The sequence below is a fragment of the Flavobacterium gillisiae genome, from assembly GCF_900107635.1.
Lineage (GTDB): Bacteria > Bacteroidota > Bacteroidia > Flavobacteriales > Flavobacteriaceae > Flavobacterium > Flavobacterium gillisiae.
In genome coordinates, this window is the sequence record NZ_FNRD01000002.1 from 173,014 (window position 1) to 230,684 (window position 57,671).

The 57,671-nt window shown below is 35.2% G+C and carries 50 protein-coding genes and 1 pseudogene (2 of these 51 only partly in view); 30 read left to right on the forward strand and 21 right to left on the reverse strand.

The window, feature by feature from the left end; all coding sequences use genetic code 11:
* A protein-coding gene (locus BLV35_RS04250) for a GNAT family N-acyltransferase (protein ID WP_091085235.1) crosses the window boundary here: on the forward strand, positions 1-868 show its 3' portion. The gene continues 935 nt to the left of window position 1, outside the view; only the last 868 of its 1,803 coding nucleotides appear in the window; the start codon falls outside the window, past its left edge; its stop codon occupies positions 866-868.
* Positions 869-931: 63 nt separating this feature from the next.
* Here BLV35_RS04250 and BLV35_RS04255 read toward each other — a convergent pair whose 3' ends face one another.
* The 13 genes and pseudogenes from BLV35_RS04255 to BLV35_RS04310 all read right to left on the reverse strand — a co-directional run bounded on the left by BLV35_RS04255 (position 932) and on the right by BLV35_RS04310 (position 11,851).
* Positions 932-1,213 carry a TM2 domain-containing protein gene (locus BLV35_RS04255; protein ID WP_091085238.1) on the reverse strand — a complete coding sequence of 94 codons (282 nt, stop codon included), beginning with the start codon at positions 1,211-1,213 and terminating at the stop codon, positions 932-934.
* A 47-nt stretch (positions 1,214-1,260) separates the two neighbouring features.
* A complete protein-coding gene (locus BLV35_RS19720; protein ID WP_394331040.1) occupies positions 1,261-1,587 on the reverse strand; it encodes a VOC family protein in 327 nt (108 codons plus the stop codon).
* A gap of 84 nt (positions 1,588-1,671) precedes the next feature.
* Positions 1,672-2,610 (reverse strand): annotated as a pseudogene (locus BLV35_RS04260) (2-hydroxyacid dehydrogenase); the annotation flags it as partial.
* A 539-nt stretch (positions 2,611-3,149) separates the two neighbouring features.
* Positions 3,150-3,926 carry a pyrroline-5-carboxylate reductase gene (gene proC, locus BLV35_RS04270; RefSeq protein ID WP_091085783.1) on the reverse strand — a complete coding sequence of 259 codons (777 nt, stop codon included), beginning with the start codon at positions 3,924-3,926 and terminating at the stop codon, positions 3,150-3,152.
* Between the two features lie 87 nt (positions 3,927-4,013).
* Complete coding sequence (gene mgtE, locus BLV35_RS04275; protein ID WP_091085244.1) at positions 4,014-5,366, reverse strand: magnesium transporter; 1,353 nt, start codon at positions 5,364-5,366, stop codon at positions 4,014-4,016.
* Positions 5,356-6,135, reverse strand: a complete 780-nt coding sequence (gene rsmA / locus BLV35_RS04280) for a 16S rRNA (adenine(1518)-N(6)/adenine(1519)-N(6))-dimethyltransferase RsmA (protein WP_091085786.1) — start codon at positions 6,133-6,135, stop codon at positions 5,356-5,358. Before rsmA ends, mgtE begins: the two co-directional genes overlap by 11 nt.
* 133 nt (positions 6,136-6,268) lie before the next feature.
* On the reverse strand, positions 6,269-6,580 hold the full coding sequence (locus tag BLV35_RS04285; protein WP_091085247.1) for a DUF4286 family protein: 312 nt from the start codon (positions 6,578-6,580) through the stop codon (positions 6,269-6,271).
* Positions 6,581-6,703: 123 nt separating this feature from the next.
* Positions 6,704-8,482 (reverse strand): tetratricopeptide repeat protein, encoded by a 1,779-nt coding sequence (locus BLV35_RS04290; protein ID WP_091085249.1) that lies wholly within the window; start codon positions 8,480-8,482, stop codon positions 6,704-6,706.
* Between the two features lie 126 nt (positions 8,483-8,608).
* Positions 8,609-9,880, reverse strand: a complete 1,272-nt coding sequence (serS, locus tag BLV35_RS04295) for a serine--tRNA ligase (protein ID WP_091085252.1) — start codon at positions 9,878-9,880, stop codon at positions 8,609-8,611.
* Between the two features lie 221 nt (positions 9,881-10,101).
* Positions 10,102-10,641: a DMP19 family protein gene (locus BLV35_RS04300; protein WP_091085255.1), complete on the reverse strand. Its 540-nt coding sequence runs from the start codon at positions 10,639-10,641 to the stop codon at positions 10,102-10,104.
* Between the two features lie 72 nt (positions 10,642-10,713).
* Positions 10,714-10,884 carry a hypothetical protein gene (locus BLV35_RS19235; RefSeq protein ID WP_176980569.1) on the reverse strand — a complete coding sequence of 57 codons (171 nt, stop codon included), beginning with the start codon at positions 10,882-10,884 and terminating at the stop codon, positions 10,714-10,716.
* Between the two features lie 476 nt (positions 10,885-11,360).
* Complete coding sequence (locus tag BLV35_RS19240; protein ID WP_176980570.1) at positions 11,361-11,525, reverse strand: hypothetical protein; 165 nt, start codon at positions 11,523-11,525, stop codon at positions 11,361-11,363.
* Positions 11,526-11,539: 14 nt separating this feature from the next.
* A complete protein-coding gene (locus BLV35_RS04310; RefSeq protein ID WP_091085259.1) occupies positions 11,540-11,851 on the reverse strand; it encodes a hypothetical protein in 312 nt (103 codons plus the stop codon).
* 505 nt (positions 11,852-12,356) lie between these two features.
* On the opposite strand from BLV35_RS04310, the gene metG reads away from it, so the two are divergent.
* From metG to BLV35_RS19245, 7 genes are all read left to right on the forward strand, one after another.
* A complete protein-coding gene (gene metG / locus BLV35_RS04315) occupies positions 12,357-14,414 on the forward strand; it encodes a methionine--tRNA ligase (protein WP_091085262.1) in 2,058 nt (685 codons plus the stop codon).
* A gap of 130 nt (positions 14,415-14,544) precedes the next feature.
* Complete coding sequence (locus tag BLV35_RS04320; protein WP_091085265.1) at positions 14,545-15,432, forward strand: DMT family transporter; 888 nt, start codon at positions 14,545-14,547, stop codon at positions 15,430-15,432.
* Between the two features lie 32 nt (positions 15,433-15,464).
* Complete coding sequence (locus tag BLV35_RS04325) at positions 15,465-16,154, forward strand: HAD family hydrolase (protein WP_091085268.1); 690 nt, start codon at positions 15,465-15,467, stop codon at positions 16,152-16,154.
* Positions 16,155-16,390: 236 nt separating this feature from the next.
* A complete protein-coding gene (locus BLV35_RS04330; RefSeq protein WP_091085271.1) occupies positions 16,391-17,647 on the forward strand; it encodes an OmpA family protein in 1,257 nt (418 codons plus the stop codon).
* A gap of 204 nt (positions 17,648-17,851) precedes the next feature.
* The gene (locus tag BLV35_RS04335) at positions 17,852-18,481 is read left to right on the forward strand and encodes a chloramphenicol acetyltransferase (RefSeq protein WP_091085274.1); all 630 of its coding nucleotides are present in this window, start codon (positions 17,852-17,854) and stop codon (positions 18,479-18,481) included.
* Between the two features lie 38 nt (positions 18,482-18,519).
* Positions 18,520-19,023, forward strand: a complete 504-nt coding sequence (locus BLV35_RS04340; protein ID WP_091085277.1) for a ferritin — start codon at positions 18,520-18,522, stop codon at positions 19,021-19,023.
* Between the two features lie 61 nt (positions 19,024-19,084).
* Positions 19,085-19,249, forward strand: coding sequence for a hypothetical protein (locus BLV35_RS19245; RefSeq protein ID WP_176980571.1), 165 nt, complete (start codon positions 19,085-19,087; stop codon positions 19,247-19,249).
* 102 nt (positions 19,250-19,351) lie between these two features.
* On the opposite strand, the gene BLV35_RS04345 is transcribed toward BLV35_RS19245, so the two are convergent.
* Positions 19,352-19,684, reverse strand: coding sequence for a single-stranded DNA-binding protein (locus tag BLV35_RS04345; protein ID WP_091085281.1), 333 nt, complete (start codon positions 19,682-19,684; stop codon positions 19,352-19,354).
* Between the two features lie 215 nt (positions 19,685-19,899).
* Here BLV35_RS04345 and BLV35_RS04350 point away from each other — a divergent pair, with 215 nt between their 5' ends.
* From BLV35_RS04350 to BLV35_RS04370, 5 genes are all read left to right on the forward strand, one after another.
* The gene (locus BLV35_RS04350) at positions 19,900-21,429 is read left to right on the forward strand and encodes a carbon-nitrogen hydrolase family protein (RefSeq protein WP_091085284.1); all 1,530 of its coding nucleotides are present in this window, start codon (positions 19,900-19,902) and stop codon (positions 21,427-21,429) included.
* On the forward strand, positions 21,426-21,773 hold the full coding sequence (locus BLV35_RS04355; protein ID WP_091085287.1) for a hypothetical protein: 348 nt from the start codon (positions 21,426-21,428) through the stop codon (positions 21,771-21,773). Before BLV35_RS04350 ends, BLV35_RS04355 begins: the two co-directional genes overlap by 4 nt.
* A gap of 96 nt (positions 21,774-21,869) precedes the next feature.
* Entirely contained in the window at positions 21,870-24,194 is a 2,325-nt protein-coding gene (locus tag BLV35_RS04360; protein ID WP_091085289.1) for a M28 family peptidase, read from the forward strand.
* A gap of 81 nt (positions 24,195-24,275) precedes the next feature.
* Complete coding sequence (locus tag BLV35_RS04365; RefSeq protein ID WP_091085292.1) at positions 24,276-25,079, forward strand: NAD(P)-binding domain-containing protein; 804 nt, start codon at positions 24,276-24,278, stop codon at positions 25,077-25,079.
* A gap of 1 nt (position 25,080) precedes the next feature.
* On the forward strand, positions 25,081-26,025 hold the full coding sequence (locus BLV35_RS04370) for a DMT family transporter (protein WP_245712009.1): 945 nt from the start codon (positions 25,081-25,083) through the stop codon (positions 26,023-26,025).
* A gap of 87 nt (positions 26,026-26,112) precedes the next feature.
* Here the strand turns inward: BLV35_RS04370 and BLV35_RS04375 are convergent, their stop codons facing one another.
* Together BLV35_RS04375 and BLV35_RS04380 are read right to left on the reverse strand one after the other, a co-directional pair.
* On the reverse strand, positions 26,113-28,176 hold the full coding sequence (locus tag BLV35_RS04375; protein ID WP_091085295.1) for a M13 family metallopeptidase: 2,064 nt from the start codon (positions 28,174-28,176) through the stop codon (positions 26,113-26,115).
* A gap of 178 nt (positions 28,177-28,354) precedes the next feature.
* Positions 28,355-30,418 carry a M13 family metallopeptidase gene (locus BLV35_RS04380; protein ID WP_091085299.1) on the reverse strand — a complete coding sequence of 688 codons (2,064 nt, stop codon included), beginning with the start codon at positions 30,416-30,418 and terminating at the stop codon, positions 28,355-28,357.
* 137 nt (positions 30,419-30,555) lie between these two features.
* On the opposite strand from BLV35_RS04380, the gene BLV35_RS04385 reads away from it, so the two are divergent.
* From BLV35_RS04385 to BLV35_RS04415, 6 genes are all read left to right on the forward strand, one after another.
* Positions 30,556-31,221: an SCO family protein gene (locus BLV35_RS04385; RefSeq protein ID WP_091085304.1), complete on the forward strand. Its 666-nt coding sequence runs from the start codon at positions 30,556-30,558 to the stop codon at positions 31,219-31,221.
* Between the two features lie 159 nt (positions 31,222-31,380).
* The gene (locus BLV35_RS04390; protein ID WP_091085308.1) at positions 31,381-31,620 is read left to right on the forward strand and encodes a FeoA family protein; all 240 of its coding nucleotides are present in this window, start codon (positions 31,381-31,383) and stop codon (positions 31,618-31,620) included.
* Positions 31,620-33,719 (forward strand): ferrous iron transport protein B, encoded by a 2,100-nt coding sequence (feoB, locus tag BLV35_RS04395; protein ID WP_091085311.1) that lies wholly within the window; start codon positions 31,620-31,622, stop codon positions 33,717-33,719. Before BLV35_RS04390 ends, feoB begins: the two co-directional genes overlap by 1 nt.
* 777 nt (positions 33,720-34,496) lie before the next feature.
* On the forward strand, positions 34,497-37,178 hold the full coding sequence (locus tag BLV35_RS04405; protein ID WP_091085797.1) for a TonB-dependent receptor: 2,682 nt from the start codon (positions 34,497-34,499) through the stop codon (positions 37,176-37,178).
* Positions 37,179-37,470: 292 nt separating this feature from the next.
* A complete protein-coding gene (locus tag BLV35_RS04410; protein ID WP_176980573.1) occupies positions 37,471-37,974 on the forward strand; it encodes a YfiR family protein in 504 nt (167 codons plus the stop codon).
* A gap of 116 nt (positions 37,975-38,090) precedes the next feature.
* Complete coding sequence (locus BLV35_RS04415; protein ID WP_176980574.1) at positions 38,091-40,505, forward strand: PAS domain S-box protein; 2,415 nt, start codon at positions 38,091-38,093, stop codon at positions 40,503-40,505.
* A 104-nt stretch (positions 40,506-40,609) separates the two neighbouring features.
* Here BLV35_RS04415 and BLV35_RS04420 read toward each other — a convergent pair whose 3' ends face one another.
* From BLV35_RS04420 to BLV35_RS04430, 3 genes are all read right to left on the reverse strand, one after another.
* Positions 40,610-41,020 carry a hypothetical protein gene (locus BLV35_RS04420; protein ID WP_091085321.1) on the reverse strand — a complete coding sequence of 137 codons (411 nt, stop codon included), beginning with the start codon at positions 41,018-41,020 and terminating at the stop codon, positions 40,610-40,612.
* A 40-nt stretch (positions 41,021-41,060) separates the two neighbouring features.
* Positions 41,061-41,714 carry a metal-dependent transcriptional regulator gene (locus BLV35_RS04425; protein WP_091085323.1) on the reverse strand — a complete coding sequence of 218 codons (654 nt, stop codon included), beginning with the start codon at positions 41,712-41,714 and terminating at the stop codon, positions 41,061-41,063.
* A 63-nt stretch (positions 41,715-41,777) separates the two neighbouring features.
* The gene (locus BLV35_RS04430; RefSeq protein ID WP_091085324.1) at positions 41,778-43,649 is read right to left on the reverse strand and encodes an Nramp family divalent metal transporter; all 1,872 of its coding nucleotides are present in this window, start codon (positions 43,647-43,649) and stop codon (positions 41,778-41,780) included.
* 103 nt (positions 43,650-43,752) lie between these two features.
* Between BLV35_RS04430 and BLV35_RS04435 the strand changes: the two genes are divergently transcribed.
* The 5 genes from BLV35_RS04435 to BLV35_RS04455 all read left to right on the forward strand — a co-directional run bounded on the left by BLV35_RS04435 (position 43,753) and on the right by BLV35_RS04455 (position 48,903).
* Positions 43,753-46,005 (forward strand): TonB-dependent receptor, encoded by a 2,253-nt coding sequence (locus BLV35_RS04435; RefSeq protein WP_091085327.1) that lies wholly within the window; start codon positions 43,753-43,755, stop codon positions 46,003-46,005.
* 292 nt (positions 46,006-46,297) lie between these two features.
* Positions 46,298-46,795, forward strand: a complete 498-nt coding sequence (locus BLV35_RS04440) for a thioredoxin family protein (RefSeq protein ID WP_091085330.1) — start codon at positions 46,298-46,300, stop codon at positions 46,793-46,795.
* Position 46,796: 1 nt separating this feature from the next.
* On the forward strand, positions 46,797-47,972 hold the full coding sequence (locus BLV35_RS04445; RefSeq protein ID WP_091085332.1) for a lycopene cyclase family protein: 1,176 nt from the start codon (positions 46,797-46,799) through the stop codon (positions 47,970-47,972).
* Positions 47,973-48,095: 123 nt separating this feature from the next.
* Positions 48,096-48,506: a BrxA/BrxB family bacilliredoxin gene (locus tag BLV35_RS04450; protein ID WP_074720125.1), complete on the forward strand. Its 411-nt coding sequence runs from the start codon at positions 48,096-48,098 to the stop codon at positions 48,504-48,506.
* Between the two features lie 64 nt (positions 48,507-48,570).
* Positions 48,571-48,903, forward strand: a complete 333-nt coding sequence (locus tag BLV35_RS04455; protein WP_143031833.1) for a 2Fe-2S iron-sulfur cluster-binding family protein — start codon at positions 48,571-48,573, stop codon at positions 48,901-48,903.
* A 221-nt stretch (positions 48,904-49,124) separates the two neighbouring features.
* Here BLV35_RS04455 and BLV35_RS04460 read toward each other — a convergent pair whose 3' ends face one another.
* Complete coding sequence (locus BLV35_RS04460) at positions 49,125-51,014, reverse strand: peptidase U32 family protein (protein WP_091085801.1); 1,890 nt, start codon at positions 51,012-51,014, stop codon at positions 49,125-49,127.
* An 853-nt stretch (positions 51,015-51,867) separates the two neighbouring features.
* Between BLV35_RS04460 and BLV35_RS04465 the strand changes: the two genes are divergently transcribed.
* Positions 51,868-52,509 (forward strand): hypothetical protein, encoded by a 642-nt coding sequence (locus BLV35_RS04465; RefSeq protein WP_091085337.1) that lies wholly within the window; start codon positions 51,868-51,870, stop codon positions 52,507-52,509.
* A gap of 235 nt (positions 52,510-52,744) precedes the next feature.
* Here BLV35_RS04465 and BLV35_RS04470 read toward each other — a convergent pair whose 3' ends face one another.
* The gene (locus BLV35_RS04470) at positions 52,745-53,299 is read right to left on the reverse strand and encodes an REP-associated tyrosine transposase (protein ID WP_091085340.1); all 555 of its coding nucleotides are present in this window, start codon (positions 53,297-53,299) and stop codon (positions 52,745-52,747) included.
* 367 nt (positions 53,300-53,666) lie between these two features.
* On the opposite strand from BLV35_RS04470, the gene BLV35_RS04475 reads away from it, so the two are divergent.
* The 5 genes from BLV35_RS04475 to BLV35_RS04495 form a co-directional block, all read left to right on the forward strand.
* Complete coding sequence (locus BLV35_RS04475) at positions 53,667-54,647, forward strand: phosphatidylserine decarboxylase (protein WP_091085342.1); 981 nt, start codon at positions 53,667-53,669, stop codon at positions 54,645-54,647.
* A gap of 180 nt (positions 54,648-54,827) precedes the next feature.
* The gene (locus tag BLV35_RS04480) at positions 54,828-55,340 is read left to right on the forward strand and encodes a hypothetical protein (RefSeq protein ID WP_091085345.1); all 513 of its coding nucleotides are present in this window, start codon (positions 54,828-54,830) and stop codon (positions 55,338-55,340) included.
* Positions 55,341-55,487: 147 nt separating this feature from the next.
* The gene (locus BLV35_RS04485; protein WP_091085348.1) at positions 55,488-56,279 is read left to right on the forward strand and encodes a DUF6503 family protein; all 792 of its coding nucleotides are present in this window, start codon (positions 55,488-55,490) and stop codon (positions 56,277-56,279) included.
* A gap of 158 nt (positions 56,280-56,437) precedes the next feature.
* Entirely contained in the window at positions 56,438-57,406 is a 969-nt protein-coding gene (locus tag BLV35_RS04490; RefSeq protein WP_091085350.1) for a YHYH protein, read from the forward strand.
* Positions 57,396-57,671, forward strand: the start of a protein-coding gene (locus tag BLV35_RS04495; protein ID WP_091085352.1) for a hypothetical protein. The gene runs 363 nt beyond the window's last position; only the first 276 of its 639 coding nucleotides appear in the window; the start codon lies at positions 57,396-57,398; the stop codon falls past the right edge of the window. Before BLV35_RS04490 ends, BLV35_RS04495 begins: the two co-directional genes overlap by 11 nt.

A 57,671-nucleotide genomic window follows, 5' to 3' on the forward strand; every position in this document is an offset into this window, starting at 1 on the left:
GGATTGTAGACTCTTACAAAGCAAAAACTACGAAGTCTTTTTTGCGGAAGCAAACTCAATTCCGAATATTCTTCATGAAATTGGACGATTACGCGAAATCACATTTAGAGAAGTGGGAGAAGGAACAAATGAACCTATTGATTTAGACAAGTTTGACCAATACTACCACCATCTATTCTTATGGGACGATGAGGCAAAGAAAATCGCAGGAGCATATAGAATGGGTCTAGGCTCAGAAATCTACCCCAAATACGGAATCGAAGGTTTCTACTTGAATGAACTTTTTCGATTTGAGCCGGAACTTCATGACATGATGAACAAGTCTATAGAAATGGGACGTGCATTCATCATCAAAGAATACCAACAAAAACCAATGCCTCTTTTCTTGCTTTGGAAAGGAATCATTCATACTACTTTACGTTTTCCAGAACATAAATTCCTTCTTGGAGGTGTAAGTATCAGCAATCAATTCTCTGATTTTTCTAAGTCTTTGATGATTGAATTCATGAAATCAAACTACTACGATCCTTACATCGCGCAGTATATTCATCCTAAGAAAGCCTATAAAGTAAAACTGAAAGATGCTGATAAAGATTTTATTTTTAATGAAACAGAAGCTGATTTAAATAAATTCGACAAAATTATCGATGAGTTGGAACCAGGTGTTTTACGTTTACCGGTTTTAATCAAAAAATACATCAAACAAAATGCAAAAGTGGTTGCTTTTAATGTTGATCCATTGTTCAATAATGCTGTCGATGGCTTAATGTACATAAGAATCGCCGATATTCCAGAAAGCACTATGAAACCTGTTATGGAAGAGTTTCAGGCAGAACTGGAAAGAAAACTAGCTGACAAAGAAGATTAGTTAGTTCTAATCACTTTCAAATAAACATAAAAAAGTCTCGACGATGTCGAGACTTTTTTATGTTTAAAACCAGCCCTTTTTATTTACCTGATAGGTTTGATAGAACTCCTCATCTGATTTAGTCAAGTAAACGATTCCTTCTATAAGTCCAAGCAAAGCAGTAACTGTCCCACAAGTACAAAGGCTAATGGCTAGCCATATTATTCCTTCTGTCGTATATCCTAAAAGGAATTTATGAATTCCAAATGGTGCTAGAAGAATCGCCAATAAACCGGCAGCTATTTTTTTATTGTCTTCATGAACTGGTCGTGGGCTATTCCACGCCTCATGTTTTGAGTTTTCCATAGTAATTGATTAGTTGATCAATATTTGAAGAATAAATATATTAAAATTTATTTAAAAATGTAATCAATTGGCTCCCAAAGTTCAATTTTGTTTCCTTCAGGGTCCAAGATCCAACCAAATTTACCGTAATCATAGCTCTCCATTTCTCCAACAATAGTGACACCTTCTGCTTGTAACTCCAGGAGTAGATTTTCTAAATTATGTACTCTAAAATTCTGCATAAATTGCTTTTCACTTGGCTCAAAATAAGTCGTATCCTCTGCAAATGGAGACCATTGCGTAGAACAATCATTACCCTTACTATCTTTCCACCAAAAGGTAGAACCATGGTCGTCTGTTTTCAACCCTAAGTGTTTGCCGTACCAAGCAACCAATTCTTTAGCGTTTTTTGACTTAAAAAACAGTCCCCCTATTCCGGTAACTCGTTTTTCATCTACCGCAATTTTATCTTCGCCAAAATACTTTGCTTTAATCTTATCTACAATAACTTGCGCCAGACGTTCGTGGCTCTCGAAAGTCCATCCGGCGACATGAGGTGATAATATCACATTTTCTGCTTTTAATAAATATTGGAACGCTTCAGGGGTGTTCTTATCTTGAAAAAGAGTTTCAAATGATAATTTCTCATACTCCAACACATCAAGTCCTGCCCCCAGAACCTTTCCTGCCGACATAGCAGCAACTAAATCTGCTGTTACAATATTGTTTCCTCTAGACGTATTAAATGCCCAGAAAGGCTTCGCAAAAGCGTTGATAAAAGTAGCATCGACCATTTTATTGGTTTCAGGTGTCCATGGAATATGCAAACTCAACACATCTGACTTCTGCTGTAATTCTTCTAGAGAAACCTGTTTTGCATTGGCATCGCCAACGTTCTCCAGAATATCATAGCACAATACGTCCACTTCAAAACCGCGAAGTTTTTTGGCAAAGGATTTACCCATATTACCATAACCTATAATACCAACAGTTTTGCCGTCTAACTCATGACCTCTATTGCTTCCTCTGTTCCAATGTCCTGATCGAATTTCCCTATCTGCTTTATTCAAATTATTGAAAAGTGACAGAATCATTCCTAAAGTATGTTCAGCAACCGCATTTCTATTCCCTTCGGGAGCGGCAATCAGCGTTATGTTTTTTGATATCGCATAGTCGCAATCAATACTTTCAAGGCCGGCGCCTACACGGGCAATAAACTGCAAATTAGTGGCTTTATCCAAAAAGGTTTTATCAATTTTAAAACGACTCCGAATTACTATTCCTTGGTATGATTGTATTTTGGCTTCGATTTCTTCTTTCGAGGAAGTAAAATCTTCGTGATTTTCAAAACCCAGTTCTTGCAATTGCCTCATTAAAATGGCATTGTTGCTATCAATATGAAGAATTTTAATATCCATGAAAATGATTTCTAAGTTAAAAATCAAAATTAATAAAAAAAATACGGTTTATAGTTTTAAGAGCCAAATACATTCGAATCGCGACAAAGTAAAAAAAAAAAAAACCATTTCCAAATTATATAAATTTAGAAATGGTTTTCAATTTAATACTATTCATAGTGAATACTATTATCAGTAAGCTCGCTAAAACACCTGGTTCAATTCTTTAAAATGGCGAAACTTTTTCTCCTCCAAATAAAAAATTAGAAATTCTTTCGTAAAAACTGTAAAGTAAATTTTTCATCATAATGTATATTAATTGTTAGTTTTCAATTATACCATTAGATAGAAAAGTAAGAGTAGATAATAGGGCTATTACAAATTTACATTAAAATACAATTTAAATAAAACACTTAGACTGTTTTTCGATGTATGGCAATATAATCCGACGAACTACATGTTATTACACTTTTGTCTTACACAGCACAGCACCATAACAACCTAACAATAAGCACTTTCAAAACTTATCTATTTGAAGTTTACACTACAACCGTTTAAAATTAACCTTTTATTTGATTTAAAGAAGTCTTGATTCCTCTTATCAATGAGGAGCTAAATCCATGCATTTCCATTTCGTTAAGTCCTGCAATGGTACAGCCTTTAGGAGTTGTTACTCTATCTATTAATTGTTCCGGATGCACCTGTTCTTCCATAAGCATTTCAGCCGCTCCTTTAACCGTTTGTGCCGAAATGGCCAACGCCGTCTTCCAATCAAATCCTATTTCGATACCCGCCTGCATTGATGCTCTAATGTAACGCAAGGCAAAAGCAGTTCCACTCGCAGCCAAAACAGTAGCGGCATCCATTAATTTTTCATCTATAACCGGAGCAGTACCTAGATCCTGAAACAAATCAATAACAGCCTGAGCCTGTGCTTTATTATTTTCATCGAATGAAATACAGGTTGCAGACTCTCCAAATTGTGCTGCAATATTAGGCATGATTCGCATCGCCTGGTTTTTGTCACCTATCTTGCCTTGAAGCGCTTCGATGGACAAGCCACTAACTGCAGAAGCAATTGTTTTATTATTGATTTTTGGAAGTATATCAGCCAAAACGACATCCACTTGATATGGCTTTATAGTAAGAATAATTACGTCTGCATCTTCAATATCGTGTGTGTTATCTGATGAAACAGTTATTCCTGCCTTTTCTAGATAAGCAATACTTGCCGTATTTCTTCGGGTTACAGTAACTTGATTATTTTTCGAAAATTTAGATATCCCTATTGCGATTGAAGTCCCAAGGTTCCCCCCTCCTATTATATGTACTTTCATTTCTATTTTATGGTTTTTCGGTTTAGTAGTCAATAATTTAGCTATCAATAACAGCTTGTTTTCTTTTTTAAAATCACTGCGATGGTATTAAAATCCTAAAATAATTCTTGCAATTGAGAAGTAAATAAGAATCCCACAGATATCATTACTTGTTGTGATAAATGGTCCTGTAGCTAAAGCGGGGTCAATGCCAAATTTATCCAACAATAGAGGTACAAATGTTCCTATTAATGAAGCGATTATAATTACAGACATTAATGCCGTAGTTACAATTACCCCAATAACAATTTCGACATCTAAAAGAAAATGACTTCCTACAAATAATATAATCCCTAGAATAAACCCATTAAGCAAGCTTAAAGACACTTCTTTTGTTAATCGACTAAATAAAGACCCTGTCAAGGTATTGTTTGCCAAACCTTGTACAATAATTGCGGACGATTGCACTCCTACATTTCCTGCCATTGCGGCAACAAGCGGGGTAAAGAAGAATAGCTCTCCATGCTTTAACATAGCTCCTTCAAATAAGCCTAGCACTTTTACGGAAATAAAACCTCCTAGTAATGCTAAAACTAACCAAGGCAAACGCGCTTTTGTATGCTCTAAAATACTATCATCAGCCTCAACATCCTTAGAGATACCAGCCGCTAACTGGTAATCCTGATCTGCTTCGTCCCTGATGACATCAATAATATCATCAATCGTAATACGCCCTACGAGTCGCCCCATAGCATCTACTACTGGAATGGCTTCTAGATCGTATTTTTGCATGATACGTGCTACCTCAACATCCTCCGCATCTACATTTACAAACGTTACTTTCTTGATGTAAATATCAGAAATTTGTGTTTTAGTCGAAGTCGTCAATAAGTCTTTTAGAGACAACCTTCCTTTTAATCTATTCTCATCATCAACCACGTAAATAGAATGCACTCGAGATACATTCTCAGCTTGAGCACGCATTTCTTTTACGCAAGTAAGTACGCTCCAGTTTTCATTCACTTTCACCAACTCTTTCCCCATTAATCCCCCTGCGGTATCCTCATCATAACGCAGTAAGTCAATAATATCTTTGGCGTGTTCTAAATCATCTAACTCAGAGATTACCTCCTCTTTTTTGGACTGCGAAAGCTCGGCGATGATATCGGCCGCATCATCGGTATTCAGTTCATCCAGCTCTTCTGCAATCTCTTTTGGAGAAAGTCGTTTTAAGATATTTTCCCTTAAATCGTCTTCTAGCTCTAGAAGTATTTCAGATGTTTTCTCTGAATCTAATACTTTAAATATATAAGTGGCCTCGTCAAAATCTAGTTCGTCCAGAATCTCGGCAATATCGGCGTGGTGCATCTCACCAAGAAGACGCTCTAATCCAGCGTCATCCTTGTTAACAATGTGTTGCTCTAATTCGAGTATTAAGTCTTTACTGATTTTAAATTCCATCGGCTTCTATTTTTTGGGTAAGTTCAATAAATTGCGCTACATCTAACTGTTCTGGACGAAGGTCAAAAATAGGATCTTCTCTTAAACTATCGGATAAATTCATTGTTTTCAAACTGTTTCGCATTGTCTTGCGACGTTGTTGAAAAGCCGTTTTAACTACGGTGAAAAATAATTTCTCCCCGCAAGGCAAACTATAATCTTTTTTTCTTCGCAAACGTAAAACACCTGATTTTACTTTTGGTGGCGGAATAAAAACATTTTCATCTACCGTAAACAAATATTCTGCATCATAAAAAGCTTGCACTAAAACAGATAGTATTCCGTATGCTTTTGTCCCTTTCTTTTCGCAGATGCGTTGTGCCACTTCTTTTTGGAACATACCCGCAAATTCAGGAATCTGATCGCGGTATTCTAATGTTCGAAAGACAATTTGCGTCGAAATATTATACGGGAAATTCCCGATGATAGCGAACTGCTTCCCTTCAAAAATTTCGTTTATGTTGTACCTCAAAAAATCTTTTGAGATAATCTTATCCTTCAATTTTGGATAGTTTTCATCCAAATAGGTTACTGATTCCGTATCGATTTCGATGACATAAGTAGTAACTGGTTTGTCTAACAAATACTTAGTTAAAACACCCATTCCAGGACCTATCTCTAATATATCATCATATCCTTCCAAGTTCAAGGTGTCGGCAATATCCTTAGCGATGCTTTCATCCTTCAAGAAATGTTGTCCGAGGTGTTTTTTGGCTTTTACTTTTTCCATTTTATTTTGTTTTACCACGAAGTCGCTAACGCACTACGTGTAATTTTGATTGCAACTTACTTTTAGCGACTATGAAAAAAGTAGGTTTGCTATTATTGTCTGAATACTCAAAACGGTATACTGATTACTCGATTTAATGTTCAGAAATTACTTCTAATTCTGTTCTAAATGCGAGCATTTTTTCTCCAAACAATTTTGCTCCTTCCTCACGGAATCTTGGTGCGTCTTCCTGATAATATTTTTCAAGTGTCTCCTTACTATCTGTTGTGTACTGCGCAGAATACGTCACACCGCCCATTTCTTCTTCTATTAATACCCGAACTAATCTGGCGGCAGTAAATTTTCCTGTAGCCAAAATTTCGGGAATGTGTTTATGCTGCATCCATATCATCCATTGGTCATGAACGCTTTCATGTATGTTTGTGGTAACGTTGTATATTATCATTTTAAATTTAGGATTTAAGAATTTAGATTTAGGATTTTACATTCTAACTCAAACTCGTTATTCTATATGTTATAGCATTCTATTTCTTTTGCTCTAATTTCTCTTTCGGGAGTTAGAGGGAATTTATAAATTAGTATCTCCTCGCAATTGCCTGAAATTTTTTCTGGCTTCTACAAAATAGATACTGTCTTCGTGATTGAAAATTATCTTTTCATATAACGGCTTGGCCTTTTCTACTTCTTTCAACTTTTTATTATAAATCTCTGCCGAAAAAAACAAAGCCTCATCAATGTAAATTCCGTCGTTATGATGGTCAATAATTTCTTGATATTGGCTTAAAGCCAAATTATAGTCGGCTGTCTTCTCATAAATTTTTCCTAACCGCAATAAGGTAACCGCTTCTATTTCCTGTCCCTTGTGATTTTTCAAGATCGATTGAAACTGAGCTATCGCTTCCTGATTTCTATTCTGATATAAAAGATAATCTCCTTTTGCAAATTCCTTTAAGGCTGTTTGTGTCGAATCAGCTGCAGTATTATCATTTATCAATAGAAAATATTCTAGTGCATCATTTGCTATCAGTTGGGTATTGGCTGATTTTAGTTCTTTAAACTGCTTCAACGCCCAAACAAAATCGGTTTTAAAATAGCTCGTTTTAGCTGCTTTTAAACTGGCTTCATGAGCTACCACATCATTTTTTAAATCCATCTCAATTTGAGAATAGTAGATTAATGCCTGATTGAATTTTTCTTCGAAAAGTAAAATATCCGCTAATTCCATTTTGACCTGCGCGACTTTATAATCATCCAATCGTAAGTCGAGCGCTTTTTTAATAATTGCTCGTCCTTGCTCTGGATTTTTTAAATTGAAAGCCACAAAATGCGCCTGAATTAATTGCAAAGATAAGGTAAAAGGGCTGATTTCATATTCTGTCAACAAAGCTTCTATTTCTGCATTGATATTTGCAAAATCTTTTTCCTTTGCCTTTTCTATTTTTATGCTGATCAAGTACGTATTTGCCTGAACAAGTAATTCAAGATCTTTAGTGTTTTCCAGTACAAATCCTAAAATTTCAACCGCCATTCCCTGATCGTCCTCTTCAACGGCAAGATGCGCTAAATTGACAATATTAGACAGGGATTCCGGATTCCGTTTATAGATCGCTTTTTCTTGAATAAAGGCTTTCGAAAATTCCTTTTGTTGCACATAAAACCAACTCAAATAACGGTTCCAAAACAAATCTTGGCTTTTTTGCACCCGTACAATTAATCCTTTTCTCAGCATCTCACTAAAGATAGCATCACTATCATCTGTCATGAAACGAGACAATTGATTTTGAATCATTATCGAATTTTGCGGAGTCGCGTACGATTCATCCAAAAAAGTGGAAATCATCATTTCTGTATTCCCTAATTGCCCGTAAAGCAATCCTTTCTGATAATTGAAATTAAATTTAGGTTCTACCTCTGAAGCAGTTTGATACGATTTTAGAGCATATTCTAACAACACTTTTTTCTCGAATGAATTGGATATTCCATAGACTTCATTCGGATTTTTCTTGATTCGGTCTATCGCTTGGTCGTAGTAAATTTTGGCTTTAGCCTCATTCTTTTGTAGCTGAGTATTATAACCCAGTTCTACTAAAAGATTTCCCTGGTTGTATTTGTCTAGTCGTGTTTGGATTGCTTTCTCTGCACTGTCAAATTGCTTCAATTGCTGATAACAATCAACAGTTCTTAAAAAATACTGCATGTTTTGAGGAACGCTGAGCAACAATTCTTCATAGCCTATTTTTGCTTTTTCAAAATCACCTTTGTCATAATAATACTGCGCTAACTGTTCGTTTTGAGCAAACGAAAAAAGCGAGAATGACAAAGTGATGAGTAGAAAGAGCTTTTTCATAATTTGTATTATAATTCACAGAACCATTAATCATCAAAACCTAAGTTAACCGCAAATTCGCAAATTTCAATTACTTTAAAAAAGGAAAAATTTGCGAATTAGCGGTTAATAAAAGAAGGCAGTAATTTAATCGATGATATCAAACCCGCAGTACGGACGTAAAACTTCAGGTATTACGATTCCTTCAGCAGTTTGGTAATTTTCAAGGATTCCCGCAAGAACTCTTGGCAAAGCCAATGAACTTCCGTTTAAGGTATGTGCTAATTGGTTTTTTCCATCTTTATCTTTGAAACGCAATTTCAAACGATTGGCCTGAAAAGTTTCAAAATTAGAAACTGAACTGATTTCTAACCAACGGTCTTGCGCAGTAGAAAATACTTCAAAATCATAAGTCAATGCCGATGTGAAACCCATGTCTCCACCACAAAGACGTAAAATTCTGTATGGCAATTTCAATTCGTTCAGTATGTCTTTTATGTGTTCTACCATTCCGTCTAAAGCTTCGTATGACTTATCAGGATGCTCTACACGTACAATTTCCACTTTATCAAATTGATGCAAACGATTCAATCCACGTACATGTGCTCCGTAAGAACCTGCTTCACGACGGAAACATGGCGTGTAGGCTGTAGTAAGAACGGGTAACTCATTTTCGTTTAAGATTACATCTCTAAACATATTAGTCACCGGAACTTCGGCCGTAGGGATTAAATACAAATTATCAGTAGCGTCATGGTACATTTGACCTTCTTTGTCTGGCAATTGTCCCGTTCCGTAAGCCGAAGCTTCGTTTACCATATGAGGTACTTGCACTTCATTATAACCCGCTGCCGTATTTTTATCTAAGAAATAATTGATTAAGGCACGTTGTAATCGCGCTCCTTTTCCTTTATAAACCGGAAACCCCGCTCCAGCAATTTTATTTCCTAATTCGAAATCAATGATATCGTATTTTTTTACTAATTCCCAATGTGGTTGCGCGCCTTCGTGCAAGACAGGAACTTCACCTGCTTCAAAAACATTTAGGTTTTCCTCAGGCGTTTTTCCTACTGGTACAATAGCTGCGGGAAGATTGGGCAATGTATATAGCTTCTCGGTAAGTTCAGCAGCAATTGCATCAGCGATTTCTGCCAGTTTCTTACTTTTCTCCTTGTTTAAAACGGTCTTTTCTTTTAGGATAGCGGCTTTCGATTTCTCACCGTTCTTCATCAATTCGCCAATGTCTTTGGACAGTTTATTAGATTCAGCTAAAATTCCGTCTAACTCTACTTGTGTAGCACGACGTTTTTCGTCTAGTTGTACGACATCTTCCACAACACTTTTGGCATCCATATTCCTTTTTGCCAAAGCTTGGATTACTTTCTCTTGATTCTCTCTAATAAATGCAATTTGTAACATAGCTTGAATTTTATAACTCTTGGGTTTTTATCTCTATAAAGAAAGCAAATTTAAGGAAATGTTTGAGACTTATCAGACAAAGTGTTGGGGAAATAATATTTTATCTGATTAAAAAAATAGTTGTTTCGCAAAGCAGCACAAAACACACTCAGAGTATCGCAAAGTTGATAAACTCTTTGCGCATCTCTGTGTGTTTTATCTTAGCGTATCTTTGTGAATAGCTATGCTCTCTTTATCTCATGTCCTACAAATTCCTCTAGTGCAGCAAACATATCATCTACAGAAAGTACTTCTAGGTCAGGATGGGATTTTAAAAATTCAGCATTTAGCTGAACCAAATTTTCTTCTATTTCGAAAAAAGTATCGTTGTTCATTAAATCTCTAACTGGGTTTACCCCTTCTAGTTTTCCTTTGAAAAATTTATCGCGTTTGACACTACTCATCAATTTGACTTTCTTGCATTGCTGTTGGAATAATTCCAAATGCTTTTCGGCTCCCAACAATTGCAAACCTTCTTCTATCAATTCGTTTAATTCGGTGTTCCATTTTGAATTGTATACAAATTGGGCAAAGTTGCCTTCAGTATATTGAGAAGTATAATAATCTAAATAATAACTCATCAATGCGTCTTCGTGAATCAAATCATCGTCAATTTTTTCCTCGCGCATTAGGTTAATCACCGAAATATTAGAGTTGATAACGTCTTGAGGGTTTTCGCTAGCTGCTGCGGTTTCTGAGATAATGATTTTACCGAATTCCATGTGGATTTGTTTTTAAAGATTTGTGTGCAAATTTCGTGTAAAATAATGAAGGATAACAACTCAAGTAAAAGTTTATTTAGAATCAGAATCCTCACTATTTTTCTTCTGATTCATTTTCGCAACCAAAGCTTTCAAGCGTAATGCTTTTTCTTTTTTTTCTTCTTGAAGTTTGGCGTTTTTTCGATTTAGCAATTTGGTATGCAAAGCCTTGTTTTTAGTATTTTTTTCGGGTCCTTTTGCCATGATATAAAATCTTCTTAAATAATGGTTACAAATATAAGTGAACAGAAAACAAGAACGAACTAAAATCTAACCGATTGCGCGAACACTAGTATGAATTAACTTTAATTTATTCATAAAACTACTGTCACGAAAGTTTAGTACTTTTCTTCTTTTCAATAAAGTAGAAAAGAATTCCGCCTAAAAAATATAAAACAACATCGATCCCGTCTGCAGTGTATCTTGGATTAACTCTTGGAAGATAATATTCGAAATAAAAAGAATAGTAGCATGCCAAAAAAATGACAAACCCAATGGAGAATTGAAAGGACCTATCTTTCTTAAGAAGTCGGATTACGAACGTCATTGCGCCCAGCAATAGAGGAAGACAAAGTAAATCATTAAGATAGTTATTAATCAAGGAAGGTAATGGCATGCTCAACCGCTGCATCAGATAAATTGTCAGAGCAGTGAACAACATTACTACATAAACAACTCTTCTAAACATACAGAATACTCGCTGTCCAAGCTGAAATAGCAGCTAAAAGTGCTCCAATTCCCCACGACGAATCAAACGTTTTAGTGAAGATTCTCAAAAATAAATTTTTACTCTTCGCCTGTCTTTTAAAAAAAGAAACATGGCGATTTTGGTTCGATATTTTCATTTTTATTTTTTTATTTACCCCGCTGCAGCTGCTATAACCAGCGAAATAAGTCCTCCAATGACTACCGCAAAGAAAAGCCAGATATAATAACCCGTTTGAAAAAGAGTTCGCAGTATCATGTTGGGGTGTTCTACGCCGTTTTTTAAAAACAGTTCAATTTTACTAGGCTCTTTATCAATTTTTTGTTTGATTTTGTCCTGCGTCTTTTTCTCTCTTTCAAGTTTTCGCTTTAAAACTACATCTAATAAAGCACCGCAATTACTGCAATACTCATTATTTAAATTAACAGTACCACACTCTAAACACGTTATGTATGATTTATTCATAAGGCCTATATTTAATCTAAATTACTATCTCAGCTATTAAAAACTATGGTTTACATAATACTCTTTTTCTTCACCTTGAATCCTGTTGGCTAGCTACATCAAAGTTATGAAAAATTACCTACTTCCTTTGACAAGTATTATTTCAATAGATGAATTAAGCATCAATAAGTTGCGATTTTAACTTACCAATAAAATGGTTCTATTATATTGTCTTTCCGCGACAGTGTCTTTATGACGAAGGAGGAGCCACATAATTAATTCACAAAGCTTGATCTACTTGAAGAGATTCTTCCTTCGTCAGAATGACAAGTTTGTAAAAAAGTGTTGTAAAAACCACAAATCCCTAGCCCTGATAGAAGCAACATCCTTTTTATGGTCTCGTTTTTTAGAACGAGACCATAAAAAGATATAGCGAATAGCAGGAAATTGCTCCTAATAAAAACCATCTCGAAGCATCCGGACTCTCGATTCTATTCCTTATTTTTGCAGCCAATTAAATAGAGTCATGACACAGAATCCAAAAAGATATACGATTACAGCAGCATTGCCTTACACGAACGGCCCAATTCACATTGGCCATTTGGCGGGAGTTTACGTGCCTTCTGATATTTATTCCCGTTACCTGAGATTGCAAGGAAGAGACGTTTTGTTTGTTTGCGGAAGCGACGAGCACGGTGTTGCTATTTCGATGAAAGCCAAAAAAGAAGGTATCACTCCTCAAGAAGTAATCGATAAATACGATGGAATTATCCGTAAATCGTTTATTGACTTCGGAATTTCGTTTGACAACTATTCTCGAACTTCAGCTAAGATACATCATGATACGGCTTCGGAATTTTTTAGAACTTTATACGAAAAAGGAGATTTTATCGAGCAAGTTACTGAGCAATTATATGATGCCAAAGCAGATCAATTTTTGGCTGACCGCTTTGTAATTGGTACTTGTCCAAAATGTGGTAACGAAGAAGCCTACGGAGATCAATGTGAAAAATGTGGATCGACTCTAAACGCTACGGATTTAATCAACCCAAAATCGACTATTACTGGAGAAACTCCTATCATGAAATCTACGAAACACTGGTTTTTACCTTTGGATCGCTACGAAGATTTCTTGAAAGAGTGGATCTTAGTTGGACATAAAAACGACTGGAAACCCAATGTTTACGGACAAGTAAAATCGTGGATTGATGGCGGACTAGAGCCTCGTGCAGTAACGCGTGACTTAGATTGGGGAATTGATGTTCCCGTTGAAGGTGCTGAAGGAAAAAAATTATATGTGTGGTTTGATGCACCAATTGGGTACATTTCGGCTACTAAAGAATGGGCTTTGCGCGAAGGAAAAGAATGGGAACCGTACTGGAAAGATCAAGACACGAAGTTGGTTCATTTTATCGGGAAAGACAATATAGTTTTTCACTGTATCATTTTCCCAGCGATGTTAAAAGCCGAAGGAAGTTATATTTTGCCAGACAATGTGCCTGCAAATGAGTTCTTGAACTTGGAAGGAAATAAATTGTCTACGTCTAAAAACTGGGCGGTTTGGTTGCACGAATACTTGGAAGAATTTCCAGGTCAGCAAGATGTTTTGCGTTATGCATTGACATCAAACGCACCAGAAACTAAAGACAACGATTTTACTTGGAAAGATTTTCAGGCGAGAAACAACAATGAGTTGGTTGCTATTTATGGTAATTTCATTAATCGTGTGGTGGTTTTAACCAATAAATATTACAATGGCGTTGTTCCTTCACCGAATGAATTCTATGAGGTTGACGAAGCAACTTTAACAGAACTAAAAGCCTATCCAGCTGTGATTTCAAGCTCTGTTGAAAGATATAGATTTAGAGAGGCATTAGGAGAATTGATGAATGTAGCGCGTTTAGGAAATAAATATTTAGCTGACGAAGAGCCTTGGAAAGTAATCAAAGACAATCCAGAGCGCGTACAAACACAAATGTATGTGGCGCTTCAAATTGCAGCTGCTTTGAGTGCCCTTTGCGAACCGTTCTTGCCGTTTACAGCGACTAAATTATCAAGAATATTAAAAATCGAATCTCCGTTATCTTGGGCTACCATTTCAGAAACTTCTGATTTGATTGTTGCAGGTCACCAAATTGGAGAAGCAGAATTGCTTTTTGCCAAAATTGAAGACGAGGAAATTCAGAAACAAATAGACAAATTGGAAGCTACAAAAACAGCCAACATTGCCGAAAATAAAAAAGTAGAACCTCAAAAAGACGCGATTCAGTTTGACGATTTCTCAAAAATGGATTTGCGTGTAGGAACCATTCTAGAAGCAGAGAAAATGCCAAAAGCAAACAAGCTTTTGATTTTGAAAGTAGATACTGGAATTGATGTTCGTACGATAGTTTCGGGAATTGCAGAGAGTTTTAAACCCGAAGATATCATTGGAAAAAAAGTAACTGTTTTAGTAAATCTAGCTCCAAGAAACTTACGTGGTGTTGAAAGTCAAGGAATGATTTTGATGACCACCAATGCTGAAGGTAAATTAGTTTTTGTAAATCCAGATACTGAAGCGGCGAATGGAGAGACAATAAATTAAGTAGCAACCGCAAATTCGCAAATTTTCATTTCAATAATAGAGAAAACAATTTGCGAATTTGTGGTAAAAAAAAACATGCTAATTGCCAGAGTTAAATCGTGGCAATTTGTATTTACATACGACAGGGAAAATGACCAACGCAAAACCTAGATTAGCACTCGCTTTCGGAATACTTTGTATTTCTATTTTTCCAATATTAGTCAAACTCAGGCTAACCCCGGGATTGATTTCTGCGTTCTACAGAATGGCTATTGCCTTTTCCTTGCTTTTACCTTATGTACTGATTACAAAAAAGTTTACACTCCCAAAAACTAGCATTTTAATCCTGGCGATACTCTGCGGGGTATTATTCGCTTCAGATGTTGCGGTTTGGAATATTGCTATTCAAGAATCAAGTGCGACTCAAGCCTCTTTATTAACTAATTTATCTCCTCTTTGGGTTGGTATTATTTCATATGTTTTTCTAAAAACCAAACCGGCAACTAATTTTTGGATTGGAACGACGGTGGCATTATTTGGCATGGCGATGTTAGTGGGGTTCAAATTTTTTCTAGAATTGGATTTTGACAACGCTTTTATTCTCGCCGTATTATCAGGGATATTTTACTCTATTTATTTATTAGTGAGTAAAAAAGCACTTTCTCAAATGGATGTGCTATCGTTTATGACCATCAGTTTAATGGCGTCCACCGTATATTTAGCGATAGTATGCATCGTGATGAACGAACCTTTTTCTGGTTTTTCAGATGCGGGTTGGTTCGTTCTACTTATTCAGGCGGTAGTATGTCAATTAATGGCTTGGCTATCGATTAGTTATGCGACGCAAAGCATGCGCCCTACCCGCGTATCGTTAAGTTTATTAGGACAGGCGGTTATTACATCCATTTTGGCTTGGTTGTTTCTGGATGAAAAAATTACCTTAAATATGATTATTGGTGGTCTTATTTTACTTTTAGGTATCCGAATTACCTTTTACACCAAAACCCTTTCTATAAAAAATATAGTAAAAAAACACTAAGAAGGATTCCTTCTTACTACTAAAAAAATAAAATGAAAAATTTAAAAGTAATTGCATTTGATGCAGACGACACCTTATTCATCAACGAAACCTATTTTGCTGAAACAGAAGAGAAATTCTGTAGTTTAATGAGCGATTATCTATCCCACCAGGGAATTTCAAAAGAACTATTCAAGATCGAAATTGATAATTTAAAATTGTATGGTTACGGCATCAAAGGCTATATCCTTTCGATGATTGAAGCGGCAATGAAAATTTCGAATAATACTATTCCTATTGAAGTCATTGAACGAATTATTCAATACGGAAAGGAACTAACGGAGAAACCCATCGTGTTACTAGAAGGTGTAGAAGAAACGCTTGAAGCTTTGAACGGAAAATATAAGCTCGTTGTAGCCACCAAAGGAGATTTATTAGATCAACGTAGAAAATTGCACAATTCGGGATTAGGAAAGTATTTCCATCATATTGAAGTGATGTCTGACAAACAGGAGATTGATTATACCGACTTGATTAGACGATTGGAAATACAACCAGAAGAATTTTTCATGATTGGCAACTCACTTAAATCAGATGTTTTGCCGGTTCTGGCTATTGGAGGACATGCTGTACATATTCCATTTCATACGACTTGGGCGCACGAAAAAATTGACTACAAAATAGTGCATGAAAATTTCATGGCGTATGAAAAAATAACTGATGTACTAAAACAATTGCAATAGCATGCATTTTTCCTACTAAAAAACTGGTTTTTAATCCAATGTCTTTCAAATTACAAAATAGAATCACATCGAAAACCGTATATTATCTTAATAAATATGCAATAGAAGACCTATAATTTTTCATTTTTCCCTTTTTTTTATGTAATTTATTTTAATTTTTACATAATTTACTGTTCGAAAATTCTTATTAAACATAAAGTCTTACTTTTGCACTAATTCTAATAAATAGGAAAACAATGAAAAAAGTAATACTTACGTTGGTTTTTGCTTCGGCATTCGCAACATTATCAGCTCAAACAGAGCCTGTAAAAACGATTAATCCTGAATTTAATAAATGGTCAGTTGAAGTAGCTGGTGGTTTGAACAAACCTATGAGACCTATGAGTGCAGGTACAAGAACTGCAGTAGTAAGTCCTTATGTTGCTGATTTAGGAGTTAGATACATGTTTAACAACAAATTTGGTATTAAAGCAGACTTTGGATACAATAGCTTTACAGAAGGTGACGATTCAAAAAGTTTTAATTCAAAATACTACAGAGCAGATTTACAAGCTGTAGCTAACTTAGGAAGAATCATGAATTTCGAAACTTGGACTAATTCAATTGGTTTATTAGCTCATACTGGTTTTGGTTTATCATTTTTAGAAAGAGAAAATCCTACTTATGTAAAAGACAGAATGGGTAATTTCATGGCTGGTGTAACTGGGCAAATTAAATTATCTGACAGAATCGCTTTAACAGGAGATTTCACAACTATCCTTAATGCAAAACAAAATGTTGCCTTTGACGGAGGAAGTCCTATTGGTTCACCAGGATTTGGTGGAGTTCTTTTTAATGGTACTGTAGGTTTAACAGTTTACTTAGGTAAAAATGCTAAACATGCTGACTGGGTAACTCTTATCGATAAAGATGTATTAGCTTTAACAGAAAGAGTTGACAATCTTGAAACTATGTTAATAGATACTGATCAAGATGGTGTTGCAGATTATTTAGATCTAGAGAAAAACACAGTTTCTGGTGTGATGGTTGATTCTAAAGGTAGAGCTATTGATTTAAACAACAATAACGTTCCTGACGAATTAGAAAACTATTTATTAGCAAACTACGTTAACAAAAGTGATAAATCTACTGTAACTAATAACGAATTGATTAAAAGCTTAATCAACGGTGGTTATGTAGCTACTTACTTTGATTTTGACAAAACTAATCCAACAACAGTTTCTACTGAAGGTATTGATTTCATCTTAACTTACTTAAGAAACAATCCTACTGCATCTGTTGACATTATTGGTCATGCTGACGAATTAGGAAGAACTGCTTACAATGACAAATTGTCTAATGCAAGAGCTGCTAACGTTAAAAAGATTTTAATGAAAGCTAATATTGATGCTTCAAGATTGAATGTAATTGCTGCAGGTGAAGATACTTCAGTTGAAAAAGATTCAGAAGGTGCTAGAAAATTAGTTAGAAAAGTTACTTTCAGAATAAAATAATTTATTCTTAGATTATACAAAAGCCCTAAAAGGAATTCCTTTTAGGGCTTTTTTTATACCCCAATTTTTGACCTACCCTACTATTTTATTAAACACAAAAAATAGTCCCAACACTATTATCAGAATCCTTATTTACTTCAGCAGTCAATTGACAAATTAAAAGAATAGCTGTACTTTTGAAGAATAAATAAAGTAACGAAAGCCTTGAAAACACTATTAGATCTTGACAATTGGCCCCGTAAGGAGCATTTCCATTTTTTTAGACAATTTGAAGAACCATTCTTTGGCGCTACTGTACAAATCGACTGTACAAATGCCTATACAAAATCAAAAACGCTAGGAGCGTCCTTTTTCATATATTATCTACACAAAACATTAGTTGCAGTCAATACCAATGAGCCTTTTCGCTATCGAATTTCAGAGGACAAAATATACATTTGTGATCGCATTGACGGTTCAGCTACAATAGGACGTGACGATGGTACTTTTGGTTTCTCATTAATCCAATACAACCCCGACTTTGACCTCTTTAAAAAAAATGCTTTAACCGAAATTGAACGTATCCAAAGCACTACCGGCATTTTTACACGAACATTTGAAAATGATAATGTAATTCACTTTTCGGCAATACCATGGATAAACTTTACTTCCTTATCACATGCTAGAAGTTATACTTTTCCTGATAGCTGCCCCAAAATCTCTTTTGGTAAAATGACAGTTTCTGAAAATGGAAAAAGAACCATGCCGATGTCTATTCATGTACACCACGGATTAATGGACGGCTTACATTTAGGAAAATTTGTAGATTATTTTCAAGAAATCATGAATCAGTAGTAGTCGCTTTTTTGTAACTTTACAAGAAACACTTTATTATGCTATCTAAAAACATTGAAACAGCGCTTAACAAACAGGTCCATATCGAAGCCGAATCTTCACAAATCTATCTTTCTATGGCATCTTGGTCTGAGACTCATGGTTTAGAAGGAATTTCCAAATTCATGTATGCTCAATCGGATGAAGAACGCGTCCATATGCTTAAGGTAATGAAGTTTATAAACGAACGCGGAGGTCATGCTCAAGTAACCGAATTAAAAGCGCCAAAAACGAATTACGAAACATTTCAGGAAATGTTTGAAGAACTGTATAAACATGAAGTTTTTGTTTCCAATGCCATAAATGAACTGGTTCATATTGCCCTTACGGAAAAGGATTATGCTTCGCACAACTTTTTACAATGGTTCGTCGCAGAACAAATTGAAGAAGAAGCACAAGCAAAAAACATCTTAGATAAGATCCACCTGATAGGCGATGATAAAGGAGGTTTATACTTATTTGACAGAGACATTCAACAACCAAATGTAAAGGGATCCAAATAGCAAACACTATTTGGAATATATATAACAAGGCACCTTTATTTCGGTTATAATTTTTTACAAATTGAGTAAAAAGAAAAAAAATAAAGAATCCAAAAAGGATAAAAAAAAACTCCTTGAAAACGGCAAGAGTGTAAAAGGTCTTAAGTCCGAATGCTGTGAAAAATATAAAAAAGGAGAAGACAAAAGATGCAAACGATGTCCTAGATTTGATTTGCCTAAGGATTAACAAAGACTACAAATAGACTTTGTTTATTACAATATAAAAAAGTCCCGATTTGCAAGTCTATAAAACACTGCAAACCGGGACTTATTTTTACTTTATTTAAGGCTACTTTCCTAACAAAAGGACTTCTGTTACGACTACCTCAGTAACATAGCGCTTCTCCCCGTTTTTATCGTCATAGCTTCGGTGAGTTAACTTCCCTTCTATTGCGATTTCTTTACCCTTAGTGACAAATTTCTCAATAATATCTGCCGTTTTCCCCCAGGCAATTAGTCGATGCCATTGTGTTTCCTCTACTTTTTCTCCTTTGTCATTTTTGTAGCTCTCATTAGTGGCTAATGTAAAATTGGCTAATTTTTTCCCTCCATCAAAATTTTTGATTTCTGGGTCGCTTCCTAAATGTCCGATTAACTGTACTTTGTTTCTTAATGCATTCATGGCGTGTAAAATTTAAATGTTTTAATCTGAACTCGTTTCAGATTTTTTGTGGTTTATAGTATTGAAATCATTGTTGTTTGATTTCGACATTGCAAAGATTAGATGCTTTTAAAAATTTATTCGGTTAACGTTCAATTACTTTCGGTTGTAAATACTTGTAATCGTTTGTAAACGGATACTATTTTTACTATCTTAGCAGAAATTAAAACCTATTTATGCCTGCAACTATTAAATCAATTGAGTTACGTAACTTACAAATTGAAGATTATAAAGAATTAAAAAAATCGATGATTCAATCTTATCCAGAAATGGCAGAATCATTTTGGAAAGAAGATCAAATAGAACTTTTATTAAATAAATTTCCTGAAGGACAATTGGTAATTGTAGTAGATGGAATTGTAGTTGGTTCGGCACTATCCTTGCTGGTTACAGAAGATTTCGCTTTTAAAACACGTTCTTATAAAGCAATTACAGGAAACTTTTCATTTTCAACTCACAACCCTGAAGGAGAAGTGTTATACGGAATTGACGTTTTTATCAATCCTCAATACCGCGGACTTCGATTGGGTCGTCGTTTATATGATGTTAGAAAAGAATTATGCGAGCAATTAAATTTGAAATCCATCATATTTGCTGGAAGAATTCCCAATTATGGCAAATTTAAAGACGAAATTACTCCTAAAATTTACATCGAGAAAGTAAAGAAAAAGGAAATTTATGATCCTGTTTTATCTTTTCAGCTAAGCAATGATTTCCATGAACTTCGAGTGCTTAAAAATTATTTAGAGGGAGACACCGAATCGTTAGAATATGCCGTTTTATTAGAATGGAATAATATTTACTATGATGATAGCCCAAAATTAATTAACACTACAAAAAGCATCGTAAGACTTGGATTGATCCAATGGCAAATGCGTTCATTAGCTAATTTAGACGCCCTTTTTGACCAAGCCGAATTTTTTATTGACACCGTTTCTGGCTACGGTAGTGATTTTGCCCTTTTCCCAGAATTCTTCACTGCACCTTTGATGGCTGATTTCAATCATTTATCTGAAGCAGAAGCGATCAGAGAATTAGCCAAACATACCGAAGCCGTAAAGTTGAAATTTCAAGAATTCGCTATTTCCTACAATATCAATATCATCACAGGAAGCATGCCTTTTATTGAAAATGAACACGTATACAACGTAGGCTTCCTTTGCAAACGTGACGGTACGAATGAAATGTATCGTAAAATTCATATTACGCCAAACGAAGTTTTTCACTGGGGAATAACAGGTGGAGACACTATCCAGACTTTTGATACCGATTGCGGAAAAATAGGGATTATGATTTGTTATGATGTAGAGTTTCCAGAGCTTTCCCGTCTAATGGCAGATCAAGGTATGAATATCCTATTCGTTCCTTTCTTAACAGATACTCAAAATGGATATACACGTGTAAAACATTGCGCTCAAGCAAGAGCCATTGAAAACGAATGTTATGTGGCCATTGCCGGTTGTGTTGGGAATTTACCAAAAGTAAACAATATGGATATTCAGTATGCGCAAGCGGCTGTTTATACCCCTTCTGATTTCGCGTTTCCTAGTAACGGAATCAAAGCTGAAGCAACACCAAATACTGAAATGACTTTGATTGTAGATGTCGATATTAACTTGCTGAAAGAATTGCACGAACACGGAAGTGTAAATACAATGAAAGACAGAAGACACGATTTATATAGTTTGAAAAAATTAAAATCATGAAAAATTGTTTAGAATGCGGTGAGAAAATTGTAGGTCGTGAGGACAAAAAATTCTGTAGTGACGGTTGTCGTAACGCCTATAATAACAAAATCAACAAAGACAGTAATAATTACATGCGCAACATCAACAACAAGTTGCGCAAGAATTATCGTATTCTATCCGAACTTAACACCGAAGGAAAATCAAAAACAACCCGAGCTAAACTTTTTAGCAAGGGTTTTGATTTTGATTTTTTCACTAACATATTGAACACTAAAACTGGGAATACCTACTATTTCCTTTATGATCAAGGCTATATGCTACTCGACAATGATTACTATATGTTAGTCAAAAAAGATATTTAATACCACACCCCCAATTTCCGAAATATGAAAAGAAGCTTTTCCTCCCTTTTTGCAGTTATATTTATTCTAGTAATTCTGGCCATACTTTTTCTTACGATGATGCCGCAGTGGACCTCAGACAAGAAAGTACCGCTTTCTGAATTTTCAACGGAAAGGGCATTAGGAAAAGTAGAAGCAATTTCGAAACAACCTCATTATGTTGGTTCTCAAAACCATGATCAGGTTGCCGCTTATCTACAAAAAGAACTACAAAAGTTAGGGCTGACAACCTCAATCCAGGAAGGTTACACTTTGACAGAATGGGGGAATTTAGTGAAATCAAAAAATATTTTGGCTCGAATAAATGGGACTTCTAATAATTCCAAAGCGTTGCTACTGCTTTCTCATTACGACAGCGCCCCACATTCCTACTCACATGGCGCAAGCGATGCCGGCTCTGGAGTGGCAACAATCTTAGAAAGTGTTCGTGCATTTTTGTATACTAAAAAGCCACATAAAAATGATATTATCATCCTATTTTCGGATGCAGAAGAATTAGGGTTAAATGGAGCAGCACTTTTTGTAACACAACACAATTGGGCAAAAGAAGTGGGACTTGTACTTAATTTCGAAGCCCGAGGTACTTCTGGTCCAAGCTACATGTTAATGGAAACAAATGGTGGAAATGCGGGTATGGTAAAAGAATTTGCAGCTGCAGAAACGCCTTTTCCAGTATCAAATTCATTAATGTACAGTATTTATAAAATGCTGCCTAATGATACTGACTTAACCGTTTTTAGAGAACAAAAAAGTATTCAAGGGTATAACTTTGCGTTTATCGATGACCATTATAACTACCATACCGCCCAAGATGACATCAGTCATTTAAACAAAAATACCTTAGCACACCAAGGAACGTACTTAATGCCTTTGTTGAGTTATTTTTCGAATGCTAATTTGAACACCACGAAATCAACTGAAGATTATGTCTACTTTACCATTCCTTTTACATTTGTAAGCTATCCTTTTAGTTGGGTTTTACCAATGGTTATTATAGCATTTGTACTATTTCTATTTTTAGTTTTTATCGGAATTGGTAAAAAAATACTAACGATTCAAAGAGTTGCGAGAGGATTTATACCATTTTTAGGTTCCCTAATTTTAACCGGACTGATTACTTTTTTCGGTTGGAAAGGATTACTCAAACTATATCCGCAGTATAACGATCTATTAAATGGATTTACCTACAATGGACATGCCTACATTGCTGCTTTTGTATTACTAGCTTTAGCAATAACCCTATTTTTTTATCAGCTTCTTTCATCTAAAAAAGCAGCTATAAATCAGTATGTCGCTCCTTTATTTATTTGGTTAGTTATTAATGGATTATTGGCTATTTATTTAAAAGGTGCCGGATTTCTAATCATTCCTGTTTATTTCGGATTATTCCTATTTGGTTACTACATAATCACTCAAAAGAACAATAAAACACTTAATCTTATTTTAAGCATTCCTGCATTGCTCTTATTAGTTCCATTTATACAAATGTTCCCAATAGGCTTGGGCTTAAAAGTCTTGTTTGGAAGTGCTATTCTTACTGTTTTAACCTTTGGATTATTGCTGCCTACTTTTGGTCATTTTACTAAAAAAGGATTGTGGTCCTTTCTTTTTTTAATGCTCTCTATTGGCTTTTTTGCGAAAGCACATTACGAATCAGGTTATGAACTAGGAAAGGCAAAATCAAACAGTTTGTTGTACCTCTACAATGCCGATACCGATAAAGCTAGTTGGGCGACTTATGATGTGAATCTTGATTCTTGGACCAAAGAATATTTGGGTGAAAACCCAAAACCCGCTAAAGCTTTGAATCAAACCCCATTGTTCAGCAAATACAATTCTGGTTTCACTTATGCGGCCGACGCTCCAAAAAAAGAACTTCAAAAACCCACTGCCGCATTCTTAACAGATAGTATTGCCGGAAACAAAAGGTATTTGAAAATTAGAATTTCTCCCAACCGAGCTGTAAACCGTTATGATATTTTTGCCAATAATAAAATGGAATTCTATGATTTAAAAGCAAATGGAGCTACTCACATCAATCAAAATGGAACTCAATTTGCCCGAAAAGGAAAGAAACTATTAAGTTATTACGTAGTGGACAACGCGCCTTTAGAAATGGAATTCAACATCAATTCAGGATCTGTATTTGATATGGAATTGATGGAATCATCATTTGATTTAATGCGAAACCCATTGTTTGCAATTACAAAAAGAGCTTCTTGGATGATGCCAACTCCTTTTGTCCTAACAGATGCGGTGGTTATCGCACAAAGAATTAAACCAACACCAAAAGCAATTGAAACACCTATTGTTGCACTACCTTCTGTTCCCCTCAAAAAAGAAAGAATAATAATTGCGACTGATACTGCCAAAGTCAGATAATTTTATTGAAATTTGCAGCAGTCGATTTGTACTAACGCAAATTGCAATGCTATTTACATTTCTTTAAAATAGAATATCAAAATGAAAAACATCAGCGTTTTAGGTTGTGGATGGCTAGGATTCCCTTTGGCGGAAGCTTTATTAGAAAAAGGCTTTCGTGTAAATGGTACTACGACTTCCACAGATAAGATTTCTAAATTAGAAAAGGCCGGAATTCATCCCTTTTTAATTTCAATCGAAACCGATGGGATTACAGGTGCGATAGAAGATTTCTTGAAAGACAGCTCAATTCTGATCATTGATATTCCGCCCAAATTAAGAGGAACTAACAAAGAAAACTTTGTCAGTAAAATTGAGGCTTTAATCCCTTTTATCGAAAAATCAACAATTGAAAATGTGATTTTCATTAGTTCAACCTCCGTTTATGGCGATGCTAATGATCAAGTAACCGAAGAAACCCCATTAAACCCTGATTGTGAAGGCGGAAAACAATTAGCCATAGTGGAAGGTCTTTTACATCGCAACAGTTGTTTTAAAACTACCATACTTCGTTTTGGAGGTTTGATTGGAGAAGATAGAAATCCAATTAAATTTATTGCAGGTCGAGAGAACATGGATAACCCTGATGCCCCTATTAATTTAATCCATCAAGCAGACTGCATTGGTATTATCCTTAAAATAATTGAAAAGAATTCCTGGGGAGAAACTTATAATGCGGCTACTCCAGTGCACCCTTCGCGAGAAGTATATTATACCCAAAAAGCATTGGAACTAAATTTAGTTCCGCCTACGTTCAAACACGATGAGCCCTCGGTTGGAAAAACAATTTTAACTGATAAATTAGTAAACAAACTTGGTTATACTTTTACAATAATGAATCTATAAAGTGAGAACTAAAATAAAAGCTGCTTTTTCGACTAGAATAAATGCTGTCGGACTGCCAATAATAGCATTATGCTGCGTATGTTTTTTTTGGGGAACCACATGGATCGCTTCAAAAGAAGGAGTCAGGCATATGCCTCCATTACAACTTGCAGGAATTAGACAATTTATTGGAGGGGTACTTTACGTTTCCTTTTTCTTATACAAAAAAGAGGCTTGGCCAAAGGGAAAGCAGTGGAAAACAATTATCATTTTAAGCATTCTCAATTTTGCCTTAAGTAACGGACTAAGTACCTGGGGCGTAAAATTCATCAGTAGTGGGTTAGGCGCCATTTTAAATGCGGTCTTCCCGCTATGGATCGTTATTATTACTTTTTTCAGGGGTGAAAAATTAGCAAGGTTAGCAATTATGGGACTCATAATCAGTTTTAGCGGTGTTTGCGTTATTTTCTATGATCACATGAGTGATTTCCTTCAACCTGATTTTAGATTTGGGATTCTACTTTCCTTTATCGCAACGATTAGTTGGGCTTTTGGAAGTTTATATACTAAGAAAAAAGCCGCTACTTTTAATCCTTATTTTAGCCTTGGATTGCAAATGTTACTTTCAAGCTTCATCCTTTTTGCGGTTACAGGTGCAACTGGAACAGGAGTTAATATTATGTCCATTCCCGCAATTTCCTGGTGGTCCATTGCCTACTTGGTCATTATAGGTTCCGTATTAACGTTTATTGCTTATATCTATATGCTACAAAAACTGCCACCGGAGATCAGTAGTATTTACGCCTACATCAACCCAATTGTCGCGGTCCTATTAGGCTCAGTGATTTTTGGAGAATCATTAACAATGGTCATTGCAATTGGAGGCGCAATAACAATTTTTGGTTTGTATATGGTGAATCATTCTATTAGAAAAACCCGGAGATTGGCAGCAGCCAATAAAGTTTAAAAAATCAATTTTACGCTTTCGCGAAAGCTATAAAACAAAAAATCCCAAGCGCTAACTTGGGATTTCTTTTTATATAACTAATACTGTCTACCAGATTCTAACTCTTTTCTCTGGAGTAATATACATACCGTCATTTGGTTGAATATCAAATGCTTGATAAAAGGTATCTATATTTTGTAATGGTACATAAGAACGGTACATTCCTGGAGAATGCGGATCTGTTTTTACCTGATTTTTTATCGCTTCATCACGAGATTTAGTACGCCAAATCGTTGACCAAGAAATAAAGAAACGTTGCTCTGGTGTGTAGCCATCAATTAAGCCCGGGTTTCCATTTTCTTTTAAATACAATTGCAAACCATCATAAGCTGCATTTACACCTCCCAAATCACCAATATTTTCTCCTAAGGTAAATTTACCATCAACAAAAGTTCCAGGTAAAGGTTCCAAAGCACTGTATTGATTAGCAAGTGCTGTTGTCAGTGCCGAAAATTGTTTTGAATCCTCAGCTGTCCACCAGTCCACTAAATTCCCTTCGGCATTGTATCGTGATCCTGAATCGTCAAATCCATGAGAAATCTCATGTCCGATAACTCCTCCAATACCACCGTAATTTACCGCTTCATCAGCTTGGTAATTGTAAAATGGCGGCTGTAAAATTGCTGCTGGAAATACAATTTCATTGTATGAAGCATTGTAATAAGCATTCACCGTTTGAGGAGACATTCCCCATCTGGTTTTATCCACTGGTTTATTCAAGTCGGCTAGATCTTCCTCAAAACGCCATTTGGCCATGTTTTTAGTGTTTTCAAAATAAGTCCCCCCTTCTTCTGGGCTCTTTATTACTAAAGCAGAATAGTCTTTCCATTTGTCAGGATATCCAATTTTTATTTTAGACTTCCTTAATTTTTGAACCGCACTCACTTTAGTCTCCGGAGACATCCAAGCAAGATTATTGATTCGGTTTTCAAAAGCAACAAAGATATTTTTTATCATTTTCTCCGCTTTTGCCTTGGCTTCAGCCGGAAACTTTTTCTCTACATAAAGCTTTCCTAAAGCCTCCCCTATTCTACCATTGATCACTTGCAATGCACGCTCGTCACTTGGTCTTTGTTTTACCGCACCAGTTAATGCTTTTCCGTAAAACTCAAAGTTTGCATCCTCAATATCAGTTGACAATTGACTTGATGCTCTGTTTAACAATGACCAGCGCATATACGCTTTCCAATCATTCACTTTATTTTCTTTCAAAATGGACTCAAAAGCAGCCATGTATTTAGGTTGTGAAACGATTAAAGAATCGACGTTTTTCAAACCTATTTTTGTAAAGTAAGTATTCCAATTAATAGACGGAGTTAGTTTTTGTAACTCAGTAATTGTCATCGGGTTATACGACTTTCTTCTATCTCTTCTTTCTACACGGTCAAATCTAGGTTTCGACATTTCGATTTCAAGCGCTAGAATTTGCTCGGCATGTGCTTTAGCTTCGGCAGGCTTTTCACCAAGGAATCCAAGCATTTTAGCAACATGTAGTACGTATTTCTCTCTTTTTTCTTTTGAATCGGCATCTTCAGAAACATAATAATCACGATCTGGCAAACCTACTCCTCCAGGCCCCACACTGATTACATTTCTATTACTGTTTTTCGCATCAGCACCAATATTAGCGCCAAAGAAACCAATTCCTCCCAATGGCTCCATTTCGATTAATAAGGCTTCTAAATCCTTAGCGTTTTTAACGGCATCAATTTTTTTCAAATAGGGTTTCAAAGGTGTAATCCCTAATTTATTCCTACCTATAGTATCTAGTATCGTTTTATACAAATTGATAGCCTTACCTTGATCCGTATCTGATTTGTATTTTGGATTTGTTGCGGCTTCTTTTAATATTGCCAAAGCATCTGCATCTGTCCTTTGTCTTAGTTCATCAAAGCTTCCCCAACGTGTTCTGTCAGACGGAATTTCAGTATTGTCTAACCATGTTCCGTTTACATATCGAAAAAAGTTATTACTTGGTTTTACCGTCTTGTCCATATAATTGACATTAATACCTGGTTCTTTTGCAGTTGAAGCTGTTTGTGCCTGTGTAACTGTAAGCCCCAAAAGTGCAGGAATCACAAAAAGAAGTGACCTATTGCTGTTTTTTTTCATTTTTTTAGTTAATTAGTTAATTTCATAATCCTTATTCCTAACTATTTGAAATAGCCCCTAAATATATAAAAGTAATTTTCAATTGAAATAATTTTAACATCTGTTGAGGCTTACTTTTTTTAAAACTAAAAAATCCCAAGCTTTCACTTGGGATTTTTTGATTGTAGCAGTCTAAAAACTACCAGATTTTAACTCTTTTATCAGGTTCAATAAACATACCGTCTCCTTTTTTAATATCAAATGCTTGATAAAAAGCATCTACATTTTGTACCGGAACATAAGCACGGTACATTCCTGGAGAATGCGGGTCTGTTTTTACTTGGTTTTTAATCGCTTCATCACGTGATTTAGTTCTCCAAACTGTAGTCCAGGCGATAAAGAAACGTTGCTCTGGAGTAAATCCGTCGATAAGTCCTGGATTTTTATTGTCTTTTAGATACAATTGCAAACCATCATAAGCGGCATTTACTCCACCTAAATCACCAATGTTTTCACCTAAAGTAAATTTACCGTCAACATGAACTCCTGGCAAAGGCTCTAACGCGCTGTATTGATCAGCAAGCGCAGTACCTAAAGCTGTAAATTGCGTTAAATCATCCGCAGTCCACCAATCTACTAAATTACCATCAGCATTGTAACGAGCACCAGAGTCATCAAATCCATGAGAGATTTCGTGACCAATTACAGCTCCTATTCCTCCATAATTCACAGCCTCATCAGCTTGGTAATTATAGAAAGGTGGTTGTAAAATAGCTGCAGGAAACACAATCTCATTATACGATGGGTTATAATACGCATTTACCGTTTGTGGTGACATATACCATTCTGTTTTGTCAACAGCTTTATCCAACTTGTCGATATCTTTTTGGAAATTCCAACGGGAAAGACTCTTCATATTTTCAAAATAGCTTCCACCACCAGCAATACTTTTTATCTCTAATTTAGAATAATCTTTCCACTTGTCCGGATATCCTATTTTAATGCTAATCTTATTCAATTTTTCAATCGCTTTTACCTTAGTCTCTGCTGACATCCAAGTCAAATTACTAATACGATTTTGGTACGCCAAAATAATATTACGAATCATTTTCTCTGCTTTTTCTTTTGCTTCAGCAGGAAACATTTTCTCAACATATAATTTACCCAAAGCTTCCCCTACAGTTCCATTAACAGTTTGCAAAGCACGCTCTTCACGAGGTCTTTGTTTGATCGCCCCAGTCAAAGTTTTTCCGTAGAAATCAAAGTTAGCTTCTTCAATTTGTGTAGATAATAATGCTGTTGAACTACTTAATAAATTCCATTTCATATATTCTTTCCAAGCAACTACATTATTTTCTGTAAAAATAGTTTGCAAGGCTTTCATGTACTTGGGTTGTGAAACGATTACGCTGTCTAACTTTGTAAAACCAATTCCAGTAAAGTACTCTTTCCAATTTATCGCTGGAGTTACTTTTTGCAATTCTGCAATAGTCATTGGATTGTATTGCAACCTACCATCTCTGCGCTCCACTCGGTCCAAACGTGGATTAGACATCTCGATTTCTAAAGCGAGAATCTTAGCCGCATTTACTTTGGCTTGATCTGGAGTCTCTCCGATTAACTGTAGCATTCTAGCAATATGTTGCTCGTACTTCTCTCTTTTTTCTTTGGTGTCTTTTTCCTCTGAAGAATAATAATCTTTATCTGCCAACCCTAATCTAGCTACGCCAATACTTAACGAGTTTTTAGCACTATTCTTATCATCAGCTCCAACGCCAACTCCAAAAAAGCCTATTCCTCCAATAGGTTCCATTTCAATTAGCAACTTCTGTAAGTCCTGAATATTTTTTACTTTATCAATTTTGGCCAAATAAGGAGCCAAAGGTTTAATCCCTTGTTTGTCTCTTGCAATGGTATCCAAAATTGAATTGAAAAGGTTTATTGCTTTTCCTTGATCAGTATTTGATTTATAAATCGGGTTTTTTGAAGCATCTTTCAAAATTGTCAATGCATCTTTATCCGTTTTTTTAAGTAATTCATTAAAACTTCCCCAAGAAGTTCTATCGCTTGGAATTTCGGTTTTATCAAGCCAAGTTCCATTTACAAATCGGAAAAAGTTATCTGCCGGCTTTACTTTATTATCAAAGAAAGAAACATTTATTCCTGGTTCTTTAACTGAAGTAGTAGTTTGAGCTTGACCCTCAGCAAAACCAATTATTGCGGGAATCACTAAAAGAAGCCCTTTATTCAGTTTTATTTTCATTTTTTTAATTGAGTTAGTTGATATCACAAAGCTATTGATAAAAAATATAAAAGTGTAACTTATCATATTAAAATTACAACGGCATAAATTTGCGGTAAAAAGCTCCCTTTTTTGTATTTTTGCGAAAATTATTTTTTATGAAATCTATTTTTAAAAAATACCGCATATTTATTGGTGTTTTCCTCGTCTTCTCCATCATTACGCTATACTTGTTTTATGTTGCCCTCAAACCTACTAAAACACTTCCCATATACAATCCGGCTGACGTAAATCCGGAATTAGTAGACAGTACTGTACAGTATATCAGTAAATACCACACCATAGCTGACTTTTCATTTGTCAACCAAAATGGCAAAACCATCACTCAAAAAGATTATGAAGGCAAGATTTATGTAGCTGATTTTTTCTTTACGACTTGTGGTTCTATTTGTCCAAAAATGACTGCCAATTTATTTGAAGTCCAAAAAGCAATTATCAATAACCCAAAAGTGATGCTGCTTTCACATACCGTATTTCCGGAAGTAGACAGCGTAGCTGTTTTAAAAGCATATGCAATTAAATATGGTGTTGACGATAAAAAATGGAATTTGGTTACTGGCGATAAAAAAGAGATTTATACAATGGCTAGAAAATCGTATTTGGCTGTCAAATTAGGAAAACCAAGCGAGTTATACGATATGGTTCATACTGAAAACTTTGTATTGGTCGATGCTAAAAAAAGAGTTCGTGGTTTTTATGATGGAACCAAAAAAGAAGACATCGAAAAATTAATAACCGACATTAATTTTTTAAGCAACGAGTAGTCTACATAAACAAAACTGATTTTTACTCTTTCGACACTACCCATTTACTACTTTTCCGCGCTCTTATTTTATTCAACAGACGTTATAAAAGTGATAATTATCATTTGTTTTAGTATTATAATATGTATTTTTGCAATATTAATTCAATCTAAATAAGACTTGCAAACAACGATAAATTCACTAAAAAAAGGGGAAAAAGCCATTATCAAGGATTTTGATATTGACATCATTCCGCTAAAGCTACTCGAAATGGGCTGCTTGCCTGGAAATACGGTTGAATTGCTTCAAATCGCACCTTTTGGCGACCCTTTATATTTAAACATTAACGGTTCCCATTTAGCTATTCGAGTTGAGACAGCCAAAGAGATTGAAGTTGAACTAATCAAAATCAAGCTTTAATGATCAATCAGAATATTAACATTGCCTTAATAGGCAACCCAAATACAGGAAAAACTTCGGTTTTTAATCAACTTACCGGGCTTAATCAACAAGTGGGAAATTATCCGGGAATCACGGTTGAGAAAAAAATTGGTTTTTGTAAATTACCCAATAACGTTAAAGGTAACATCCTAGATTTACCTGGAACTTATAGTCTAAATGCCAGCTCCATTGATGAAAATGTTGTTATTGAATTATTGCTGAACAAAAACGATAAATTATATCCAGATGTAGCCATCGTAGTTACTGATGTGGAAAATCTGAAACGTAATTTACTGTTATTTACCCAAATAAAAGACTTAGAAATCCCAACCATTTTAGTCATTAACATGGCCGACAGAATGGAATACAAAGGGATTACTTTAAACATACCCTATTTAGAAGAGCACCTAAAAACAAAAATCGCGCTGATCAGCTCCCGAAAAGGTTTTGGTATTGATGAATTAAAAAATTTGATCGTTACCTACAAAACTATTACAACGGAACCTTGTCTTAACGCTTCCAGCATAGATCCAGACTACTTTAACAGCCTACGTAAAGCGTTTCCAAACCAATTATTATACAAACTGTGGTTAGTAATCACCCAAGACGTAAATTTCTTGAATTTAGAACGAAAAGAGATTCAAGGTACTTTTACTAAATCACATTCCGATTTAAAACGATTACAGCAAAAGGAAACCATTAAGCGCTATCAATTTATCAATGATGTCTTAAAGGAAGGTTTAAAAATCGACGCAACAATTGCTAAAGATTTCCGTAGTAAACTCGATCGAGTACTGACCCATAAAGTTTGGGGATACTTGATTTTCTTTGTCATTCTTTTTGTGATATTTCAGTCTATTTTCGAATGGTCTAAAGTTCCAATGGATTTTATCGACACAACGTTTGCTTCGTTAAGCGCAATAGCAAATAGCGAGCTACCAGCCGGTGTTTTAACTAACTTAGTGTCGCAAGGAATTATTCCCGGCATTGGAGGAATCTTAATTTTTATTCCCCAAATCGCCTTCTTGTTTCTATTTATTTCCATTTTAGAAGAAAGTGGTTATATGAGTAGAGTGGTGTTCTTGATGGATAAAATAATGCGAAATTTTGGTTTATCCGGGAAAAGCGTAGTTCCATTAATTTCTGGAACAGCCTGTGCTATTCCGGCTATTATGGCAACCAGAAATATTGAAAACTGGAAAGAACGATTAATTACAATTCTAGTAACTCCTTTTACGACTTGCTCTGCCAGACTACCTGTTTACGCTATTATCATAGCACTGGTAATTCCGGATACTTACGTATTGGGGATTTTCAACCTACAGGGACTGACACTAATGCTACTGTATCTTATCGGTTTTGGAATGGCTATTTTTTCGGCTTACATTCTAAATATAATCCTTAAAATAAAATGTAAAACATTCTTTGTGGTAGAAATGCCAAACTACAAGTTGCCTATGTTCAAAAACGTAGCGCTTAATGTTGTTGAAAAAACAAAAGCATTCGTTTTTGGTGCCGGAAAAATAATTCTAGCAATATCAATCATTTTGTGGTTTATGGCTTCTTATGGCCCTGGGAAGAACTTCAAAAATGCCGAAGAAATTCAACTTTCAAAAACGGAAAATGCTGGCCTATCGCAAGATGAACTTAGTAATAAAGTAGCAGCATACAAACTAGAAAATTCTTATATCGGCATCATGGGAAAAAGCATTGAACCTGCTATTTCTCCTTTAGGATACGATTGGAAAATTGGAATTGCAATCATTAGTTCCTTTGCGGCACGAGAAGTTTTCGTAGGCACATTGGCCACGATTTACAGTGTGGGAAGTACCGGAAATGATGACACTATCAAAAATAAAATGGCTGCAGAAGTCAACCCAGTAACAGGGAAGAAAATATTCAATTTTGCTTCAGGAATATCACTATTGTTATTCTATGCTTTCGCCTTGCAATGTGCCAGTACGATTGCTATAACAAGAAAAGAAACCAATTCCTGGAAATGGCCTTTGGGGCAACTTATTTTCATGAGTGCGTTTGCTTACATTGTAGCCTTAATTGCTTATCAAATTTTAAAATAAACCGATATGTTTCAAGAAATTTTTGCTTTCGTAGCACTCGGAGTTGCCGTTATTTTTTTACTTAAAAAATTCTTCTTTAAAAAGAAAAAAACTGATAAAAGTTGCGGTAAAGACGACTGTGGATGCCACTAAATTATTTAAAAACTTAAAAATACTGGAGTTTATAGAAGATAATTTCTCATACAACTACTGATTTCAATATCTCTAAACCCAGAAAGTCAAGGTGATTAAAGATTTATTCGATTAAATTTTTATCAAAACTTTAGTGTTATAATTTAGACCAACTAATTTTAATTAACTAAATTTACGTAGTAAACCATACATAATACGCACTCGTTATCAGTATTTTACAATTATCTAGCTGTTAAATAAATCGTTTTAAACGAATGCTTTATTCAGAAAAGTATTTAGCTAATAACTTCAATGTGTTTTGGCTTTCCACCTACAAAAGCCAATGAAAGCGTAGCATCAATATATATTGACAGTTGAACTATTATTTACGTTCTATTCAATACAAAATATAAGGCCTAAACTTTACCCAAATCCATTAGTCCCAATAGTATTATAACCAGTCATTGTTGGCTAATAAAAAAATCGCATTAAGCAATTTAAAAAACTACCAATATGGAAAACAAGAAAACTATCCATCTGATTTCTTAATCACTCTTCCTTTCCCTCATTACATAAAAGGGGGGCTTATTTAGTTATATGGGTACTTCTTTCAATCAGTATGTTGCACTTGATTTCAATTCGAACAAGAACCAATATAAACTTATTATGAAAAAGTTCACCTTGCTATTATTGCTAATGAATATCACATTTCTTTTTGCTCAAAAAGAAATCTCTGGCTACGTTTTTGATAACGCTGGCTCACCCTTGTCAGGCGTTAACGTCACGCAAAAAGGAACAAGCAACAATGTTTCTACAGACATTAATGGAGCATACCAGATTACTGTTGATGAGGGTGCTATTTTAGTTTTTAGCTATATCAGGTTTGCTAAACAAGAATTTGATACTACAGAGTCTACTTTAAATGTTTTTCTAACAGAAGAAGGCGGGCTGGGACTTAATGAAGTCGTGGTTACCGGAACCAGAACTGCACCCAGAAGCAATACAACAGCGGCATTACCTATTGATGTAGTATCCGCAAAAGAATTAACGGCAACCGGACAAACAACCTTTGATAAAGCATTGCAATACCGAATCCCATCTTTTAATACGGTTCAAACTCCCGTTAATGACGCTACTTCTTTACTTGACCCCTACGAAATCAGAAATATGGGACCCAGCAGAACCTTAATTCTAATCAATGGAAAACGGAAAAATTTGAGTTCTTTGCTGTATGTTCAAACCTCGCCTGGAAGAGGTGAAACCGGTGCTGATTTATCAGCAATTCCTATAGACGCAATTGAGAGAGTAGAAATTTTACGAGATGGCGCATCAGCACAATATGGCTCTGATGCTATAGCTGGTGTAATAAACATTATTCTTAAAAAAAGAACTAATGATGGTGGAATAACATTTCGAACAGGAATTACCTCAGAAGGAGATGGTGAAATGATCGGCGTAAGTTTAAACAATGGATCCACGATTGGCGATAAAGGTTTTGTCAATTACACCATCGATTTTTCGAAGGTAAACTTAGCCAGTAGACCCGGTAAAGTCGACCTTGAAGGAGAGTTTGCCGACAACGGAGGCTCCATACAAGGCCTTAATACTTTAAACGATATCAACTCTTTTCTTACAAAATATCCAGATGCCAAAAACATAAACGGCGCACCAGAAACAGCAGCTGCAAAATTCTTAGTAAACGGTGGAATTAATTTATCTGATGAAACAAAGCTGTATTATAATGCTGCTTATGTGTACAAAAAAGTAAATTCCTTTGCTAATTACAGAACACCCTACTGGAGTTACGGTAACGGAATAACTTCAAATAACCTGCCCTACTTATTCGATTTCTTTGGCGGTGGCACAGCAACCTCATATCAAGGGTATCATCCTACGTTTACGGGAGATTTGAACGATTACAATGCCACTCTAGGTTTTCAATCGGTGACAAATGGATGGAACACTGATGCCAGTGTAACCGTTGGAGGCAACTCCCAAAACTATACCGTTAACAACTCCCATAATAGATCAACACTTCAGGATGTAAATGGAATCAATCTATATCAAGAGAATAGTCCTGTGTTTTTTAAACCCGGAGGCGCTTCATTCAGCCATATTGTAGGGAACTTAGACATCACTAAAGTGCTATCTGATAAAACAAGCATTGGTTTTGGTTCAGAAATAAGAAATGAAACATTTGAAATTTTCGAAGGTGGAAAAGCCTCTTGGGATGGATTTGGCGCCGATTCATTTTCAGGTAACAGACCAGAAGATTCAGGCAAGTGGAACCGCTATAATTTGGGACTGTACTTTGATATGGCTTATGATTTCTCTACAAATTTCTTAGTGAACGGTACTATTCGCTATGAAGACTACAGTGATTTTGGGGCAGCCACAGTATGGAAATTAAGTTCACGATATAAGTTTTTAGGGGACAAAATTAACGTACGAGGATCCGTTTCCACAGGATTTAGAGCACCAACCTTACACCAAATCTACACCCAAAAATCACAATTTTCATTCGATCCCGGTCAAGGAATCCAAATTAGCGGCATCGTTAATAACATTTCTGTACAAGCACGTGTCTTAGGCATTCCAAAATTAGATGCAGAAAAATCAACCAATATCACACTAGGTATAGGTGCAAAACCTTACGAAAAATTCAATTTAACACTAGATTATTATAACATCAAAGTGGAAGACCGCATAATCTTAGGTGACAAAGTAGACACGTCATTTGGTTCTGTTTCTTGGTTTGAAAATTCCTTCGATTCCAGAACATCAGGTTTGGATATCGTCATGAACTACGGTGCCATAGGTTTAGGACCTGGAGAAATACAATTCAATTTATCGGGGAACATCACATTGGAAAACAAAAGAATTTCTCCAGTTATAAGCGATAATTTTGGAGCGACATTTAACGCTCTAATGTTTACGTCGAGACCAGACACCAAATGGCTTTTTGGTGCAAATTATAAAATAAAGAAATTTGATTTATGCCTTAACAATACCTATTTTGGAAAAACGACATTCAAACAAGCCGGTTTAGATTCAAATTTAAGAACGGAGTTTACACCAAAAATCGTCACTGATTTAGGAATTAATTTTTTCGCAACAACTAAGTTAACGATCGCACTTAATGTAAATAATTTACTAAATGTCCTGCCAGAATGGAAATTTAAGCCCGAAAACGCAACCGGCACTGAAATTCTGAACAACCCCGATCTGATAAAATCACAGTATAATTTGATTACGTTCAATGGCCGTTATTCCCAAATGACCTATGAGGGCTATCACTTTAGTCAACTGGGAACCTTATTTAATTTATCTCTCAACTATAAATTTTAATACAGTAATTCAACAATTATCAATCTAGTTTTAAAAGTAAAAAAACGAATTAAATGTTTCATAAAATACTAATTTACAGATTATTAAATGATTAAATTTACTTAACCCAGCAATTTAGCTAAACTATAAAAACAAGATTTTATCATTTTGTTTACTTACTGATATACTCAGCAAATTTACCATTTACTAGCATATCCATAATAAATGAATAACAGCAACGAAGCCACTCACGAAATACCTACTATCATGGCTAACCATTTTAAGAATAAAACATATGGCACTTAAAAGCAAATTGTTATTATTTGGAATAATGCTCACACTATTGGGCACAAATCCTTTAGCTGCGCAGCAGATGAATGGAGGGAGGGACTATGACCTGAAAGCTGATTTTCTTATCCGTTTTTCCGATTACGTTTACTGGAAAAATCGCTCTAAAAACCAACCCTTTAAGATCGCTATTCTTGAAGAAAGTCCAATAAATGCTTCCTTACTTTCTGACCAAAACAATAAAAAAATTGAAGTTAAGCAATATAAAAATTTGAAAGAAGTTGGTTTTTGTAATATTTTATTTGTTCCGTATGATTGCTCCATTCCTATTGAAACAATAATTTCAAATTTTTCTGGCAAACCCGTACTTATAGTAACAGAGCGCAATGGCTATGGAAAAAAAGGAGCGCATATGAACTTTGTAATGGTTGAAAATAAATTAAAATTTGAAGTAAACCTCAAGGCAATAAACAAGGTTGGAATTGGAATAAGTTCCTTTTTATTACAACATGCAATTATTGTGGAATAAAAAAATATAAGAAAACTAAACACACTTGAACGTAGCTATTATTTTATTAAGTATTGATAAACAAAAACTAAATGATGAATTTACGTAATATATCCATTAAAAATAAGCTCGTACTCATGCAGGTATTTACCTCCGCATTTGTACTGGGGCTATGCATTACTGCTTTTGTACTTATCGACATTAAAGGTTTTAAAGATCGAAAAGCAATTAGTTCTACCGCTATTGCAAAGGTTTTAGGTTTCAACAGTATATCTGCCATAGAATTTCTAGATAATGCTGCTGCAAATAAAATTCTCTCTGAACTAACAGTGCAAAAAGACCTTTTAAACGCTACTATATTTGATGAAAAAGGAGCCGTTTTTGCCTCCTATACGAAAGCAGGTTCCGCCGCTGGTTATCAGTTCCCTATCTCAACACAAGACCAAAAAACTTTCATGTATACAAATGAAAATCTTTTCGTCTATAACAAAATAAAAAAAGACGATAAAACCATCGGATTAGTCGCTATTCGATTTGAGCTTTCAGAATTGAATAAAATAAAAATGGATATTTTGCGTCTGGGGATTGTACTATTAGTCGTAGGAATCGGACTCGCTTTTTTGATCGCAATGATAATCAAAAAATACATTTCGAAACCACTGCTAAACTTGGTGACAACCATACAAACGATAAAAGACACTGCCGATTATAAAATACGAATGGTTGTAGAAGGCAAAGATGAAATTAGCATCCTTTCTACAGGGCTTAACGATATGCTGTCAACTATTGAAAAAAGAGACAACGAAGTGGCTATTTCGAAGGAACAATTGAACAAGCAAAATACCCTTTTACAATCTGTTATACAAAACATGGGTGACGGATTAATTGTGGTTGATGAAAATAGTAAATTTATTATTTGGAATGCTGCCAGCGAAAGAATAATTGGAATGGGGCCAATGGATATTCCACAAGAACGATGGGCCGCAACTTACGGCTTCTTTTTACCTGATACAAAAGTAGTTTTTGACGCTAATGAACTACCGTTAGTAAAAGCCCTACATGGTGAGCAAGTAGATAACGTAGAAATATTTATCCAAAATTATAAAAATCCTGAAGGAATATTTGTGGTTGCTACTGCGAGACCGTTACAACATTCGTCCGGTGAGATAACCGGTGGAGTGCTTGTTATTCACGACATTACGGAACGAAAAGTTTCAGAAAATGAAATACGAAAACTAAATGAAGAACTGGAGCATAAAGTAGCTGAACGTACCGCACAATTAGCCGAAGCAATTGAAACACTCCGTTCAAGTGAAGAAAAATATCGTGAAATAGTGGAAGATGTCAGCGATGTTGTCCACACTTCTAACTACAAAGGTTTTTTCACCTACATCAATCCCGCCTGTAAAAAACTGACTGGATACTCTCAAAATGAAATAATAGGAAAACATCTTATAGATTTTGTTTCTCCAGAGTGGAAAGACCGTGTGACTGAATTCTATTTTAATCAATTTAAAAACAAAATTGACGAAACACTTTTTTCTTTTCCTATCCTTACTAAATCAGGGGAGCAAAAATGGATTGAACAAACTTCCATGCAACTAAGGGAAGGTGATAAAATAACTGGTTATAAATCAATTATGCGCGATATTACGGAGAGGAAAGAGGCTGAACAAAAAATTAAAGAAAGTGAAGGTCAATTGCAAACCATCTTTAATGAGGCGCCAGATGCTTTAATAGTAATAAATGAAGAAGGTAATATTATCAGATGGAACCCAAAAGCCGAACAAATTTTTGGATGGTCATCGATTGAGGTTTTAGGAAAATCAATTGTCGAATTGATCATGCCAGAAAAATACAAAGAAAATATCGCTATTGGTTTTGAAAATTTCCTTAAAACTGGCGAGGCTACTATTATTAATAAAACTATGGAAATTACTGCGTTAAACAAAAAAAATATTGAGTTTGACATTGAATTAACGGTATCTCCTGCCACTGTCTTAGGTAAATATATCTTCATTGCTTTTATTACTGATATCTCATTAAGCAAAAAACTAGAAAATGAAAAAATAGAAGCGGATCGACTAGTGCGTCTCAATGAACTAAAATTAAAATTAATTCTGGAAAATATAGGAGAGGGTATTATCGTCACTGACACACAAAAAAGGATTGTACTATCAAATCACATGGCAAAGGAAATTATCGGGGTAAGTCAAGAAGAAGGAGCCTCGACAACTCTAGATTGGGCTACTAAGTACGATCTATTCTATCCTGATGCAAAAACAGTCTTTCCCGTTCAAAACCTGCCGTTAGAAAAAGCATTGCGAGGAGAGTCATCTGATGAAGTTGAAGTAATAATTGAAGACCAAGAAACGAAACATAAAAAAAGGGTAATCATCAGTGGTCGACCGATAATAGACGAAAACAATTATGTTATAGCCGCTGTGGCAAATATAAAAGACGTCACCCACTATAAAGAACTAGAGAACGCGCTAGAGGAAAGCGTTGAAAAATACCGAAAACTAATTGGCTTTAAAAGTGACAATAAGTAATATTTTACATCATACTATATTAGTTAAATACTAATTAACAATGCACTTTCACTTCAAAATGTTAACTAAAATAAATAGCCGCTAAAGAGCGGCTATTTATTTACTTATTTAATGTACCCTATTTTAATATAGTACGCTGTAGGATTAATTTTAACACCCTCTTTTGGGTAAGGAACAACATTGATGCTAGTGATGTTTTTTTGACTGGGAGATAAGTATTTAATAAACCATTCTTTATTTATTTGATGGTTTTTTCCAGAAATGACTAATTCTTCATCCTTAATGAATTTCTTACCCTCATAAACAGAAACAACAACTTTAGCTTCTCCAGCCCAAATACAGCTTACGCCTTCAGGGCAACGGGAGTCTGAAAGCACCTCTTTTAAAATAAGCTTAGTTCCCTTATTCTTAAGGCATTTTTTTTGAGTGATCTTTACAAAAGTACTGTTTTGTCCCGTTTGAGCAAATAATGAAACACTAAAAACAAGCAATACTGCGATAAGAATATTTTTCATTGGGTTCTATTTAATTAAATCAAATATAGTGTTCTTTAGCTTAGCTTGTCTTTACAAAAAGATTACTAGCTATTTTATTCGAAATAGACAAACTCATATCATCCACTTTTATTCTTACAGACAAATCAAAACTTTCTTTACTTACCACCTCTATTTTAGAGCCCAAGGCGATTCCCTGCTTGTCTAAATATTTCAAAAACTCTGATGAAGTATCTTTAACTCCCACACATATTCCGCTTTTACCCACGGTCAATTCTGAAAGTAATTGTTTGTCAATTTTTAAAATCTGTCCTTCGGCATTTGGGATTGGATCTCCATGGGGGTCTTCAGTAGGGTTTCCTAAAAAATCATCGAGTTTATTAATTAGTTTCTCTGATTTAATGTGTTCCAATTGTTCTGCAATATCATGCACCTCATCCCAGGAAAAATCTAATTTTTCTACTAAGAAGACTTCCCAAAGACGGTGCTTCCTAACAATCATTTTGGCGGCTAACTTGCCTTGCTCTGTTAGAGAAACGCCTCGGTATTTTTTATAATTAACTAAATCTTTTTCGGCTAATTTCTTGAGCATGTCTGTTACTGAAGACGCTTTGGTTTCCATCATTTCGGCAATTGCATTTGTGCTCACTTCGGAATTGGAAACCACCGTGAGATGGTATATGGCTTTAAGATAATTTTCTTCTGAAAAAGTCATGAGATTGTAGATTGATGATTAACTATTTTTGATTGTAGATTTCTGAAAACGGAGAACTGCAAACTATTTTTTAACGATAAACAATGGTATAGAAATCTTGTGTCTTAATTTGTCAACGGTTGTTCCAAAAATTAAATCTTTGAATCCGGTATGACCATGAGTTCCCATAACCAAAACGTCAAAATTCCCTTTATTTACAATTTCTGGTATCACTTTATCTGGCTTACCAAATCCTAATTGAATGCCGACTTTAAATCCTTTTTCGGAGAGAATCACTTTGTATTCTTCCAGTAATTTTTCATCGACTAAGGTTTCATGATCTTCAATGTTTTCACCGTAAACCAAGGCTCCAACAGTTTCTACTACATGTATCAAGGTATAATTAGCTTCTGTCCCTCCTAATTGAAAAGCACTATTCAATGCAATTTCATCGGCAGATGAAAAATCAACAGAAACGGCAATATCCTTTTTCGCATAACTTTCTGATTTAGAAAACTTCAATTTTAGATTGTGTGGCGAATGATTTTGAATTGCGATTTTTGATTTGGTTACAAACGGTTTAAATACAATATAAAGCAACAATGTCAAGAAGCTAAATGCCAATGGAACAACAGTAAGCCATAAAACGATAGGGTTTTCTGAAGATTCTAACCAGCCATTTATTTCGTCCAAAACTAATTTCCCATTTAGAGTCACAATAATCAGCGCTACAATCCATGAGGCTACTTGCGTTGTTCTACCGATATGAAACCCCTTCATTTTAGATTTATCACTTACGAAGTGAATCAATGGAATAATAGCAAAACCCAACTGCAAACTCAAAATTACCTGACTTAAAATCAGTAATTTTCCCGCCACCCCTTCTCCAAAAATGGTAATCACTATGACCGCCGGAACAATGGCAATCAGTCGCGTGATGATTCTACGCACCCAAGGCTGAATTCTTAAATTTAAGTATCCTTCCATGATAATTTGTCCGGCTAAAGTTCCAGTTATCGTCGAACTTTGTCCTGCCGCAATCAAGGCTACCGCAAATAAAATTGGCGCCCATTTAGTCCCTAACAGCGGTGCTAAAAACTTGTGCGCATCTTGGATTTCGGCCACGTTATACATTCCGACTTTATAGAATGTGGCTGCCGCCAAAATTAAAATAGCCGCATTTACGAAAAAAGCTAAATTCAAAGCAATCGTTGAATCGATGAAATTATATTTTAAAGCCTGCTTGATTCCGGCTGTAGTTCTGTCAAATTTTCTGGTTTGCACCAAAGAGGAATGCAGGTATAAATTGTGTGGCATAACGGTTGCTCCAATGATACCAATTGCAATATATAGTGCAGTTTCATTAGGCATAGAAGGAATTAAACCGTAAATCACCTCTCCCATATCAGGTTGTGCAAAAATCATTTCGAAAATAAAAGAAACCCCAATTACCATAACCAGTGCTATAATAAAAGCTTCCATTTTTCGAATCCCTTTGTTGATAAGAAACAATAATAAAAACGTGTCTAGTACCGTAATCATCACTCCTTCGATAAGCGGAATACCAAATAATAGATTTATACCAATCGCCATTCCTAGGACTTCGGCTAGATCACAGGCGGCAATGGCTACCTCAGCCAAAAAGTATAAAATGTAATTGATAAATCGCGAATAGGTTTCCCTTGAAGCCTGAGCTAAATCACGCTGGGTTACAATTCCTAATCGGGCACTTAAACTTTGTAGTAACAAGGCCATAATATTACTCATCAATAAAACCCAAAGCAAGGAATACCCAAACTGGCTTCCCCCTGCAATATCAGTCGCCCAATTTCCCGGATCCATATATCCAACACTGATCAAATAGGCTGGACCAAAAAAGGCTAATATTTTCCTGAAACCTGACTTCTTATTTAGGGTCGAAACGGATTCGTTTACTTCCTCTAATGACTTACCCATAACACAACTGTTTGAGGCAAATATAATTATGTTTTTTTGTTATATCAAATATAATTTTTAGATTTGTCTAAATATTTAATCAAACCACCTCTAAAATATAATTGTGAAAAATCTAATTTTCCTATTTTCTGTTCTAATCAGTGCTAATTCGTTTGCTCAAAACTCGATAAAAGGAACCGTAACTTCTGACGGTATGCCTTTGCAGCTGGCGAATATTGTGTTGAAAAACACTAAAACCTCAACCAGCAGTAAAGCTGATGGCTCGTACCAGTTTAATTCTGTCCCATTAGGGAACTATCAAGTCGTCGCTTCCTATACTGGTTTTAAATCCCAAAGTCAAGACATCACAATTGCAGATTCTACTGAAGTTATTTTGAATTTTAATCTAAGAGAAAACAACACACTCGACGAGGTAGTAATCACCGGAACATTAAAACCAGTAAGTCGTTTAGAAAGCCCCGTTCCCGTAGAGGTTTATAAACCGGTATTTTTTCAGAAAAACCCAACGGCAAATATCTTCGAAGCACTGCAAAATGTTAATGGCGTTAGACCACAGCTAAATTGCAATGTTTGCAACACAGGAGACATCCATATCAATGGCCTTGAAGGGCCTTATACTTTAGTGTTAATAGACGGAATGCCCATTGTTAGCGGACTTTCGACAGTGTATGGCTTATCTGGAATTCCGAACTCTTTGTTAGAGCGTATCGAAATTGTCAAAGGCCCCGCTTCCTCTTTATACGGAAGCGAAGCTGTAGGAGGATTAATTAATATCATTACTAAAAACCCGAAAAACGCCCCCGTTTTTTCAGCAGATGCCTTTTCTACTGATTGGGGCGAAGTGAATCTAGATATCGGTTTTAAAGCTAATGTTGGTAAAGCAGCATCTGTTCTAACCGGAATTAATTATTTTAATTACAGCAACCCAATTGACAACAACAAAGACAACTTCACCGACTTAACGTTACAAGATCGCATTTCGGTTTTCCAAAAATGGAACTTCAACAGAAAGAGCAATAAATTATTTTCTCTTGCGGGACGTTATTTTTATGAAGACCGTTGGGGAGGCGAATTGCAATGGGAGAAAAAATACCGCGGCGGTAACGAAGTATACGGTGAAAGCATTTATACCAAGCGTTGGGAATTACTCGGTGCTTATGAACTTCCTATTGCCGAAAAAATACTGTTTTCGTTTTCTTATACGGATCACGACCAAAACTCCGTTTATGGTAATATCCCCTACCTAGCTAAACAACGCATCGGTTTTGGACAATTAACTTGGGATAAAAAATTAAGCGGTCACGATTTGCTTTTTGGAACTGCCCTTCGTTACCAATATTATGATGACAATACCACTGCTACAGTCGAAGAAGACATTAATTGGATTCCGAGTCTATTTGTACAAGACGAAATTAAGTTGGCTGAAAAACACACCGTTCTTTTAGGAGCGCGCTATGATTACAACAGCAATCACGGCGCTATCTTTACTCCGAGACTAGCCTACAAATGGAAAATTAACGACAACAATGTATTGCGATTTAATACGGGAACTGGTTTTAGAATTGTGAATCTTTTCACCGAGGAACATGCGGCGCTAACGGGTTCTCGCGATGTAATTGTCTTGGAAGAATTAAAACCAGAACGTTCTTATAACGCCAACTTGAACTACTTGAAGAAGATTTACACGAATAACGGAAACTTCATCGGGCTGGAAACTACAGCTTGGTACACTCATTTTACAAATTCTATCATTCCAGATTATGATAGCAATCCAAACCAAATTATTTATAAAAATCTAGATGGCTATGCTGTAACAAAAGGAATCAGTACTAATGTTGATTTGGTTTTCAATAGCGGACTAAAAATGATTTTGGGCGTTACCTATATGGATGTGACCAAAACAGAAAACAACATTAAAACAAGACAACTGCTTACAGAAAAATTCACAGGAACTTGGGCAATATCTTACCGCCTGAATAAAATGTTTTTAGACATTGACTATACCGGAAATCTTTATGGCCCGATGCGATTACCGCTACTTGGTGCATTGGATCCCAGAAAGGAATACTCTCCTACTTGGAGCGTTCAAAACATCCAATTCACATTCAATAAAATCAAGAATTTAGAATTGTATGCCGGAGTTAAAAACTTACTGAATTGGACACCTAATAAAGGAAACCCATTTATTATAGCCAGAGCAAACGACCCTTTTGACAAGAATGTACAATATGATACTAATGGAAATGCTCAAGTAACACCCGACAATCCTTATGGTTTAACCTTTGACCCAGGTTATGTTTATGGTCCCAATCAAGGAATTCGAAGCTTTTTTGGGTTGCGTTATACGTTGAAGTAAGTTTTCTGAAACATATAAGACATTTAAGTTTAATTATATTGGGCGCAGTTTTTAAACACATAGAAACATAGATTCTTTTATTGTGGAGCAAAGCATTTCATTTTTAAAAAAGTATAACATAGCTGTAGATAATAACGTTAAACAAGAAGGATAAATAGCGTTTGACTATGTAGAAAGTAAAACTTATATTTCACTCTCTTTAAAGACAAAACAAATTCTATGACTCTATGTGGTAAAACCTTTTTATAGACAACAGCTTATATGACTTATATGTTAAAATAATAAAACAGTAATGAAAAAAACACTCCTAATATTCTTCTTATTTATGCTAGCGATTCCATCGGGTTTTGCCCAACTAAGAACCTATTCTTTTGAAGAAGTGGAGCAACTATCCTTAGAAAACCCAAAACCCATTGTTGTTTTTGTTCATACCAATTGGTGCAAATACTGCAAGATGATGGAGAACACCACTTTTAAAAATAAAGAGTTAATCAACGAGTTAAATACGAATTTCTACTTCGTTTTATTCGATGCCGAAAGTAAAAATGACATCATATTCAACAAGCACACTTTCAAATTTAAACCAACGGGGCAAAACACCGGAATCCACGAATTAGCGACCGCTTTAGCAACAGTAGAGAATCAGGTAGTGTATCCCACGCTCACTATTCTAGATCCCAATTATTCGATTCTATTTCAGAAACAGTCCTTTTTAAAAGCGAAAGACCTACTTTCTATCCTTGAGAAAATAAAAGAATTCCCTATTTTTGAGAAGAATTCTTCAAAATAGTATGAAACATTTCAATTACATCTTTACGGGCAGCGGTTTAGCCGCTTTAATGACAGTCTATAAAATGGCACAGTCTGGAGCATTTAAGGATAAAACCATTTTGTTATTAGATGAACCCGAGACCAGCGGTCGAACTGGCGAAGCAAATTCGAAAAAAACAAATGATCGTACCTGGTGTTTCTGGAACATCCAAAAAGGGATTTGGGAACCAGCGATTTCAAAAAAATGGGATTCAGCACTATTTGCCAATGCTGATTTTAAACGCGATTTAGATTTGCAACCGTATCAATACAACATGGTTCAAGGACTAGATTTTTATAATCAAGTTTTTGAGTTTATTTTGAATGAAAAAAATATCAATTATGTCAATCAAAAAGTGACTGATATAAATGAATTAGAAAACCATGTTTTTGTAGCCACCGAAACAGACAGCTATACCTGCGATACCGTTTTCAATAGTATTTACAACAAAGCCGAAGTTGAAAACCAAACCAAATACCCCGTATTGCAGCAGCATTTTATAGGGTGGTTTATTAAAAGTAAAGAAGCTGTCTTCAATCCAGACCAAGCTACTTTCATGGATTTTTCGGTGGAGCAAAAAGGCAATACCCGTTTTATGTATGTACTGCCTACCTCAACTACCGAAGCTTTATTAGAATACACTTTATTTTCGCACGATCTTTTGGCAAAAGAAGAGTACGAACAGGAGATTGAAAAATACATTCGAAAACTTGGTATTCACAATTTCGAAATAATCGAAAAAGAACAAGGTAGCATTCCCATGACTTGTTATCCTTTCTGGAAAAAAACAACAAAACGCGTTCTCAATATAGGAACTGCCGGAGGATGGACAAAAGCAAGTACAGGCTATACCTTCAAAAATTCCGACAAGAAATCATCTCAGTTAGTTGCCTTTCTTCAAGAAGAGAAAGATTTACGACAATTTCATACGAAGACCAAGTTTTGGTTTTACGACTTGCTGTTGTTGGATATTTTAGACCGACACAATGAACTAGGAGCAAGTATTTTTTCGTCTATGTTCAAAAGAGGAAATCCAACGTTGATTTTTAAATTCTTAGATGAAGAAACCTCTTATCTTGAAGACCTTCAAGTAATATTAAAATGCCCCAAAACACTTTTTATCAAAGCCTTAGTGAGAAGCATTCGTTATTTGTAACATAGTGATGCTCCCTATAAAATAACTATCAAACAATAACAAAACTTTATAATGCAAATAATGGAGTTCTTTTTAAACTTCGTAACTTTGCACTTTCAAAATTAATATTTAAAATATAACGATATGTATCCACAAGAAATGGTAAACCCAATGCAAGCTGAATTAACAGCGGCAGGTTTTCAAGATTTACATAGTGCAGAAGCAGTTGAAAACGCAATGAAATTAGAAGGTACTACGCTAGTTGTAGTAAACTCTGTTTGTGGTTGTGCTGCTAGAAATGCGCGTCCAGGAGCTAAAATGAGTTTAGAAGGAGCAAAAAAACCAGATCATTTAATTACTGTTTTTGCAGGAGTTGATAAAGATGCGGTTGATGCTGCAAGACAACACATGTTCCCTTTTCCTCCATCATCGCCAGCTATGGCTTTGTTCAAAAACGGAGAATTAGTACATATGTTAGAGCGTCACCACATTGAAGGTCGCCCAGCTGAGTTAATCGCTGAGAACTTACAAGATGCATACAATGAGTATTGCTAATACAATAAACAACACGAAAACGTTCCGATCACTCGGAACGTTTTTTGTTTAAAGTCCTTTTATTTTGAATGATAAGCAAACTCCCATACGATTCACGGTCATAGAAAACGACAGCGAACATCACATTAGCACACATCATAGCAACTATCCCAATTTGATGTTTTTGTTAAAGGATGAGTTGCAGCTGGATTCTTTTGGCGAATGTGGCGGCGTAGGCCGATGTGCAACCTGCCTTGTCACTGTAAAGGGAATCTCAGGCAATTCCTTAATTAAAGAACGAAACGAGCCTGCCACCTTATCAAAATTAGGCTACACAGACGAATCTACACGTCTTTCTTGTCAACTGTTCATCACCAAAGATTTAAACGACGCGGAGATCACCATTCTAGAAATATAATTTCGAGAAAGGAATAACCGCAAATTCGCAAATTATTTCTAAAAGATAGAAGGGCGAGTCGTACAACTAGAATCCACGAACTTCACAAAAATTAATCGGAATAAATTTGTGGAATTTGCAGTATAAAAAAAAATATTTAATTAGTGAATTAGTGGCCACTAAAAACCAAAAAAGCTACACCATTACTGCTGTAGCTTTCTTTATATTTAATGCTTTTAAACTTATCTTTTCTTTACATAATCCAGTTGCTCGTCTTCGTCGATAAACTCTAACTCAGCATCTTTTTCCCAAATTTCCATTTCACACGGTTTACAGTTGAATTTCAATTTGTATTCGTTTTCTCCATGTTTTAGAGTCAACGGCTCTACCACTTTTTCACCCATGGTAGCTCTCTGGAAACGGGCGCATTTCCCTAGTTCGTATTTAACACAATATTTAGTGGTCATTACACGTGCTTTTCCGGGATCCCACTGCAATTCAAATGCTTTTTCAATCTCAGTTACACCATGTCTTTTATAAAAGGCTCTCGCCAGCTTATTCGAAACATTAAAGGTGAAATCTAATTTCTCAGTTGGGTAAGGATGATCCGTTTTTGTGATTTGGAACTCCTCTCTATGGTATTCATTGATTCTAATGTCGATCAACTGCTCTAAAACAGTTCTTCTTACTTCGTTTACTTTTGAAATAGGCAAAAACCAATTGCTAGCAAACTCCACTTCAATGTCATCAACGATAAACGGAGTATTTCCTGTTTTAGAAAGGTTTCTTTTAATATTCGGAATCACCGATTCTTCGCTTTTGGCAGCCTCTTTTTCGGTTTCCAAAGTAGCAACACTCTCGTGTCCGTCTTCGTCAATCGCACGCAATTGAAAACCAGTTGCAGTTTCAGTAAAATGAAGCGTAACGCCAATTTTTCTAACCGCACTATTTTCTTTTTCTACAATTCGGTTAAATTCTGCATCTGAATTTCGATAAATAACTGTTCCTACTGCAATGTTTTTAAAGGTATTTGGCACCACAATATCATTCACAATAATATTAATTTGCACGCCATCAGCCACACCATCTTCATTAATAAAATACAAACCATCACCATTATTTAATAGCTCATGATTCTCAATCACATAACCATTGGCTTTTATTTCGGTGATTGCACCTATCAACTGTCCTTGTGATTTCGGGCTGTCCCAGTTTCCTATTTTCTCTGTACGCTTGTTCACGAAATAATCCGTGTACCCTCTATTAAAACTTCTGTCCATTTCTGGCACAAAATTATAGAACGTCCTTCCCGAAGATGCTTTTTGGAACGAATCATTATTTTCAAGAAAAGAATCTAACTTCTTTCTTAAAAACGAGGTGTTATTTTTTACATAAACGATGTCTTTCAATCGCCCTTCAATTTTAAACGAACAAATTCCAGCTTCAATCAAATTAGGCAATTGATCGCTCAAGTCTAAATCTTTTATCGAAAGTAAATGACTTTCCGTAAGCAAAGTGGTTCCGTTTCCATCCGTCAAATTGTAAGGAAGACGGCAGTTTTGCGCACAAGAACCGCGGTTTGCACTTCGCTCTCCGCCAGCAATACTCATATAGCAATTTCCGCTAAAAGAAACACACAATGCTCCCGAAACGAAAAATTCCAACTCAACATCTGTCTCTGCAGCGATATCTCTAATTTGGTCTAAATTCAATTCTCTCGCCAAAACCACACGTTGCATTCCGGCATCTTTCAAGAATTTCACATGCTTAGGATCGCGGTTATTCGCTTGTGTACTGGCGTGAATCACTATCGGAGGCAAGTCCATTTCCATAATTGCCATGTCTTGCACGATAAGCGCATCCACTTTTATATCATATAATTCGTGAATCAATTTCCTACATGCTTCCAGTTCTTTATCGTACAAAATGGTATTGATAACGACAAAAACCTGAGCCTTAAACAAATGGGCATATTTCACCAATTCGGCAATATCTTCCACAGAATTCGTTGCATTCGTTCGTGCGCCAAACAATGGCGCGCCAATATACACAGCATCTGCACCAGCATTTATAGCAGCAATTCCTTGAACCAAATTTTTTGCAGGCGCAAGAATTTCAACTTTCTTTTTCATATTTTCCTTCTTAATCATTGTTGTTAGGCATCATTTGTAATGAGCATTTTAGCTTTTGGTAAAACCAAAAATTTCAATTTGCTTATTGCGCACGAAGTAAAAGAGATAACGGAATTCCTCTCCCGAAATCAGGCTGCAAAATTATAAAATACTTATTAAAGAATGGCGTTCTGACTGAAATTTAAAACTAGGCCGCGGATTGGTATTTTATTTGGAGCTATTTCCAGCTATTCGCTACAATCTTTTTTCCCGCTAAAAAGCGGATAAAAAAGGATTTTCACTGCTATCTGGGCTAAAAACGGTCTGGGTCAAAATTAGTGTTTTATACAATTATTGGTGTAGTTGGTAAAAATTCACAATTATGATTCTACTTATGAATAACTTTTAGTACGAAAAAGATGTATATATTTGATTGTGCATACAAGTTGGCACTAACATTAAAAAAACGAAACGTAAAAAAATGAAATTAAGTGGTTTAAATAAAATAATATCTGTTTTAATACTATTACTAAATGTCTATTTTTTACCCTTTACTATCATCCAAATTTATACAAGCGGAGGAATAATGGTCTTTGGACTACTTACAACTCCAATAACATTAATAATAAATCTTTTTCTAATTTCTGGATATTTGGTCTTTAATAAAAAATATGAAAATAGTTTATCATTATTAATTCTAAATTCAATTGGGTCAATTTTTGCTTTTCTATTATTTATCTTATTAATAACAACACCAACGATAGATTAATGAAATTTTATTACTTTTTTTGTACTAGCAATATGCTCACAATTATCCCCGCTGTGCGAAGTCTCCCTGAATCGTTCCATATTACTTAAACTAAAGAAATGGATTATGAAAAAACTATTTTTAGCTATTTTAATTTCCTATAGTACTACTTACTCTCAATCTGAAAATCAAACTGATGCAGAAATAAAGGATAAATACGAAGCAATTAACGCTTACTTATTTACATTCGTAAAAGACGCCTCTAAGACAATTGTTGTTGTCAAAGAAAAAATGAGTCCAAACATGGTTTTAGAATTATTTTCAGGAGGGAATGATGTAAAATTCTCTTATTTGAAAATAAAAGATATTGAAAATCCAGAATTAGGAATTCAAACACCGCTTTTCAACTGGAAAGACTATGAAAGCATGAGGATCAAATATCGAGATAGTGTTAATACGGTTAAGTATGGATTATTGAAAAATAAGCGCTGGATGCCGGAGGATTTCACAATGAAAAATATATTTTTTGTAGCTTTTGAAGATGTGATGTTAAAAGAAGAGAAAGGAATTCGATACTTTAAAAATGACACACAATTAATACTTTTATCAGACCCTATTTATTATAAAGATAAAAAACTTTTAGTTTTAGGTATCACTTATAAAAAAAGTACGGATGTTGGTGGTTTTAGTTCACTTGTTGTAGTAATGAGAAAGATTAAAAACAAGTGGGTTGTGATTGACAAAGCTGATCAATATTGGTATAATTAAATACAACCCCGATTGCGCAGATATATCTCAACCGTTAGCGCAGAATTGCATTCTGTGCCCGTTCCAATTAGCAATTAAAAACGTGATTGCCTAAATCTATTTTACCAATAAAGTACTGTTACAGATTCTGTGAATAGCTATCTCAATTCAGTTTGTAGGCACAGAATGCAATTCTGCGCTAACTATAAGTAACGCAAGAGGCTACTATAAAAGGTCTTATCTTTATATTTCCGAATTAAAACAGATCCAAAATAACGACGTCCATATCATTTTCTAATTCAGCGTAATTTCTTGCTGAACTAAAATAATAATCTTCGGGTAAAGCAACTATTTTATCTTTTACTGGATTGAAATGGATATAATCGATTTTTTGTCGAATAAATTTATTGCTAAAAATATGCTCGGCATGATAGCCATTTTGCCAAACCTTAAAATCTTGCTCACTTTTCAAATGTTCACATGCGTTTTTGAAATAGGCTAGCATCCATTCTCTTCGACTCTCGGGCTCTTCGGTAATAATTTGAAGGATCTTTTTTGAAGTAAATCTTTTAAAATCTCGCATAATATCACTCAGTATAAAACCACTTGTTGCTTTGCAAAGCAAATGAATATGACTTGACATAATACAATAAGCATAGATTTCTAAACCCTTATTTTCTTGACAATATTTTAAAGAATTAATGATGTTTTGTTTTTGATTCAATCTTGTAAAAACATCAATCCATCCCACGGTAGTTATCGTAATAAAGTAACATTCTTCGGTTGTAGTTGCTTTGTATTTTGTTGACATTTTTATTTTAAAGATATATAAAAAAGGATTGTTTACTTTATTTAATTGAACAACTTAATTGATTTACTGTATGGGCACAGAATACAATTCTGCGCTAACTGTAACTCATTTACATGACGATCACAAGCAAATCATTAAAGAACTAAGCTTTTAAACTTGCCCGAGTAGATATAGGCAATCGTTAGCGCTAAAATTTTACCCTATCCTAAACACTTTGACACAAAAAAATAATTTTAAAAAGTATATATCTATATTTAGGCTTTATTAAATAACTTGCCGGTCATTACGCATGCGGAATAACGAGAACAAAACAACGACAGTGAAATTTTTGTTGCATAACGACACCAAATAAAAAGGGAATACATACATGAAAATTACAAATACTAAAAAAAGCTGGGGCATCATTTTGTTATTGCTTGCCATCATTGTCCTACTGGCTTTTTATCCGTTGCCAGAACAAGCTCCAATACACTATTACGATAGGGAAAGTGGGGAGTTAAAAACAGAAAAAGTGGCTGCCGAAAAGTGGTTAGTTTGGCTGTATAATAATCCTATAGGCGAAGCAACATTGTGGACGCTGGTGAAAAGAAAGTTGGTTTCGTCTATTTATGGTACTATGATGGATCGTCCTTCATCGACTAAGAAAATACAACGCTTTATTGAAGAATTTGATATCGACATGAACGTCTTTGAAAAACAGGAGTACCACTCATTCAACGATTTCTTTACCCGAAAAATCAACAATATTGCCAGACCGATCGATACGACCGCAACTAGTACAGTGTCTCCGGCCGATGGAAAAATATTGGCTTATGCCGATATCAGCAACAGCGATTTTATCGTAAAAGGCTATCGCTTTGATGTTTCATCATTTTTAAATAATGCCGAACTCGCTAAAAAATACATTGATGGCAGCTTGGTGATCATCCGCCTTGCCCCCGCCGATTACCACCGATACCATTTTCCAGTTAGCGGAAGTGTATCGCCCAACACCAAAATTGACGGTGATTATTATTCAGTAAACCCACTTGCTTTGCGCAAAATGACTGAAATATTCTGTCTCAACAAAAGGGAATACAGCGTCGTTTCAAACCCAGTTTTTGGAGATGTTGTTATGGCCGAAGTAGGCGCAACTATGGTGGGGAGTATGGTACAAACCTATTCTGGAGATGTTGTTAATAAAGGTGACGAGAAAGGATATTTTAAATTTGGAGGATCCACGGTGGTGCTGTTATTCGAAAAAAATAAAATTAATATCGATGCCGATTTATTAAGTAACACTTTAAAAGGTATTGAAACTTCTGCTAAACAAGGCGAAAGAATTGGAGTTTCGATGAATACACCATAATATTCAGGCTTGAGGCGTTGAATTTATTTACCCATTAAATACTTAACAATCTGTGAGGGCATAGATTAAAAATCTGCGCTATCTTTGTAGTTATACATTAGCAAGGGACTTTGATCGTGACGATTCAAAAAAAACGGATTGATAGTAGCAAAACCGCTTTCGACAATTTAAAAAAACAGCATGGACAAATATTTAAGACAATTAATTACAATAGAATTTGACGACAAAAAAGAAGTTTTTAGTGGTTTTCTTATTGATTGGACTGAAGATTGGATCTTAATTAAAAATAATCCTGTCGATTTTATAATTGATGGTTATACGATATTGCGAAACAAAAATGTAAAAGCAATTATTCAAGACAAGGATCATGAATTTACCGAAAGAGTAATTAAACTCAAAGGATTAAAAACAAGTGCCGCCGAAATAATTCCGCTTACAGATATAGCTGCAATTATCTATTTTTTAGCACAAAAATATGAGATTTTCCAAATTGCGACTAAGTCGGATAAAGCAGTTTATCTGGGTAAACTGATAGAAATGGATGAGGAAGAAGTCGTAATCGACTTTTTGGGATCTGAAGGGGAGTTTGAAGGTGAAATGAGTTTTAAGCCAAACAAAATACGAGTAATCGAATTTGATACGGATTATATCAATTCGTTAAAACTAATTGTTGACGAAGAAAAGAAAAAGTAAAACGCCTCCATATTAACAAATAGTAGCTATCACAAAATGCTTTATTGTAGCAAGGACAAAGTTATAAGGGAATAATTGCTAAGTTAAAATTTTTATAAAACACAGACTTGTTTCGCTATTCTTTAGAAAATGTGATATTTTTAGAAAATGAAAAAAAATCTAATACTACTTTGTGTTACCGCAGCGCTTTTATTGTCTTGTAATAATAAAAAAAACAACACTGCAGCAACAGATAAAAACGACACCATTGCAATCGAAAAGCCACTCACAAAAGCAGATTCTATAGTTAATCGCGCCATCGAAGCCCACGGCGGAAAATTGTATAATGATGCCGATTATTCTTTTGAATTTAGAGGTAAAAAATATCGTTTTCAGAACGGCGAAGCTGCTTACACTTACTCTTCTGAAATTCAAAAAGGAGATTCGTTGATTAAAGATGTCATGACTTCTGATAAATTTGAAAGAACTATCAACAGTGAATTACAATCTTTAAGCGCAGCAGATGCAGGAAAATACGGAGAATCATTGAATTCTGTTATTTATTTTGCAACGCTTCCTCACAAACTTCAAGACGCTTCTGTAAATAAAAAGTATGTAGAAGAAACAACTATTAAAGGCAAAAAGTACGATGTAATCGAGGTAACTTTTGGTCAAGATGGTGGCGGAAAAGATTTTGATGACCAATACCAATATTGGATCAATAAAGAAACACACTTAATGGATTACTTCGCATACAATTACCAAGTTAATGATGGCGGTGTTCGTTTTAGAGCTGCATTTAACACCCGAGTAGTTGCTGATGTAACTTTTCAGGATTACATCAATTATGAAGCGCCGGTAAAAACTCCTTTGAAAGATTTACCCGCTTTATACGAACAAGGTAAATTAAAAGAAGCTTCAAAAATACTCACTGAAAATATAGTTTCTAATCGAAAATAGGTGGATTTTAAGCCACTTAGTGTTGCTAATAAAAAAGCAAAACAATTTAATATAGCATGTTGACTTAAAACTTAAGGCTGTTGGCTGATTGTTCTAGAATGAGTTTGTAGTACTAACTACATTTACCCATATCTAGTAACAAATAAATCAACATCAGCATGACTAAATCAACTTTATATCTGTTTTCGAGCCTACTGCTTACTTTTGTAAATTCCTGCAATAAAGAGGACATAACAACCACTGAAACGACTGGTGAATTTGTAGTGAATGTAATTCCTGCTAATTTTTTATCTGCTGGATTAGTGTCGCCAATTACGATAGAATCAAGAACATTATCTGATGGATCGACTGCTGATTGCTATAAAATTGTAGTTAACAGTCTTGCAACTGATCATACTATGGGACCATGGTGTCCTACTAACATTGCTGATGATGCTTCAAAAGGAGGAATCTGGCTCGAAGGCGGTAAAGTATACGATGTAGATGGTGAATTTGTAAAAAACATGGCCACATTTTACAAAGACAATACCTGGATGATGTATGATGCTACAACGGGAGCAATCACTAAAACGAGCACAAAAACCGAGTGTCAAGAAGCCGCAAACCCTAATGTGGGCGATGAGTATAGAAACTACTGTGTAGAATGCTTACCATCCTACGTAGCCGATTTATCGCATACCTATTACATTCCTGTAACACCAAAAAAAGCGAGTTCTCCAATTGCTTTTGGAAACGGCCCTATGTCTAGTGGACCAAGTTCGCGAGGTTTAGCCTTTAACGGAGTAGTGTTTGACGCACCAGCACCTACAAGTATAATTTTGGCTGCCTATACTCTGGCACCGTTTGATGATGCAGGAGGACATATTAATTTGGCTGCGGGTTACCACTATCATGCTGCTACAGGCTTAACTACAAAAATTGCTCAAACTGACAATCATGCTGCGATGATAGGTTATGCTATGGACGGCTACGGAATTTACGAACGCCTAGATACTGAAGGAAAAGAGGCTACTGATCTTGATAGTTCTCGTGGACATACAGATACAACAAGAGGTTATCATTACCATGTTGACGCAGCAGGAAATAACAATTTCATTAATAGTTTACATGGAGAATATGCGTTATAAAATAAGAAAACAATGGTTCTTCATGTTGGTTATGATAATTACCTCATTTGACGGTCATGCGCACCAGCCTGATTTATCTACTGCCGTACTCTCTAAAACAGATACCGGAAAATACATCTTGCAAATCACGACTTCGCTATCAGCGTTTGAAGGCGAAATAGATTATCTGTATTCAAAAGAAGGATATAAAACTCCAGAGGATTTCAAGAAATTAGTTGTTGATCATTTTCATAAAAACGTATTTTTTATAGTCAACGAAAAAGAT

Excerpts from the sequence above, each read along its gene's own strand:
- BLV35_RS04310 (WP_091085259.1), bottom strand. The coding sequence starts at position 11,851 with ATGAATAAATCATACATAACGTGTTTAGAGTGTGGTACTGTTAATTTA.
- BLV35_RS04365 (WP_091085292.1), top strand. The coding sequence starts at position 24,276 with ATGAAAAACATCAGCGTTTTAGGTTGTGGATGGCTAGGATTCCCTTTG.
- BLV35_RS04450 (WP_074720125.1), top strand. The coding sequence starts at position 48,096 with ATGTATCCACAAGAAATGGTAAACCCAATGCAAGCTGAATTAACAGCG.
- BLV35_RS04430 (WP_091085324.1), bottom strand. The coding sequence starts at position 43,649 with ATGGGTAAGTCATTAGAGGAAGTAAACGAATCCGTTTCGACCCTAAAT.
- BLV35_RS04405 (WP_091085797.1), top strand. The coding sequence starts at position 34,497 with ATGAAAAAGTTCACCTTGCTATTATTGCTAATGAATATCACATTTCTT.
- BLV35_RS04445 (WP_091085332.1), top strand. The coding sequence starts at position 46,797 with ATGAAACATTTCAATTACATCTTTACGGGCAGCGGTTTAGCCGCTTTA.
- BLV35_RS19240 (WP_176980570.1), bottom strand. The coding sequence starts at position 11,525 with ATGAAAATATCGAACCAAAATCGCCATGTTTCTTTTTTTAAAAGACAG.
- BLV35_RS04420 (WP_091085321.1), bottom strand. The coding sequence starts at position 41,020 with ATGAAAAATATTCTTATCGCAGTATTGCTTGTTTTTAGTGTTTCATTA.
- BLV35_RS04415 (WP_176980574.1), top strand. The coding sequence starts at position 38,091 with ATGCAGGTATTTACCTCCGCATTTGTACTGGGGCTATGCATTACTGCT.
- serS (WP_091085252.1), bottom strand. The coding sequence starts at position 9,880 with ATGTTACAAATTGCATTTATTAGAGAGAATCAAGAGAAAGTAATCCAA.
- BLV35_RS04425 (WP_091085323.1), bottom strand. The coding sequence starts at position 41,714 with ATGACTTTTTCAGAAGAAAATTATCTTAAAGCCATATACCATCTCACG.
- BLV35_RS04465 (WP_091085337.1), top strand. The coding sequence starts at position 51,868 with ATGAAAAAACTATTTTTAGCTATTTTAATTTCCTATAGTACTACTTAC.
- BLV35_RS04380 (WP_091085299.1), bottom strand. The coding sequence starts at position 30,418 with ATGAAAATAAAACTGAATAAAGGGCTTCTTTTAGTGATTCCCGCAATA.
- BLV35_RS04255 (WP_091085238.1), bottom strand. The coding sequence starts at position 1,213 with ATGGAAAACTCAAAACATGAGGCGTGGAATAGCCCACGACCAGTTCAT.
- BLV35_RS04460 (WP_091085801.1), bottom strand. The coding sequence starts at position 51,014 with ATGAAAAAGAAAGTTGAAATTCTTGCGCCTGCAAAAAATTTGGTTCAA.
- BLV35_RS04360 (WP_091085289.1), top strand. The coding sequence starts at position 21,870 with ATGATGCCGCAGTGGACCTCAGACAAGAAAGTACCGCTTTCTGAATTT.
- BLV35_RS04350 (WP_091085284.1), top strand. The coding sequence starts at position 19,900 with ATGCCTGCAACTATTAAATCAATTGAGTTACGTAACTTACAAATTGAA.
- BLV35_RS04290 (WP_091085249.1), bottom strand. The coding sequence starts at position 8,482 with ATGAAAAAGCTCTTTCTACTCATCACTTTGTCATTCTCGCTTTTTTCG.
- BLV35_RS04485 (WP_091085348.1), top strand. The coding sequence starts at position 55,488 with ATGAAAAAAAATCTAATACTACTTTGTGTTACCGCAGCGCTTTTATTG.
- BLV35_RS04320 (WP_091085265.1), top strand. The coding sequence starts at position 14,545 with ATGACCAACGCAAAACCTAGATTAGCACTCGCTTTCGGAATACTTTGT.
- BLV35_RS04440 (WP_091085330.1), top strand. The coding sequence starts at position 46,298 with ATGAAAAAAACACTCCTAATATTCTTCTTATTTATGCTAGCGATTCCA.
- BLV35_RS19235 (WP_176980569.1), bottom strand. The coding sequence starts at position 10,884 with ATGGCAAAAGGACCCGAAAAAAATACTAAAAACAAGGCTTTGCATACC.
- BLV35_RS04345 (WP_091085281.1), bottom strand. The coding sequence starts at position 19,684 with ATGAATGCATTAAGAAACAAAGTACAGTTAATCGGACATTTAGGAAGC.
- BLV35_RS04385 (WP_091085304.1), top strand. The coding sequence starts at position 30,556 with ATGAAATCTATTTTTAAAAAATACCGCATATTTATTGGTGTTTTCCTC.
- BLV35_RS04325 (WP_091085268.1), top strand. The coding sequence starts at position 15,465 with ATGAAAAATTTAAAAGTAATTGCATTTGATGCAGACGACACCTTATTC.
- proC (WP_091085783.1), bottom strand. The coding sequence starts at position 3,926 with ATGAAAGTACATATAATAGGAGGGGGGAACCTTGGGACTTCAATCGCA.
- BLV35_RS04330 (WP_091085271.1), top strand. The coding sequence starts at position 16,391 with ATGAAAAAAGTAATACTTACGTTGGTTTTTGCTTCGGCATTCGCAACA.
- BLV35_RS04480 (WP_091085345.1), top strand. The coding sequence starts at position 54,828 with ATGGACAAATATTTAAGACAATTAATTACAATAGAATTTGACGACAAA.
- feoB (WP_091085311.1), top strand. The coding sequence starts at position 31,620 with ATGATCAATCAGAATATTAACATTGCCTTAATAGGCAACCCAAATACA.
- BLV35_RS04355 (WP_091085287.1), top strand. The coding sequence starts at position 21,426 with ATGAAAAATTGTTTAGAATGCGGTGAGAAAATTGTAGGTCGTGAGGAC.
- BLV35_RS04375 (WP_091085295.1), bottom strand. The coding sequence starts at position 28,176 with ATGAAAAAAAACAGCAATAGGTCACTTCTTTTTGTGATTCCTGCACTT.
- BLV35_RS04340 (WP_091085277.1), top strand. The coding sequence starts at position 18,520 with ATGCTATCTAAAAACATTGAAACAGCGCTTAACAAACAGGTCCATATC.
- rsmA (WP_091085786.1), bottom strand. The coding sequence starts at position 6,135 with ATGGAAAAAGTAAAAGCCAAAAAACACCTCGGACAACATTTCTTGAAG.
- BLV35_RS04470 (WP_091085340.1), bottom strand. The coding sequence starts at position 53,299 with ATGTCAACAAAATACAAAGCAACTACAACCGAAGAATGTTACTTTATT.
- BLV35_RS04285 (WP_091085247.1), bottom strand. The coding sequence starts at position 6,580 with ATGATAATATACAACGTTACCACAAACATACATGAAAGCGTTCATGAC.
- metG (WP_091085262.1), top strand. The coding sequence starts at position 12,357 with ATGACACAGAATCCAAAAAGATATACGATTACAGCAGCATTGCCTTAC.
- BLV35_RS04490 (WP_091085350.1), top strand. The coding sequence starts at position 56,438 with ATGACTAAATCAACTTTATATCTGTTTTCGAGCCTACTGCTTACTTTT.
- mgtE (WP_091085244.1), bottom strand. The coding sequence starts at position 5,366 with ATGGAATTTAAAATCAGTAAAGACTTAATACTCGAATTAGAGCAACAC.
- BLV35_RS04475 (WP_091085342.1), top strand. The coding sequence starts at position 53,667 with ATGAAAATTACAAATACTAAAAAAAGCTGGGGCATCATTTTGTTATTG.
- BLV35_RS04300 (WP_091085255.1), bottom strand. The coding sequence starts at position 10,641 with ATGGAATTCGGTAAAATCATTATCTCAGAAACCGCAGCAGCTAGCGAA.